We start from the raw sequence: 46501 nt of genomic DNA, 5'->3' as shown, positions 1-46501 counted from the left end.
TGCCCTTGAATCTTTCCAACTTTGTTGAGCTTTCCATCCCGCCCAGCCCCCTTTATATTTCAGGTAAGACTAACACTTTTCCAACACAAGTGGAAGATCAAGTGCAATCCGGCCAGAATGATGGGGCTCGTCTTACCTTATTGGCTGTTTGACATGCTGCGCGAGCGGTGACGAGGCCTGGTGATGCCTGCTCAAAATTCGCGTATTACCATTGCTGTCCATTCCGCGCCTTATTCGCGTTTTCTGCTTCAGCAATGCCCCGGAAAACGTTTCGCCTCCCCCAAGTACTTGCGTACCGCTCCGGGCGCTTGTAAGGGTAATTTGGCGCTTGCCGGAACATACATGCTGTAAGTTGATTCACCCCTCTTGTGCGGCTTGGCGGGCATGATGAAGTCGCCATCGTAGGCCTTGGAGATTTCCTCCTGGAGCCGATCCCGGACGCCCGCCTTGCGCCAACGGACGATCCGGTGGTAGCAGGTCGTCGAGGTGGCTTAGCGCTCGGGCACTTCCGCCCTGGGCGAACCCGTCCGGAAGCGCCACAGGATGCCGTTCAGAACCCGGCGGTCATCAACACGGGGCACGCCTCGGGGCTTGTTCGGAAGCAAGGGCTCGATGATCGACCATTCGTGCTCCGTCAACTCGTACCACCGCCGAGCCATCATCACCCCTCCATGTCTGAGGGAATCGTTGAATCACGGACTGGCGCGAGAGGGAAGCCTGTTTATGAGTTTACGGCATAGTCCGGGCTGACCAGTTCGGACTTGATCCAGGCGCAAAAGGCCGCCACCTCGGGCCGGGTCAGCGATTCGCGGCTGGTCACCAGCCAGTGGGCCGACTGGCACGGCCTGGGCGGCCCCAGCACCGGCACCAGACGGCCGCTCTCCAGTTCGGCCTGGACCAGCGGCAGGCGGGCGATGGCCACCCCCAGCCCCTGCGCCGCCGCCTCCAGCGCCATATGGATCGCATCCATGCGCACACCGCGTTCAAGATCCATCCCGTGGATGCCGGCCAATTCGGCCCAGGCGGCCCAATCCTCGCTGGCGATCACCACATGCAGCAAAGTCTTGTCGGCCAGGTCGGCGACACTGGAGATGGTCGCCGCCATGGCCGGCGCACACACCGGTACCAATGATTCGTGGGTCAGCCGAGTGGCGATCAGGTCGGGCCAGTCGCCGCGTCCCATGCGGATGGCGACATCGACGCCGTCACGGGGAAATTCCACCAGCCGGGTGGCGGTATCGACCGAGACCTGGATCTCGGGATGCAGGCGGTTGAACCGGGGCAGATTGGGGATCAGCCAACGCATCCCGAAGGTCCGCGCCACGCTGACCGCCAATTGGCCGCTGGGCCGCCGGCCGGGCACCGCCTCGGTGGCCGAGGCCAGGGCCTCCAGCGTCTCGCGCACGCGCGGAAGATACGCCTGACCGGCCACCGTCAGGGCCAGCGAACGGTGACCACGCGCGAACAGCGACACCCCCAGCCAATCCTCGAGCACCTGGATGCCGTGGCTGACCGCGCTGGGGGTCACGTTCAGTTCCTCGGCCGCCAGCTTGAAGGACAGGTGGCGGCCCGAGGCCTCGAACAGGCGCAGGGTGTTGAGCGGGGGCAGGCGATAGGCCACGCGGCGGCTCCGGTCTGGACAGGTGTCGATGCCCCAGTGTCCCGCCGAGCCCCGGCTTGCGCAAACGAATTGCTACCCTGGTTCGGATGAACGATACTCATCCGAACCAGCATGGATCAGCGCGCCGAAATGCGGCCGATCACCCAGGATTCGAAGCGGGTCCGCCCGCCTTCGACCGACCAGTCGCGCATCAGGGCCAGACGGGCGGTTTCCACCCCCTGCTCTTCCGCAAGATCGCTGGCCAGCGCCATGTTGCGGCCGGCGACGAAGGCGATGTCGCGCGGATGCGGCTCGAGCTGGCCTTGGGCGGCCAGCAGCGAGGCGACATGGTCGGCGGAATCGATCAGTTCGTCGGCCTCACGGAAGGCGGGATTGCGCAGGCACAGCTCGCGGATTGAACGCCACAAGCGCAAATTGGCCAGTACCGCCTCTTCCAGCTGACTTTGCGTGGACGCACGCAGCAACTGGTCGGCGCAGGCATTCAGCGCGACGGCCAATTCGGCGTCGCGGCTGGCATTTCTGGGCATCCAATGAATGGTCATGATGACGCTCCCTCGCTTCATGTCCCGGTCTGATGCCGGGTTGATGAGGGAAAGAGTACACCACGCAAGCGATACGCGCGTCAGGCGCAGACGGTTAGGTTCTGCCCAGGAGGGCTAAGAGACCCTACCCATCGGTGGTAGTTTGGTGCTTAACCGGCGAACATTTCGCGCAAGGACGGCAGCGCCAGCGACACCAGCAAGACCAGCCCGACGAACATCAGGCTGAAGAAGATGCGCCGGTTGAAGGCCATGTCCTCGGCGGTCATTTCGGGAAGTTTGGGTCGCGGGTTCTCGTTGCTCATGTCGGGTCCTCGTCCCTGGGAAGCGGTGGAGCCAGTCCACCGTCGGGCAATGGCTGCGAATCATCGCCCAACATGCGGTGCATGATGACCACATCGACCCAACGGCCGAATTTCAGTCCCACTCCGCGCAGCACGCCTTCTTGGCAGAAACCAAGGGCTCTATGCAAGGAAATCGAACCCTGGTTGGCGGAATCGCCGATGACGGCGATCATCCGGCGATAGCCCAGGGCGGCGCACCGGTCGATCAGCTCGCCCAACAAGATGCGCCCGACGCCGCGGCGCTGGACGAACGGCGCGACATAGATCGAATCCTCGACGGTGTAACGATAGGCCGAGCGCTCGCGCCATGGCCCGGCATAGCAATAGCCGACGATCTCGCCCCGGTCCTCGGCGACCAGATAGGGGAACCCTCGCCGCTGCACGGCGGCCAGCCGGCGCGCCATCTCGTCCGCCCCCGGCACCTCTTCCTCGAAGGTGGCCGCGCTTTTGGCGACGTAATAGGCGTAGATGGTCTGGATCTGGTCGATGTCGGCGGCGGTGGCGTCGCGCACCAGCACCGGCAACGCCCCCTTGCCCTGGTTGGCGGTCATGGGAAGTCCCTTCCGCGCAATTGCTGGGCGACATCGGCCACCACCCGATCGATGTCGTCGGCCAGGCCGGCGAAGTCGGCCAGCTTGGCATGGGTGCGCTCGCTCATGTAAAGGCCGCGGTTGATCTCGATCTGGACGGCATGGATGCCGTTGCGCGGCTGGCCGTAATGACGGGTGGTGAAGCCGCCGGCATAGGGCGTGTTGCGCACCACCCGATAGCCGAGCCGGGTGAAGGCATCCTCGAAGGCCTGGGAGATCGGCGAGGCGCAGGCGGCGCCGAAGCAATCGCCCAGCACGATATCGACCCGCGACAGGCCGGTGTCGAAATCGGCCGGGCCGCCCACCGACGGCATCGAGTGGCAATCGACCAGCACCGCCCAGCCGAAGCGACGGCTGGTCTGTTCCAGCATTTCCTCGAGTTGGCGATGATAGGGGCGATAGAAGCCGGCGACGCGCCGTTCGATCTCGGCCACCGGCAGACGCCTTGCATAGATGTCGATGCCGCTGGCCACCACCTTGGCGATGGTCCCCAGCCCCGCCGCCACCCGCGGGCTGCGGATGTTGGCGAATTCCGGCAGCAGGCCGTCGAACATCTGCGGGTCCAGTTCGTAAGGCTCGCGGTTGGGGTCGCAGAAGGCGCGCGGGAAGTTGGCGGCCAGCAAAGGTGCCCCGTGGCGGACCACGCAGGCGAACAATTCATCGACGTAGGAATCCTCGGACCGGCGCAGGGTCGCCGGGTCCAGCCGCGACGATTCCAGGAATTCCGGCGTGTAGTCACGGCCCGAATGGGGCGAACTGAACACCATTGGCACCGTCTGCTCGGGCGGAGCAAGAACGGAAAATACCGGAAAACCGTTGGTGACTGCGGGCCTGGAGTCCATAAGCAACCCTATTAACCCGGATTTTTTCGGCTGTCACCGGAATGCGAAAAAAAGAGCTGAAACATCCGTTCAGGAAGGGCTTGCCAAGGGGGAAAAAAGGGGCTAGAAAGCGCCCCTCAACGGGCGGTTAGCTCAGCGGTAGAGCACTACCTTGACATGGTAGGGGTCACAAGTTCGATCCTTGTACCGCCCACCACCGAAGCCTCCAGGGAAACCTGGGGGCTTCGTCCGTTTCGGGGAAAGGTCGGCGCTTGCGTCAGCCCATCACCCCCCGACCCGCCAAGCCATCTTGCAGATCCGCGTCCTGGTGAAGCCGGCCTTGAAGTCGGCGACAGTGCGCAGCTTGCCTTGATGGGCTGCGTCGAAAGCGTATTCCCCCAGATGGAAGCGGGCTTGCCCCCGGGCCTTGGCCCGCAGGATGGCGTCCCACAAGGTGAAGCGCGACGAATTATCGGCCAAGTCGCGCGGATAGCGCGCCACGGCGTAATGACTGTCTGCCCCTTCATCGACAATCAGCACCGCGGCGACGGCCTGACCGTCGCGACGCGCCACCGACAACTCGGCATGACCGGCTTCGATCTTGGCTCGCAAGACCGGCAAGGTGAAGAACAACGCCTCGGACCCGGGTGCAGGCACGAAACGATAATGGCACTGGCGCAAATCCTCGAGCAGTCCCCAATCGGGCTGGCCGCTATTGAGATAGCGCATCTCCAGGCTGGTCTCGCCTCGGTGGATCAGGGCGTGGTTGCTGGGGCGCAGACCCTGCCACAATTCCGCGACCGGACGGGCGAGATCGATGGTCAGGCCGACCTGCAGCTCGGCGTTCAGCCCTTGTTTCAGGCAGGCCCGGCCCAGTTGTCCCAGCTCAGGCGCCATTCGATCGGCGATCAGCGGACGACCACCGAATGCCTTGCACAGATCGAGGATATGCCCCACAGCCGCCGCCAACACCTTATCGGAACAGCCCACACCCGGCGCCTGCAGCAAATGGATCGCCGTGTCACCGGACTCGATGCCGTTTTCGGTGGCCCACAGCCTGACCAGCACGGCCGGCCGCCCGTCGGGATGGGTCACCACGAACGAGCAATTCTCGACGGTTTCAGGGGCCATGTAGGCCGGGTGGGACGCCCAGCGGAACCAGCAGGCAGCCCAATCGGTCGAGTCCTCCCAGGCGATCGCGTCGGCCTGCGCCGCGAACTCGGCCGGCGCGGCCAGGGCCTGGATGATCCGGCAGCCCGGGCGGCGCCCCTGGGACTCCAACAGGCCGACGAGCCAGTGAGCCGGGGCGTGATCGGGCTTTAGCCGGCGCAAGCCGACGAGCAGGGCATGTGCGGCCGAGGGATCGCCCGCGGCCAACCTCGCCAGCGCCGCCTGGTAGGCGATAGATGCGGCGTCGGCTGTGCCTGTCGAATCCGACAGAAGCTGCTCGAGCAAGGCGGCACTTTCCTCTGGCCGACCTCGCCGGCGCAGAATGCCGGCCAGGATTCGTCGGCAGCCGGCGCGGTCATCGATGGTCGGCTCAAGCGCCCGATAAAGGACTTCGGCCATGTCCCATCGGCCGCAACGGCGATAAAAATGCCCCAGTCGGGCGGCCACCTGGGTCCTGACCGTCAGCTCCAACGCGGGATCAGCCAGCAGAATCTTTAGCGCCTGTTCGAACTCGGCAAATCGGCTGGCCTGATAGAGTTCCTCGGCATCCATCGACTAATCGTGGTCGCCCCCCCGGACCTCCGCCAGCACTTCCATCAGATGGTCGCGCTGGGCGATGATGGTTTCGGCCTGGTCGGCATGGCCCAGGGCCATCAGCACGGCGATGAAGGTGTCGAGCGTGGTCACCAGCGGGGCCAAAGCCTCGCCCGGCTGCGACTGCGCCGCTTCCTGGAAGCTGTTGACCGCCGCGATGGCCGATTCCAGCGCCTCGGCATTGGCGCCGGCCTCGTGCTGGCGGCTGGCCAGGTTGCCCAGCGACTGGGCCAGGTACAGGCGATACTGGTCCGGCACCGCGTCGACCAGGCCGCGCGCCAGCTCGGCGGCTTCCTCGACCAGCGGCAGCGCCTCGCCGGGCTGGCCGGCGCGGCTTTTGGCGAAGGCGGCCTGCTGCAGGGTCAGGCCCAGCAGGTGATGGACCGGCAGCGGCACCTCGCCCTTGGGGAACAAGTCGGCCACCATGCGGCGGACCATGATCGCCTCTTCCCAGCGGCCGGCCTCGGCCAGGGCCAGGCCGTTCCTGTGCAGGGCATCGACCATCACCCCCATGAACGGGCCCATGGCTTCGCCGCCATCCTGGAACACCTCGACGGCGTCCTTCATCTCGCCCAGGGCCTGCAGCGCCTGACCGGCGCGCCAGGCCCGGCCCGACTGGTTCAACAGGGCCGAGATCATCACGAAGCGCGCCTGGTCGGGCTGGCTGTCGATCTCGCCCCGGGCCAGGCGGATGGCTTCGTCGCCGGCGGCCCGCGCCTCGTCGTCGCGGCCCAGGTCGGACAGGCGGTTCGACAGATTGTTCAGCGCCGAGGCCAGATGGATGGCGAAAACACCCGGATCGACCTGATGGAGCAGACGGAAATGCGCGACCCCTTCCAGGGCGGCATCCAGGGCGCCGTCATGGTCGCCGTGGTCGGCCAGGTGGCCGGCGCGCCCCATCAAGGCATCGGCCAGCTCGGGAAACAAAGCGTCGGGGTCGGCCGCCCGCTTGGCCCGATGCTCGGCGATGGTGGCATCAAGGGCGGCCAGTTCCTGGTCGGACATGAAGGTGTTCCTTGTTGGGGCTGATGGTCGGTCAGCAGGACCGGCGCGGAAGCGATTCCAGGCTTTCCAGGCGGCCGAGCAGGCTGAAATTCTTGAAGGTCTGCATGATCTCGCGGGCGACCCCGTTGGGGTGATAGGCCAGACCCATCTCGAAATTCGGCAGGGCGTCGATGGTGGCGACGGGGAAGAAGGCCAGCCGCATCGGCCAGGACGGGCTGCCCAGCAGCGGATTGACCGCCTTGGCAGGCAGTGCCTGGCTTTGCTTGCCGATCACCGCGTTGACCTCGTAGGGGCCTTCGGTGCCCGAACCGTCGAACACCACCCGCCAGAAGGAATGGCCGCCGGCCAGGGCAGTGTCGATCAGCCGCACCGTATGTTCGGTGGGAAACAGCGTCCCCTTGGGCAGGGCCATGGTCATCGGCTCGGGCCGCAGGAAGCGGGCGACGCCGCCTTGCCCCTTGCCCTTCAGGTCGGCGGTGCCCTCGATATCCTCGGTCACCTGGCCGTCGCGGGTGTTGCGCAGGCGGAACTTGTAATGCAGACCGTCCTTGGATTCCCAGGTGATGAAATCGGTGGTCGAGACCACCTGGCCGCCCTCGGTGTAGGCGTAGTTGATGGCGATGCGGTTTTCCACCACCCAGCCATCGCAGGAATCATCGAACTGGTAGCTCATGGTGCCCGAGGCGGCGGCGATGCCCGACCCCGACTTGCTGGACGCCAGCCCCATGGAATAGACCGCGCGGTGCGGTGCCAGATCGGCCGGCCCGGCCTGGGCCACCGCCGCCAGGGCCATGCCCAGGGCGACCGACCCAGAAATCAAACGCCACGCCATCCACGCCTCCGCGCCAGTCCGACATTTGCGTCGCAAACGCCCGACGATTCACCATACCAGACCGCACTCTACCGCACCTGCGGCGGCGAACAAGTCTCTCCATCACAACAGATATGGCGTGGGAACGATTTTCCCACCACCCGGCAAGAATTACCCGCCCGCCGGAAGATTCGACCCACCCGCTTGGACGGGAACGGCTGAGATGCCTTGATTCGGCGATTGGCACGGCGGTTGCTTCACTCAAGCCAGGGGAACCGCACGAGGAAGGAGAAGGCACATGACGTTCGACTTCGCTCCCGACTGGATGGGCGCAGAGGCCGGTGATTTCACCGGAACCGCGCAAGTTCCGGTCGCCGTTCCCCCGCTGTCGCCGCCGCCGCCTTGCGCCCCGGCCCATCCGACCGATCGCGAACTGGCGACCCTGGTCGGCGAATTGTTCACCGAGGGCACGCTGTCCTGGGACCAGTTGCGCACCCTGGGCAATGTCGGCGAGTTGCGGAACCTGCTGACCGACACCATCGCGGAAGTGCCGCTGGCCCGCCGCATCACGGAGCGCCGTTCATGACCATCCAGTTCCACCAGCCCGGCCGTCCCGCTCGCCAAGAGCCGATGATGTCTTCCACCCGCGACATGCTGCCGCCGGTGATCGCCCTGCCCGCACCCGCGCCGCAGCCCGAGCCGCGCTTCAACCTGCGCCACATGTCGCCGCGCCGCTTCGCCGAGATCGCCCACGAGCTGTATCTGGAAGGGGTGTTGCGCTGGGAAGAATATCAGTGGATCGGCTATCCCAGCGAACTGCACCCTGATTTCGACCTGACCATCGGCGCGCTGACCGGCGAGAAGGCCCAGCCCGACCGCCCGCGCGACATGCTGGGCGAAATCGAGGACCGCATCGAATTCCTGAAGCGCCATGGCGGCCAACAGACCCCCGGGTTCTGGCGGGCCGAGCGGGCCTTGGACGTCCTGCGCCGCCAGGCTGAACCGATGGCGGCGTAAACGAAAAGGCGGGCCACCCGGGCCCGCCTTCCCATTTCTTCCCTTCCCGTCACGAACCGGCGACGGCCGCCGCCAATCCGGCCCAGAACGCGCCCCCCACCTGCGGGCCGCAGATGTCGGAATGGCCGGAAATATAGGTCTTGCCATCCAGGCTGTAGACCTGTCCGGCACCGTATGTGGACGGCAGGGTGACGGCGTCGGGGCCGACCACGATCGCCTCGGTCGAGGCGCCCGCCCCATTGGTCACCTCACCGCTGAAGCCTTCATTGCCCAGCCCGCGATAATCGTAGCTCGACTCGTTGGGATCGTCCTGGCCGGAGCCGTACCACCCCTTGGCGGTCGCCACGATGAAGTAAAGCGTTCCCACCATCTGGTCCCGGCTGGAATAGGTTGCCAGCAGCGGGCCACCCGCCACCTTGGCGTCGGCGGGGACGGTGCTGAACTGACCGGGAACCCGCGAGCCATCGATGCTGGCGAAGGGAATATTGTTGGCGTAGCTCCAGCTGGGGATGGCGCCCTGGGCCAGCAGGATCAGCCCGAATTCCGGCCCCTTGCCGGCCTGCTGGTTGGCCAACAGCATCTCGGACACCACCCCGGTCCCCAGGGAATGACCCATGACGTGAAAGCGCGGCGGCGCGGCCGGAAGTGCGGCGGCCAGGCTTTGCGCCAACGGCAGCACGGCTTGCTGGCCGAAGGTCTGCGCCGAGCTGGCATAGTACGAAAACACCAAGGACCCGACCGGAAAGACGAACCCGATCAGGAAGGCCAGGATGTACGCCCCGATCCCGGTCCAGTTCATCGCCAGTTTCCACACCTGATCCTGGAAGTCGCCCCAACTGGTCCCCTTGGCCACCGGCGCCATCGGGGCCGAGGCCAGGCCGTCGCCGGCCTGGGCCTCGGCCAGCGCCGCGTTGATCGCCGCCACCAGATCGTCCGGCATCGCCGTCCCCGACTGCGCCGTTCGGGCGAAGGGCAGCACCAGCCCCAAGGCCTGGACCAGGGCCGGTTGGGCCGCCTGGTTGGGAACCAACTGGGCGATGGTCTGCTGATCGGACGGGGCCGAGGCCGAAGCCGAGACGGCATTGGCCGTCAACTGATCGGCGGTGCCGTCCCCCAGCGGGTTGCTGGGCCAGTGCGTGGCCACCACCAACGGGTTGAAATCGCTGTCCAGAAGCCCGGCAGGCCGGCACGGCCACCAGCCGTTGATCCAGGAAACGAAATCGTCGCTGGCGGCCGGGATATCCTTCCAGAAGCCGTGGTTCAGAATGATGACGTCGGTGTAGCGGGTGCCGCCGGGCGGCGCCTTCAGCAATTCGCCCAGATACTTGCTCATCTTGCCCGATGCCCCCGCATCGGGATCGTCCTGCTCGACATAGGTCCCCACCAGCGGGAAGTCCCGCTTGTAGTTGACCATGTAGATATCCGGCCCGTTGGTATTGATGATCGGCACGACCACGCCCTCCCGCATTGATGATTTCAATACGGAATTTATACCCCTATAACGGGCACATTAACGCGCTTTATTTGGTATTAAGATGTGCGTAACGCTATTTGGGCGTGTGCTTGCACCCATGGCAAACCATCGCACGCCCCGCGCAGACCGGGCAAAGACGAAAGACATCGGTTATGGGAAAGCGGCGGGTCGAGGCAGGAACGGTCAGCGCATCGCCAATTGGACCGCATGACCGGTCTGGGCCGACGACACCTTACGCGACACCGGCGGCGATGGCGGCGCAACAGCGCCGCGGTTCGGCGCCAGCGCAGAAACCTTTCTGGCCAGCCCCTTGGCGACACTCATGCCGCCCTTGGCGGTTCCGTTCGCCAACGACGCCACCTTCTTGCCGGCCTTGCGCGACGGACCAAATGTGGTGGCGACCTTCTTGGTGAGCTTGGCCGCCTTGAACTTGGCGCCGGCATTGGCGGCGATGGCGCGCCCGCTTTTGTAACCGGCCCGGTGCAGCACCGTCGATTTCGGCGGCGCCACCAGCGCCACCTTGAAGGGACCGGGACTGGCCACCGCGACGGCGACCGGCATCGGCGCCAGAGCGCGGCTTTGCGCCACCCGCACGTCGGCGGACGACAGATGAGGCGGCATGGTCAGCTGGGCGGCGGTAACGCCCGAGGTTCCGGCGAACGCCGTCGCCAGGGCGACACGCGGCGGCGGGGCGACCGCCACCGACGGCGAGCGCAGACGATCAAGCTCGCGCTCGACCTCGGCCGGCATCGGCTCGATCTGGGCGACGACGTCGTCTTGGCAGACATTCTGGTCGTCGAAGATACGGAAGGTGGCGCAATCCTTGCCGGTGGCCAGCGACAAGCCGTGATCGGTCTTGCTTTTGCCGGTGGCGGCCAACAGAACGCCGTCGGCGGCCAGGCTGGCGATGCTGATGGCGGGGGGAATGGCGCAGGCCGAAAGGCCCATCATCAGGGTCAGCACGACGGCAAGGCGCGTCAGAACGGGCAGCGCAAAGCGCCGAACCCCATTTTCTGCCACGCTCAAGGCCGCTACCATGCGCGGACCCCCTCTTGCCGCATTACAGGATGTGTCACCGTAAACGGCCGAGGGGGGATTGGCAACAATTGTTTTAAAAGTTGATTAATAGCCGCAATGAAATTGAGACCGATCAGCCTTCCTTCTTCGGCTTGGGCAGATCGGGCTTGATGTGCAGTTCCTTCCAGCGCAGCGGCTCGACTTCGGCCGGCGCGCCCATCAGCAGGTCCTGGGCCTGCTGGTTCATCGGGAACAAGATGACTTCGCGGATGTTGGGCTGGTCGGCCAGCAGCATGACGATGCGATCGACGCCAGGGGCCGAGCCACCGTGCGGCGGCGCGCCATAGCGGAAGGCGTTCAGCATGCCGCCGAACTTCTCTTCCACCACTTCCGGGCCGTAGCCGGCGATGCCGAAGGCCTTGATCATGATATCGGCGCGGTGGTTACGGATGGCGCCCGACGACAGTTCGACGCCGTTGCAGACGATGTCGTACTGATAGGCGTTGATGGTCAGCGGGTCCTGGGTCTCCAGCGCCTCCATGCCGCCCTGGGGCATCGAGAAGGGGTTGTGGCTGAAATCGACCAGGCCGGTTTCCTCGTTCAGCTCGTACATCGGGAAATCGACGGTCCAGCAGAACTTGAAGACGTCCTTTTCCAGCAGATCCAGCTCGGTGCCGATCTTGGTGCGGACCAAGCCGGCGAACTTGGCGGCCGGCAATTCCTTGTCGCAGGCGAAGAACACCGCGTCGCCATCCTTCAGATTGGCGGCCTGCTTGATGGCCTCGACGCGGGCCGGCTCCAGGTTCTTGGCGATCGGGCCCTTGGGGCCGTCTGCAGCGAACTGGATGTAGCCCAGGCCGCCGGCACCGTTCTCGCGCGCCCATTCGTTCAGCTTGTCGAACCACGACCGCGGCTGGTTGGCCGCGCCCGGAGCCGGGATGGCGCGCACCACCGCGCCCTTGTCCACCAGCTTGGCGAACAGGCCGAAGCCCGAGCCGCGGAACGGTTCGGTGACGTCGGCGATTTCGATGGGATTCCTGAGATCGGGCTTGTCCGAACCGTACTTCAACATCGATTCGGCATAAGGAATGCGCGGGAACGGCGCCGGCGTGACCTTGCGGCCCTTGCCGAATTCCTTGAACACCCCTTCCAGCACCGGCTCGATGGCGGCGAAGACGTCGTCTTGCGTCACATAGCTCATCTCGAAATCGAGCTGGTAGAACTCGCCCGGGGAACGGTCGGCGCGGCCGGCCTCGTCACGGAAGCAGGGCGCGATCTGGAAATACTTGTCGAAGCCCGCAACCATCAACAGCTGCTTGAACTGCTGCGGCGCCTGCGGCAGCGCATAGAACTTGCCGGGATGCAGACGGGCCGGCACCAGATAGTCGCGCGCGCCTTCCGGGCTGGAGGCGGTCAGGATCGGGGTCTGGAACTCGGTGAAGCCCTGCGCGATCATCGCCTGGCGCAGATAGGCGATCACCTGCGAGCGCAGCATCATGTTGGCGTGTACCTCTTCCCGGCGCAGATCCAGGAAGCGGTACTTCAGACGCATGTCCTCGGGGTAATCGCATTCGCCGGCCACCGGGATCGGCAGGATGTCGGCCATGGACTGGATTTCCGCCTCGGCGACCTGCATCTCGATCTCGCCGGTGGCGAGCTTGGCATTGACCGTCTCGGCCGAGCGGGTCACCACCTTGCCGGTGACGGTGATCACGCTTTCGGGGCGGGCCTTTTCCAGGATCGGGAAGATCGGGCTGGAGGTATCGACCACGCACTGGGTCAGGCCGTAATGGTCGCGCAGATCGATGAACAGCAGGTTGCCGTGGTCGCGCTTCCGATGCACCCAGCCCGACAGGCGAACGATCTTGCCGGCATCGTCTTTGCGAAGCTGGCCGCAGGTGTGGGTCCGGTAAGCGTGCATGGTGCCGTACTCCGCTGGCGCGCGATGATTTCGAAACCGGGAAAAAGGCACAAGGGCGCCCATTCGTCAAGGGTGGCGCAAGGCTCGACTTGCCGGCTTGCAGCCAGAGGTGTATCAACTTCGGCCATGCCGATGATTACCGACACCGCCGAACTCGCCCGTTTCTGCCAGCGCCTGGCCGAAGCGTCCTTCATCACGGTCGATACCGAGTTCATGCGGGAGAAGACCTACTACCCGCAGCTTTGCCTGGTGCAGTTGGCCGGCCCGGACGAGGCGCGCGCCGTCGACCCCCTGGCGCCCGGCATCGACCTGGCGCCGATGTTCGAGCTTTTGGCCAATCCCAAGGTGTTGAAGGTCTTCCACGCCGCCCGCCAGGACATCGAAATCTTCCTTCACCTGTCGGGCGCGGTGCCGACGCCGTTGTTCGACACCCAGATCGCCGCCATGGTGTGCGGCTTCGGCGATTCGGTCGGCTACGAGACCCTGGCCACCCAATTGGCCAAGGCCCGCATCGACAAGACCCAGCGCTTCACCGACTGGTCGCTGCGCCCCTTGACCGAAAAGCAGATCCAGTACGCCCTGGCCGACGTCACCCATCTGCGGGTGGCCTATGAAAAGCTGGTGCGCAAGCTGGAAAAGAACGGCCGCATCGAGTGGCTGAGCGAGGAAATGGCCGAACTGGCCGATCCCGCCACCTATCGCACCGTGCCCGACCAGGCCTGGCGCCGCCTGAAGCCGCGCTCGACCAGCCCGAAATTCCTGGCGGTGCTGAAGGAACTGGCCGCCTGGCGCGAGCGCGAGGCGCAAGAACGCGACATCCCGCGCCAGCGCATGCTGCGCGACGAGACCTTGATGGAAATCGCCGCCCACCACCCGGCTACCACCGACGAACTGGCCCGCACGCGGGGCATGAGCAAGGGCATGGTCGAAGGCAAGATGGGCGCAGCCCTGCTGGACGCGGTCAAGCGCGGCCTGGCCATGCCGGCCGAGGACATCCCGCGCCCGCCGGAAAGGGTCGAGCTGCCGCGCGGCCTGGCCCCTGTGGTCGAGCTGTTGAAGGTTCTGCTGAAGATGAAGTGCGACGCCCACGACGTCGCCAGCAAGCTGGTGGCCAATTCCGCCGACATCGAGGCCATCGCCGCCGACGACAATGCCGACGTGGCCGCCCTGCACGGCTGGCGGCGCGAATTGTTCGGCGAGGACGCCTTGAAGCTGAAGCACGGCCGCCTGGGCCTGGGCTTTTGCACCGACGGGCGCCGGCTGCGACTGGTGCCGATGGAACCCGAGGAAGCGGCGACGCCGCCCGAACCGGCCGAGGCGCTTTAGCCATGGCCGGCACACCGACCTTCGGCGACATCCAGGAACGCGCCCGGGTCGAGGCCACCAAGGCGCTGGGCAAGGGCCTGCCGGCCGCCGCCCGCGCGGTGATCCGCTTAGCCGATTCCGTCGCCGCCGAAGCCGCCCGCGAGCCGGCGGTGGCCCAAGCCCTGGCCGGTGCCGCCTGCGCCAAGGGCTGCCACTGGTGCTGCCATCAGGTGGTCGGCATCACCGCCGCCGAGGAAGAGCTGGTGCTGGCCGCAATCGAGGCGTTGGCCCCCGACATCCGGGCCCGCGTGCGCGCCCGTCAGGCTCAGGCCGAATGCCGGCTGCGCGCCCTTCCGGTCGAAAAGTGGCAGGCGGCCCGCGTCCCCTGCCCGCTGCTGGATGATCAGGCCTGCGCCATCCACGCGTCACGCCCGCTACCGTGCCGAGCCGTGCTGTCGGCCGATGCCGCCGCCTGCCGGGCCTGGCACGACGGCGACGAGGGGGCCCGCATTCCGTTGGTGGCGGTCCAGCGCGGCATCTACAGCCATGCCCAGGCCGGCCTGGCCCAGGCGCTGGGCGAGGCCGGCATGCCGCCCGAACCGATGGCGCTGACCGAGGCGCTGGCCCTGGCCTTCCACTGATGAGCGCCCCGACCTTCCGCGAGGCCGAGGCCCAGGCCGCCGCCGCCGCCCGCGCCCCCTTGGCCGCCCGCGACCTGAAGGGTGCCGCCGAAGCCGCCATCGCCGCCGCCGAATCCTATATGGCGCGCGCCGCCCGGACCGCCGATCTGGGCCGGCAGTTGAAGGGCCTGGCCTGCGCCAAGGGCTGTTCCTTCTGCTGCCACCAGATGGTCGGCGCCACCGAGGCGGAAGTCGCGTTGGTTCATGCGGCCGTCGCCCGGCTGCCGGCCAAGACGCAAAGCCGGATCAAGACCGCCTCGGCCGAGTTGCGCCAGAAGGCGCAAGGGTTGTCGCCGGCCCAATGGTGGGCAGCCAAACTGCGCTGCCCGTTATTGTCGGCGCAAGGGGCCTGCCTGATTCATGGGGCCCGCCCGCTCCCCTGCCGGGCGATGAACTCGGCCGACCGCGCCATCTGCCAAAGCTCGTTCGAGGGCCAGCCGGCCAACATCCCGGTCCTGGCCGCCCAGCACGGCATCTTCGGCCATGCCCAGGCCGGCCTGCTGCAGGCCCTGGTCGCCGCCGGCCGGCCCAACGGTCTCGTGATCCTAGGCACCGCCTTCTAGGATTTGGACGGCGACCTGCTTGGTCGCGGGCGACATTGCGATCACCCGCCAGCGGATACCATGGACGGCGACGAATTCGCCGAAGGCCCGGTATTCGTCGTCGGCCCAGGTGCGGTTGCCGATCATTTCGTCGAACACCACAATCGTCCCCGGCCCGATCCGGTCGGCCAGCGCGAACAGCACGAAGCGGGCCGAGGAATAGATGTCGCTGTCGATATTGACCAGCCGCACCGGCCCGGGATGGAGGTCCAGAAAGGCCGGCAGGGTCTGGTCGAACCAGCCGGCGTGCAAGGCGACATTGTCGGGCACCGCCGGCAATTGAGCATCGGTGGTCAAGACACCACCCTGCTCCGAGCCCCAATCCTCGGGCAGTCCTTCGAACGAATCGAAGCCGTGCACCATCTGCCCGGCGGCGTGGGCCAGGTGGGTGATCGAAGTTCCGCGCCGGACGCCGAATTCCAGCACCAGACCCGGGCGGGTGGCGCAGGCCAGCCCATGGCGCAGCAGGCTGGCGGAAACGCCGAACACCCGACAATCGGCGGCCAGGTGCCCCATCAGCGCGTCGATGCCGTCGGCCAACGGGCGGCGGCGCGGATGGTCGGCCAATTCGCGGGCGAACAGATCGGCCGCCTGCTGGTGGCGGCCGATCAGCCGCAGCAGGCCGTAGGCGTACGCGTGGTACTTGCCGTTGGCGCCGACACAGGCGCTGGCCTGGGCCAGCCGGTCCAGCGCCGCGTCGGGGCCGGCCAGTTCCAAGGCCGGGCCGTGGCCACCGAACCACGCCGCCGCCCGGCCCGGATCGAGTTCCAGCAAGGCGTCGAAGGCCGCCAGCGCCGCCTGGGCGTCGCTTTGGGCCAGCAGGCTCATGGCCTTTTCGTACAGCATCTGGATGTCGGCGCCATGACCTTCCACCAGACGGATGCAATCGGCGTAACGGGCGTCACGACGATAGGCGCCGGCCAGCAGACTGGCGGCGGCGGGCCAATCGGCCACGGGTTCCAGCAGGCGGATGGCGGCGGCGAAACGGCTGGCGCGGATCAGGGCGCGGGCCTGGGAAAGACGGTGGTCCATGGCGCCATGGTGCTTATCACTTGCGCTTCCCGTCAAGGCGGGGAAAATGGCGCCAGTCGATGTCGATCCGAGGCGCCCCATGCGGCCGAGTTCCCGAATTGTGGTTGTTGTGGCGCTGGCGGCGCTGGCGGCGGGCTGCACCAAATTCAAGGAAGAGATCGAGACCAGCCGCGCCGAGGCCGAGATGCAAGCGCAGATGGAAAGCTACCAGAAGCCCAAGACTCGCCCCGGCTTGGAGCCCCTGCTGAACCGACCCGCGCCGGCGATGCCCGACCCGATCGCGCCCGAGCGTCCGGAACAGCCCGATCCCTCGGCCCTGCCGTTTCCGTGGGTGGACATCCCGTGGAGCGAGGCCGAGGCGATGCTGGCCGGCGACCCCGCCGCCCTTCGCTTCCTGGCCCTGAAGCAGCTGGGTCAGGACGGGCTGATCGGCCTGGAGGACGTGACCCAACGCCGCGCCGCCAATCTGGGCGCCCTGCTGCCGATCACGGTGCCTGTTCCACCGGCCGCCGGCCTGGACCGCCCCACCGCGCCTCCTTCGTCCTTGGTCAAGCGCTTCAACCATCTGTACGACACCGCCAAGGGCACGCCCGAAACCCGCCGTGCCGAGCGGAATTTCCTGTTGGACGCGATGATGCCCGGGGCCAAGGCGCCGCGCACAACGCTGGCGGCGCCGATCGACATGGCCCAGGCCCGGGCCGGACTGGCCAGGTTGGACCGGCTCAAACAGTCCGGCCTGATCACCCCGAGCGAACAAGAAGGCGAAGCCCAGGCGCTGCAGAAGATGATCGCCGACGGCGCCCTGCCCGAGACCCTGATCGTCGAATTGCCGCCGCCACCGCCGCCGGCACCGAAGAAGGTGGTCAAGAAGGCCGGAAGCGGGCGCCCGGTCGGCCGCATGGAGGGCGGCGTCTCGGGTCGGTTCGAGGTGATCCCCTCGCCGCCTCAGGTGTCGGCTCCGAAAATTCCCGCAGGCTCGAACGCGCCGGCCGGCCTGCATCTGCTCTCGATGGGCACGGCCATCCACGCCGAGAAGGCCTATGAGGCGTTGAAAAAGGAATTTCCCGATCTGGCGCCCCTGTCCTTCACGGTGTCCAAGGCCGAGTTGGGCGATCTGGGCGCCACCTACCGACTGATCGCCGGGCCGACCGATCCGGCCAATGCCGAAAAGATTTGCGCCGACATCCGGGCCAAGGGGCAATCGTGCCAGGCGACACCGTTTCCCAAATGAACCTGGAGGCCCGGCTGTTGTACCGGGACGCCATGGTGCTGATCATCGACAAGCCGGCCGGCATCGCCGTCCATGCCGGTCCGCGCGATGGCAGCGCCAACCTGATGCAATGGCTGGATCAGTTGCGCTTCGGCCTGCCGCGCGCGCCGGAACTGGCGCATCGGCTGGATCGCGACACCTCGGGCTGCCTGGTGCTGGGCCGCCACCGCAAGGCGCTGGCCCGGCTGGGCGAATTGTTCGCCGGCAGCAGCGTGGACAAGGTCTATTGGGCGGTGGTGGTCGGCCGCCCGCAGGCCGACCAAGGCCTGATCGAAGCCCCGTTGAAGAAGCTGGAACGCCGCCACGGCTGGCGGATGATCGTCGATCCCAAGGGCCAGCCGTCGGCGACAAGGTGGCGGGTCTTGGGCGGCGACCAGCGCCTGACCTGGATCGAGGCGCGGCCCCTGACCGGTCGGACCCACCAGATTCGGGTGCACCTTGCCTCGATCGGGCTGCCCCTGGCCGGCGACGCGGTCTATGGGCGGGGCACCGGCGACCTGGAAGCATCCCGTCTGCATCTGCATGCCCGGTCCATCAGCCTGCCCTTCACCCCAAAGAAGCCGCCGATCACCGCCACCGCACCGGTGCCCGACCACATGGCCGAATTGTTGCGTCGCTGCGGCTGGTCCGACACCGAGCCCACCGAGAATTAGTCGAGGTTGAAGTCCTACCCTGCCGGACACGCGCTTGCATGCAATTACCGTGGCGGGTATTGTATGCATCCTTATCCGTCGCGTGATGGTAGCAGATGACCAAACCCACCAATGACAAGCGCGTTTACCGTGCCCGCACCGAAGAGGGCGAGCCCGATCCCATCGACCGGCATGTCGGTGCCCGCCTGCGCCTGCGCCGAACCCTGATGGGACTGTCGCAGACCGAACTGGCGCGCGCCGTCGGCCTGACCTTCCAGCAGGTGCAGAAATACGAAAGTGGCGCCAACCGCATCAGCGCCAGCCGGCTTTATCATATCTCGGAAGCCCTGGACGTTCCGGTCAGCTTCTTCTTCGACGACCTGCCGGCCAAGACCGGGCCGGGTCTGTCGGAAGACCCCGCCCAGCCGCTGGCGCCGCCCGATGCCGGCCGGGAAGGGCTTGAAATGATGCGCAATTACCACCGCATCGGCGACGAGACCATCCGTCGCGGCGTCTATGACCTGACCAAGGCGTTGGCGTCCAAGCTGAACGTCGGCTGATCAGTCCCCCGTGAAAAAGTCCCGCGGCTTCGCCTCGGTGTAGTTTTCCCCGATTTTGTTGGGCAATCCCGTGCTCAAGCAAGCTTTCCGCGCGGGATTGGTTTGTATTCCCGCCATGAGGCGAGCACGGCTCGCCTCATGGCGGCCACAATACGCGAAAAATAGGCGCAGGGCCGCCCCAAGCCTATTTTTCTCTTTTTGAGTCAACGTGTAAAAGCACACTGAGCGAAGCGAAGGACTTTTAGACGGACAACCGATCAGGCGCTGGGTCCGACCTTGCATTCCCGCCAGATGGCGGCGATCAGGTCGGACCTGATGGTCCCGATGTCGCCCACCGGCACCCAGATCGACACCACCACATCGACCGCTTTTTCGGCGAACTTGGTCAGCACCACCGCGGGCGCCGGCTCGGCGGCGATGCGGGGATCGGCCGCCAGCAGGGCGCGCAAGGTGGCGATGGTGGCATCGACCGGCGCGTCATAGGCCAGCGGCACCGCGATATCGACCTTGCGGGTCGGGAAATGGGTCATGTTGCGGATCGATGCCGACCACACCACCGAATTGGGGGTGACGACCTGGATGTTGTCGCCGGTCACCAACTGGGTGTGAAACAGCGACACCTGCCCGACCTTGCCGGCCAACGCGCCGGCCTCGATGGAATCGCCCACCTTGAACGGGCGAAACAGCAGCAGCATCACCCCGGCGGCCAGGTTCGACAGCGTGCCCTGCAGGGCCAGGCCGATGGCCAGGCCGGCGGCACCGACGATGGTCACCAACGAGGCGGTCTGCACGCCCAGGCGTTCCAGTACGGCGATGCCGGTGACGGTCAGCAGGCCCCAGCGGACCAGCGAGGCGAAGAAGCCGCGCAGCATGGCATCGGCGACCTTGACCCGGGCCAGGCCGCCGGCCACCGCCCGCTCGGCCCAGCCGGCCAGGGTCCAGCCCACCACCAGGGTCACCAACGCCCAGAATCCGCTGGTGCCCCAATGAATGGCCAACTCGGTCAGTTGGTCGATGGAGATGGCACTGAAATCGGTCATCTTGGAAATCCTTAGGAACCTTTGAATTTAGGGTCGGTCGGAATGGCAGCTTTCAGCGCGTCCCAGCCCGACGGGACCATATCGGTCTTCGGCCTGGGCAGGCCAGACAATTTCGCCTTCATATTGGCCACCCGTTCCGGGGCGGGCGGATGATCGATAATCAAATCGTTCAACAGATGATGTCCGTGCATGAAGCCATACTTCGCCAGCTTGCTCATCATCGACACCGCCCATTCGGGATTGATTCCCGCCCGCGACATCAGGAGCAGGGCATGCTCGTCGGCCTCGAACTCGTCGGTGCGCGAGAAGCCCGCCTTCAACACCTGAAAGGCCGCAACGCCCCCTTGCTGCGGAATGATTCCGCCGCCCATGGCGCCCCTGACATCGGTCAATAGCCCGGGGTTCGACTTCGCGGCCTCGGCCAGGGCCTGCCTCAGGTTGGCGCCCTTCAGAATATGACCGTGATCGACATGACCGGCTTCGTGCGCCAGAACCGCGGCGAGTTCGCCCGGATGATCGCACATGGCGATCAGGCCGGCATTGACCGAGACCAGCCCGGCCCCGACCGTCCAGGCATTGATCTCCATGCTGCGGGCCAGCGACGCATGCCATGGGAATTGCTGGCGCTCGGCGACGGCGGCGATCGGCTTGAAGAAAGCCGCCATGGCCTCTTGCAGCTTCTTGTTGGCGACGGGGCCACCATCTTCGGCCTGACAGGGGTCGAAGCTTTGCCTGGCCAAGGCCAATTCCTCGCGGTCCTCGTCGCCCGAGAAGCGGCGGCTGCCCGCCCCGTCGAAAATCCCTTGGCGGCCAGGCTCGCCCGCGGGCGCCAGCCTGCGCGGCGGCGCCGAAAATCCATTCCGGGGATCGGCATAGGGATCGACCTGCGCCCACGGGTCGTTTTGCGGCTTGATGGCGCTGTCGAACTGGGCCAGGGCCGGGCTGGCGGCGGTGGCGGCCAGGCCGGCCAGGACGGAACGGCGCGTAGTTGTGGTCATCGGCTCCCCCCGAAAGCGAACGGGCGCCCGTTGCCCGGACGCCTGCTCACTCTACCGCGCCGTGCGGATCGAGCGAAGCCTTGAGATGAGTCGCGCGTCAAATCTTTGAAGTTGACGGAATGGACACAAGGCAATCAAATATTATTCCAAGCCCCTACAGACTGCCTAATGAGCGTGTATATTTTCGAATCAGCAATCGATCATCGCCGCGCAGAAGGTCGAGCTTGTTGAGTTGCCAGGCAATCAATTCGTAACTGGCTTGGAAATGCTCCGCTACCCTGGACATCCAGGAATCCAAGGAGGTCTCTAAAACTGAGTGATCGCTGAAGCACTCGCAGAACATGCGATTCACCGCAGCCTTTGGCGCCAATAATTCGGCGGCGAAGGCGTTGGCCCGGGTCTCCAGTCGACGATCGACCCGGGTCCACTTCTTGCCTATCAGCACCTCGGCGACGGGCAGCCCCTGACGACGGTCCATCAGCAAATGACCGATTTCGTGTGCAAGTGAAAAATTACGGCCGGCCGGCTGCGAACTCCGCTGACCCTCGGTGTTGACGATGACCGCTGGCCCGTGCGAAGGCCCCCAGACAGCGACAGCATCAATCTTACGCGTGCCGAGCTTTCTTTCGATGATCTCTACCGAGTGTTCCGTCAGAAATTGCGCGGGGTCGAACCGGCTGGCATCGGCCATCTGACGATGGCGCCGCAGCCAAACCGCGCCACGCTCGCCTTGAGCCCTCGGCTCACTTTCACTCAGCAAGCCAGAGTGTATCCGGCACAGATCGGCATGCGTGTCCAATCCCTGAGTACGGGTCGGGTGGAGCTTACCCAATTCGGCCAGCAACCGCCCGATGTCCGAATCCTTGAGCACTCCATCCATCATGCGAGCGGCAACAGCCAATTCAGGGAGATTGGTGTTGGCTGGCCGAGGAAGATTCTGGTTCTTGGCCGGCCATATCCGCTTCAATCTTGCCTCGTCCAGGCCAGAGGCAAGGCGGAAACCCTCTTGCGCGCATCGTTCCTTCCGAGAGTCCCACGCGGCGATCAATGGAGAGGCCTCAGCCATGGTCGCCAATCGGCTTCGAATGTGTCCAGCCAAGCCCTCAAGGCAACTCAATACATCATCGACCGGCTGGCGCCACTCTCTCAAACCCGAGCCGACGATCATCTGATTGCCGGATCTCAACAGCAGCAATGAGGGTACCTCTGCTCCCCTCAAAGCACGAGCGAGATCGTGGCGGCATTCAAATGCCCGCAACCGTTCATCCTGTTGGTCGATATCGGCTTCATTGTCGAACGTCGTCCAGCGTTGCTCGATCTGGTCTCGAAGATTACCCAGAACAATCTCGTCCAGGCCGGAAAACGGCCGCTGCTCCTCGAAGACCAGGGCGGCCCACGCATCGGCAAGAAACGCCAGAAGGTCGTTCCAATTCCATTCGACAGGATCGCCATCGCTGCCCCAGACACAGGTTTCGGCATCGACCCAAAGCTTCAACGCCCCCCACGTCCGCGACACGACACCAGGTAAGGCGCCATCTGGACAAGGCAGCCACGTCAACTCGGCATGCAGTCCGTCGGGAACTCCGAAGATCATCCGGTCAGCCACTGGTCGAACTCTTTCTCAAACCCCGATTCGCGCGCCCGATCTCGCAATCGCCTTTGTATCGAGGTGGGAATGTGCTTTCGGTTCCGTACCGGAAAACCATGCCAGCTCCGGCCGTCTCCGTTCGGGAAAGCCTGATATACCACGCCTTGCCAAACACTCCACAAGGCCCGGACACCATCCTTAGCGCCTTCGCCCGCCTCGGGCAAGGCCTCTTCCAACAACTGCTGAGCTTTAGAAAGCGTCAGAGAGCGCGGGCACTTCCCGATCCATTTTCCGCCATCCCGCACCACCTCGGCGCGGTCGCTATCTCCGCAGTGTTTGAAGCGATGCTCCCCAGAATCGTACACGCGCTCGCCGTCAAGAACCGGTGTCGCGCCGAAGGATTGTCTATGAGGGTAACACATAAACCACAACTATCACAGGCTGCGCGCAGCAGCAACGCGCAACCCCGGTACTGGTCACGCCATGCGCTGGTAGTAAAGGTTCTGCACATGGTTGCCGCCGGCGAAGAAGGCCCAGCGCTCGGCCAGCAGGCCGACATACTGGATGGCCACCGCGATCCACAGAAGCGGCGGCTCGCCATGGCTCCAACCCAGGGCCAGCAGCAGCATCGGCAGCACGAACCCCGCCAGCAGCCCGGCCAGATTCAGGGCGCGCACCGCATCCGGGCCGCCGGGGGCTGCGAACTCGGTGGTGTTGAACGACGACCCCAGGAAGCCCTGGGTCAACTGGCGGATCTGCTGATGATGGACGCCGATGGCGCTTTTCATCGTCGATTTGGGCTTCAGGCGGGTGTTGCGCCACAGATGGAACAGCTTGGTCGCCAGGCCCAGCCCGGTCAGGATCAGGCCCAGGCCGGCCAGCAGGCCGAACAAGGGCGAGCCGCTGGCCCCGGTATAGGCCGCCGCCAGCACGAAGCCCGACGACAACCCCATCAGGGTGTAGTTGATCACCGTCCAGAAGCTGCCCCACTCGCGGATGAACTTGACGCAGGCATAGATCATGCCGGTGCAGATGAACAGCAATCCGGCCGCGCCGGCGGCCAGGAAGCCGACGCTCATGGTCAGGTCCAGGGACTTCTGGTTGCCGAAGGTGTAAAGCACCGGATTGAAGTCGAACCAGTGGGTCACCCCGTACAGGAAGGCCAGGCCCATGACCGCCGGCAGCACGATCACCTCGCGCGAGAGCCACGAGGTGCGCCACCGGGTCGCCGCCCGCCAGCCGCGCTGCGGGTTGGCCAGGTGGAAGATCGAGGCGACCAGGCCGGCGGCCAGCAACACCACCGCCAGGGCGGCGCCGATGCCATAGAACTTGCCGGTCTCGTGGGCGGCGCCGGTGCCGATGACGAAGTACCACTGGCCGGTGACCAGGGCGATCAGAAGACCCTGGCCGGCGCCGATCAGGGTGGTGAGGAAGAGGACGGAAAAAGCGGGACGCATGATGTTCCTCTCCTCTTACCAGCTCGACATTTCGTCGACGGTGGGCGAGCTGAAGGCGGGCTTGGGCAGCTCGGCTTCCAGCTTCAGCGGGTTGTCGGCGCGGACCAGTTCGTCCTCGTGCAGGCGCATGGCGGTCTTACGGCGCGGCAGGTAATGGTTGGCCGGCTGGGTGCCCCATTCCGGCATCAGCTGGAAGCCGGCATTCTCGCGGATCGCCTTCGACGCCTCGGACTCGGGGTCCTTGATGTCGCCGAAGATGCGGGCCGACGGCGGGCAGGCCAGCACGCAGGCCGGCTTGCGCCGGTCTTCCGGGATCGAGGTGTCGTAGATGCGATCGACGCACAGGGTGCATTTCTTCATTACGCCCTGGACCTCGTCGAACTCGCGGGCGCCATAGGGGCACGACCACGAACAATATTTGCAGCCGATGCACTTGTCGTAATCGACCAGGACGATGCCGTCGGAGTCACGCTTGTAGGACGCCCCGGTCGGGCAGACCGGCACGCAGGGCGGTTCCTCGCAATGCAGGCACGATTTGGGGAAATGCACCGTCTCGGTATTGGGGAAGGTGCCGCATTCAAAGGTCTGGACGCGGTTGAAGAACACCCCCTTGGGATCGCCGCCATAGGGCGACAGATCGGTCAGCGGGCCGGCCCAGCCCGAAGTGTTCCATTCCTTGCAAGACGTCACGCAGGCATGGCAGCCGACGCAGACATTGAGGTCGATGACCAGGGCGAGTTGCTTGTCCGACATGCTCAGCGCCCTCCCTTGCCGGCGAAGAAGGCCCGCACCTTGGCGGTGAAACCGGTCTGGCCCGGCACCTGGGGCAGCGGGGCGAATTGCGGCCAGCTTTCCTGGGCCTCGCCGTCGGCGGCCTTGGTGATGCGCACGCGCACGTCGTACCACGCCGCCTGGCCGGTCACCGGATCCGAGTTCGAGACGTGGCGCCCGCCGACCATGTTCGGCAGTTCCTCGGAAATCAGGTGGTTCAACAAGAAGCCCTTCTTCGATTCGTTGGCGTCGGCCGACAGGCCCCAGGCCCCCGAAGCCTTGCCGATGGCGTTCCAGGTCCACACCGTGCCCGGCTCGGTCGCTTCCGAGAAGCGGGCCATGCAGCGGACCTTGCCCCACGGGCTTTCCACCCACACCCAGTCGCCGTCGCCGAAGCCGCCGGCTACGCCCACCTGCGGGTGGACGAAGATGTAATTGTGGGTGTGGATCTGCCGAAGCCAGGCGTTCTGCGAATCCCACGAATGGTACATCGCCATCGGGCGCTGGGTGACGGCGCTTAAGGGGTATTTGCTGGTGTCGGTTTTCTGCCATTCCAGCGGCACGTAATAGAACGGCAGCGGGTCGAAGAACTGACGAACCCGCTCGCGCAGATGATCCGGCGGCTGCTTGCCCTTCCACTTGCCCAGCGCCGCCAGGCGGAACTTCTGCAGCACTTCCGAATAGATGTGGATGTTGATCGGGTCGAGATAGCGCACCAGGCGATGGCGCTGGGCCCAGGTCAGGTAGCCCTTGTTCCAGTTACGCATGTACTGATAGCTGCGCGGCAGCTCGTAATGGAAATGGTTGTTGTTGCGGGCGTACATCTCCCACTGGGCCGGGTTGGGCTCGCCCACCAGGAACTTCTCGCCCGACTTGCCGCGCCAGCCCGACAGGAAGCCGATGCCGGACCCCGGCTCGGTCTCGAAATTGATGATGAAGTCGGGATAGTCGCGGTACTTGCGCTCGCCCGCCTTGGTGACGAAGGCCGGCAGGCCCAGGCGGGTGCCCAGCTCGATCAAGACGTCCTGGAACGGCTTGCACTCGCCGGTCGGCGGCAGGATCGGCACGCGCACCGAATCGACCGGCCCGTCGAATTCGGAAATCGGCCGGTCCAGGATGCTCATGACGTCATGGCGTTCCAGATAGGTGGTGTCGGGCAGCACCAGATCGGCGAAGGCCACCGTTTCCGACTGGAAGGCGTCGGCGACGACGATGAAGGGGATCTTGTATTCGCCGTCTTCGCCCTTGTCGGTCAGCATCTTCCTGACCTCGACCGTGTTCATGGTCGAGTTCCACGCCATGTTGGCCATGAACAGGAACAGCGTGTCGATGGGATAGGGATCGCCGCGCCAGGCATTGGTGATGGCATTGTGCATCAGCCCGTGCACCGACAGCGGATATTCCCACGAGAAGCCCTTGTCCAGGCGCAGCGGGTTGCCGTCGGCATCGACCGACAGATCGTCGGGCTCGGCCGGCCAGCCCAGCGGCGTGCCTTCCAGCGGATGGCCGGCCCGGATGGCGTGCGGCCCCTTGGGCGGCTTCGGGCAGGGCGGAATCGGCCGCGGGAACGGCGCGCGATGGCGGAACCCGCCGGGCCGGTCGATGGTGCCCAGCACGGTCATCAGGATGGACAGGGCCCGGATGGTATGGAAGCCGTTGGAATGGGCCGCCAGGCCGCGCATGGCGTGGAAGGCCACCGGATTGCCGGTGACCGAATCATGTTCCTTGCCCCAGGCGTCGGTCCACGAGATCGGCAGCTCGATCTTCTGGTCGCGGGCGGTGACGCCCATTTCATGAGCCAGCCGGCGGATGGTGGCGGCGGGGATGCCGGTGATGCCCTCGGCCCATTCCGGGGTGTAGTCCTTGACCCGGTCCTTCAGCAACTGGAAGGCCGGCTTGACCGGCGTGCCGTCGGGCATCTTGTACTCGCCCATCAGGCGGCCGTCGGTGCCGGCAGTGCGCGAGATGGTCGGCTGGTCGCTATAGCGGTCCCACCACATGCGGTCGGGGGTGTCGAAGGTGTCGGGGCGAACCGGCACGTTGGCGTCACGCACGAACAGGCCGAACTCGTCGGCTTCCTCGTTCAAATTCACCAGCTCGGCCGAGTTGGTGTACTGGATCAGGAATTCGCGGTCGAACAGGCCCTTGTCTATGATCTCGTGGATCAGGGCCAGCAGCAGGGCGCCGTCGGTGCCCGGGCGGATCGGCACCCATTCGTCGGCGATGGCGGCATAGCCGGTGCGGACCGGATTGACGGCGATGAAACGGCCGCCGCCGCGCTTGAATTTCGACAGCTCGACCTTCATGGGGTTCGAGTGATGATCCTCGGCGGTGCCGATCATCACGAACAGCTTGGCGCGGTCCAGATCGGGGCCGCCGAATTCCCAGAAGCTGCCGCCGATGGTGTAGATCATGCCGGCCGCCATGTTGACCGAGCAGAATCCGCCATGCGCCGCGTAATTGGGGGTGCCGAACTGCTTGGCGAACATGCCGGTCAGCGCCTGCATCTGGTCGCGGCCGGTGAACAGGGCCAGCTTGCGGGGATCGGTCTTGCGGATGTTGCCCAGGCGGGTCGACAAGATGTCGAAGGCCTCGTCCCAGGAAATCGCCTCGAAGCGGTTCTCGCCGCGCTCGGCCCCGGCCATGCGCTTCAGCGGCTTGGTCAGCCGGGCCGGCGAATATTGCTTCATGATGCCCGAAGCACCCTTGGCGCACATCACGCCATGGTTCAGCGGGTGATCGGGATTGCCCTCGATGTAACGGACCTCGCCGTCGCGCAGATGCACGCGGATGCCGCAGCGGCAGGCGCACATGTAACAGGTGGTGGTCTTGACCTCGGATTGTCCAAGGTCGGCGTCATGAATCGCTTCCGGGTCCCGCATACCTGCTCCTGTCGGCTTATTGGGGCTGACATTAAATTAGACCACCCTAATGATTCAAACCTTTGTTGAGGCTTCGGCGGTTTTTTTGAACCAAGCCAAGCAATCCGGTCTCGCCACAGCATTTCATCCCATTTGGGAGTTGTTTCTTGCCATTGGCCGCAACCTTGGGGTTCTATCGCTCCATCACGCACCCCTTTGACGGCATGGCTCTGCAGCATTACTCTATCGCGAGGGTTTGCCTGAACCTATTTTCGCTGAAGGAACCGATGGGAACGGACTATCAGGTCGATCCCGACGACATCGTCAACACCAAGACCGCCTTGAACCAGCTGGGATATTACCCGGTCCCGCCCGAGCGCGGCATCGACGACTGGACCGACGACAAGATGTTCCAGGGTATCCGCTCGTTCCAGCAGGACCAGGGCCTGAAGGTCGATGGCTTCATGCGCCCCGGCGGACCGACCGAACAGACGATGAACGTCGAACTGGCGGCGATGCAGGATCGGCGCCAACCGAACACCGGCCGGGCGTCCGATGTTTCCCCCAACATCAAGGACCCGAGCACCGGCCAGGTGAGGACGGTGCCCAGGCCGTGGGGTTCTGGCAAGGACAGGAACGACACGCCATCCATGGGCGTTGATGCGGATGGATGGGAAATACAACTCAAGCCAGGCCCGTTCGGAATTCCCACCTGGGGCCGGACAGGAAATTTCCGGGGAAAGAAACAATGAACGCCAAGACCTGGATGATCGTCGGGGCTTTGGCCTTGTTTTCCAGTGCTGGACACGCCCAATCCAAAGGCTTCGATGCCAACGGCTTCATCCGCGATCAGGCGACCGAAGCCGCCGCCGCTGCTGCGGGCGACCCCGATGCGATGTGGGACATGAAAGCGCGGTGGGGCGAACGCCCCAGCGACGCAGTGCTGGCCGAGCTTGCCCGCGCAGGCATGGGTGAAATCGAGACCGGCAACGCAGTGGAAACCTGGCGAATGGAGTACCGCCAAGGCCTGCGCGAGCCTACTCCGGCAACCGCCGCCTTGCTGCGCCAGCGGGCGGCCAAGGATCCGCCCGGTCTGCTGGCGCTCCAGGTGGAGGCGCAGGCCATCACCGGACTGTGGGAGCCCCCTTACGAAGGCGGCACCCCGGCACCGCACCTGCTTGCCGCCGCCCAGCGGGGCGATCCGGCCGCCATTGCCTTCGCCTGCCGCAATGCCGGCCTGCCGTTCATCCTGATCAGAACCCATGCGCCCTTCTGCGCCAAGGGGGTCGCCCTTGGCCAACCCGACTCCGCTTACCATCTGGCCCGGCTGCATCATGGGCGCGCCGATGACTTCAACATCGGCATCGAAGGCAAGATCGGCGAAGCCCTGTTCATCAAGCCATCCCTGTCCCGCGCCGTGGCGCTGTATCTCCAGGCCGCGGATGCCGGTCATGCCGGGGCGCAAGGTCGGCTGGCGACGCTGCTGGTGACCGGGCGCGGCGTCAAGATGAATGCACAGGAAGCCCGCCGCCTGGCCGAGGCCGCCTCCGCCCAGGGCAACGTCGAGGGCCGGGCCGTGCTGGGCATCATGCTGGTGCGCGGCCTGGGCGGCGAACCAGACGTGGCGCGCGGGCTGGACTTGCTGGACGGCGCCGCCCGTGCGGGCCAGCGCATGGCGCAGATGACCCTGGCCACCCTGGCCTTTCGCGGCCAGCACCGATCCCGCGATTTCCTGGAAGCCTTGACCTGGGTCAGGCTGGCCGAACTGTCGCCCCGGGGCGACCCGCCCGAGGCCGAGGCCGATGCATTGCTGCTGGAACCGATGCGCCGCACCCGCCGCGTCGCCCGCTCGCTCGAAAATCCCGAACTGGACCTGGAAGCCCGCCTGCGGGCCGCATCCTTGCGTAAGGAACTGCACCAGTCGGGCCGATGGCCGCTGGTGGCGCCGGTGTGGTGATCGTCAGCGCGGATGGGTCGCCGTCGCCGACAGCGAAACGGCATCGGCCGGCAGCAGGCCGGGGACCAGCCAGTTCAGGCTTTGGCTGGCGGTGACCGTCACCGAGCTGACCCCCAGGGTCGCGGTGACGGTGACGGCGGCGGCGTCGAGCCCGGCCATGCGCGCCCGCGCCCGCGCCACCACACCGGTACTGCTGGCCAGGTCATCGACGGCGCCGTATCTGGCCGCTTCCTCGACCGCGTATTGCAGCGTGCCGTGGGTCCACAGCGCCCGGCCGAATTCGACCACGCCCAGCATCAACATCAACAGTGCCGGCAAGATCAGGGCGAACTCGATGGCCGCCGCGCCGGATTGGTCAGTGCCCAGGCGCCGTTTCATCGCCGCCCCCCCTACTCGACACGCTGGCTGGCCTGGGCCGACAAGCTGACGCTGGTCCCCAGGCCGGGATAATGGAACAGCAAGGGATAGCTTTCGGCCACCGTCACCGTCACATAGGTCCGGGGCGAGCCGACCGGGCAGGCCCCGCCGGCACAGGCGACCGACGTGCCGTCCGAGCACTCGCAGGCGGTCGAGGTGGCGATGGAAAGCCGCGCCGACGGAATCGAGCCGGACGCCGTCACCGCGCTGGAAATGCCGCCCAGATTGTCGGGATTGCGCGCCGCGTACTGGATGCCGGCATGGGCGGCGGCGGTCAGTTGCATGCGCTCGCGCAGGGCGGAGCCGAAATCCACCAGCCCCAGCACCAGGGCGATCAGCATCGGCGCCACCAGGGCGAATTCCACCGCCGAGGCTCCGGTCTGGTCGCGGACAAGGCGGCGGATCATCGCCCCTACTCCACCAGGCGGACGCTGGTGGTGCTGGTGTCCAACCCCAGCGCCGCGCAATTGTTTTCCATGTCGGCGTTGCCGGTGAAGATCACCTCGCGGGCGATGATGCGGGTGCAGCCGCCGCCGGTGGCGTTGCCGCCGGTGAACTTGACCTCTTGCCGGGGAAAGTAGATGGCTCCGTTGATGTTCATGGTCGAGCCGCCGTTGAACTTGTTGTCCGGGCCGGTCGGCGCGTTGCGATCCTGATAGAAGGCGATCCCGGCATAGGCGCCGGTGCTGGGCGCGGTCAAGGAAATGCTGGCCCCGCCATTGATGTCGGCCAGGGCGTAATCGCTGCCGCTGCCGCTCAGGATGATGGTCACGCCGCTGCCGGTCAGGCTGGCATTGCCGTTGACCTTGAAGGTGCCGCCCTTGACGACATAGGTGCCGGGCGACAGCGTCACATTGCCTTGCGAGCCGATTTCCATGCCGTTGCAATAGGTGCCGGGCTGCAGCGTCTCGGATTGATGGGCCTTGCTTTTGTATCCGGTCTTCAGGCATGACCCGGTGCTGGGCGACGGCAGGTCGGCGAACGGATCGGCGATCGGCGAGATGCCGGTGCGCGGAACCGTCGCCGAATTCAACACCCCCGACCCCGATACCGAATAATTGCCGACCAGATCGACCCAGCCGGTGTTCAAGGTGGCGCTGCCCGACACCTGCATCGCTTGGGCACTGGTGGAATTGGCGGCGACGCCGCAACCGATCAGGTTGATGGTGGCGCTGCCGGTGAAGTAAAGCGCCTGGGACTGCACCCCTTCCAGCGCCAGCACGCAGGCCTGGCCGTTCTGGATGACCCGGGCGACGGCGCGGGCGCGGATGGTCACCGCGTCGCCGCCTTGGAACAATCCGGCGAACAGCAGGGTGCGGCTGCGGCTGACCGTCACCTCGACGGCGCTGGAATCACCCGCATAGGCCCCCGAACCGGGCGGCACCGACACCGAAAGGCTGCCGCCATTGGCCTGGGAAAAGCCGTTACGGGCGGCGTCGCGGGCCGCCGCGCTCGAGGCCTGGCCACCATCGGCCACCTCGAAGGCGCCGCCCATGGCTGCCGCGTCAGCCTGGACCTGCAACACCCGCTTGTCGGCGTACCACATGCCGGTTTCCACCCCCAGCCCGACCAGCCCCAGCAGGACCGGAAGGGTGATGGCGGTCAACGGCGCGACGGCGCCGCCGTCATGGCGAAGCAGGGAGGACACGGCCTTCGGCCTATTTGGGCGCCGGCGTGCCCGGTGCCTGATCCTCAAGCACACGAACGCAACGCGGCGCGCACGAGAAATGGGTTTCCTTGAAGCCGGACTTGTCGGCGGTGATCACCGACACCAGGCGTTCTTCGCCGCCGGTCACCACCACGGGCTGGCTGAGCAGCACCCGCCCAGCCCCATCCAGCACGGTCAGGCTGGTTTCGCCATAGCCCTTGCCGATCACCACCAGCCGGCGCGGCCCCTGGACCTGAACGTCGGCGATGCGCGGATTGCCGACCACCACGTCGCGGGCGGCACCGTTCAGCGGCACCACGATGGCCTCGTCCCGGCCGACCCGCAGCGGCTCGGCCCAGGCCGGAAGCGCCAGCACAACAAGAAGGGTGGTCAATATGGCGGCACGCATGGGAGGCCCCACTCAAGTCGTTATCATGCAACAATCACACTAACACAAACCAATGGCCCATTCAAAATATAATAGCGCTGGAACCAAGGCCATATTATGGCGTATGGTATTAGAAGTTAACTTGCTGCGGACCAGAGGAAAACAAAATGTCGAAAATTTTATATAGTTTTCGTGCTGTTTTGTCTGCAAGTGCACTGACCATTATTCTAAGCGCTTGCGGCACCACCCAGACCAGCACCCCCACCGTCTCGGGCCTGTCCGAAGCGGTCGAGCCGTCACTGCGCCAGGCCGCCCGCGAGGCCGAGGCGTCCTATGATTACCGCAGCGCCGTCCAGCATTACCGCGCGCTGCTGGACCGTCATCCGGACGACCAGCGCCTGGCCCTGTCGCTGGCGCGCAACCTGCGCTTCTCGGGGGCATCGCAGGCGGCGATCGACCTGTTGAATTCGCTGGCCGGAAGCGAACGACCGGCCCTGGTGCTGGCCGAGCTGGGCAAGGCCTATCTGGCCGCCGACCGCCTGGGTCTGGCGCTGCGCACCCTTCAGGAGGCCCAGGCCAAGGCGCCGAAGAATTGGGAAATCGTCTCGGCCCTGGGCGTCGCCTATGATTACCAGGAACAATGGGACAAGGCGCAGGCCGCCTATCTGACCGCCCTGGCGATCAATCCCGACAATCCGGTGGTGTTGAACAATCTGGGCCTGTCACGGGCCCAGTCGGGCGACCTGGACGGCGCGCTCGACGCCCTGCGCCAGGCCAACGAACAACCCGCCGCCAAGGCCCAGGTCCGCCAGAATTATGCCCTGCTGCTGGCCCTGAAGGGCGACGTCGCCGCCGCCGAGCGGCTGGCCCGCAAGGACCTGACCGCCGAACAGGCCAAGGGCAACGGCCAGTTCTATCGCCAATTGGCGATGGGTCTGCGCGGCTATTGAGTCGTCCGTGCAAAAGTCCTTCGCTTCGCTCAGTGTACTTTCGCACGTTGGTTCAAAAAGAGAAAAATAGGCTTGGGACGGCCCTGCTCCTATTTTTCATGTCTGTCGTTTTGCCGGTTTTTCGGCCCCTTGGGCCGCAAAACCGGCAAAACCGTAGCCGCCACGAGGCGAGCCGTGCTCGCCTCGTGGCGGGAAAACACGCCAATCCCGCGCGGAAAGCTTGCTTGAGCACGGGGTTTCCAAACAAAATCGGGGAAAAGTACACCGAGGCGAAGCCGAGGGACTTTTCCACGGGCAACTATTGACCCTGAAGCTGGCGAAAGCCTGACCGGGCCGCCTCGGCCGGACGGGTCAGGCCGACCTGGCCCATCCAGGCGTGCCACTGGTCGGCCGCATTCACCGCCATGTCGCTGGCCGGATGGACCGGCAAGGCCAGCGCCCAATCCAGGATGGCCTGCGAGCCCAAGACCAGCGCCACCGCGCTGGCCAGCGCCACCATCCGGATGACGCCCCGCAGCGGCGTGCGCCCGGCCCCGGTCATGGATTCGACCGGGGGTCGGTGGGTCAATGGGCGGGGCGGTTCGGACAGATAGCTCATGGCTAGAACCTGAAATAGATGAAGGGGGCGACACCATCAGGGCCCAGGCGGTCGATCAGCACGATCGCCGCACCCAAGGCGGCGGCTTGCGCCGTGCGCGGCAGGATGGCGACCTGGCGTTCCAGCCAGTCCAGTCGGCCGGCCGGCAGGAAATGGGCGCCGATCCCGCCGGCCAGCAGCGCCAGCACCATGGGTTGGGCGACCTGGCTGGCCTGGCCCAAGCGGGCGAAGCCGGCCAGATAATCCAAGGCCAGCCCCAGATCGGGGGCGCGGAACAAGATCCAGGTCAGGCACACCAGATGAAAGGTCGCCACCAGGGCCACCACCCGCTGCCAGCCGGCCAGCGGCTGACGGCCATGGGCGGCCCGATGTTCGACCACCAGCATCGCCCCATGCAGCAGGCCCCAGGCGACGAAGGTCCAGGCGGCGCCGTGCCACAGCCCGCCCAGCAGCATGGTGATCATCAGGTTGCGGGTCCGCCGATCCTGGCCGCCCAGCGAGATGTACAGATAGTCGCGCAGCCATGACGACAGCGAGATGTGCCAGCGCCGCCAGAAATCGCGCAAGCCGACGGCACGATAGGGCTGGTTGAAGTTTTGCGGGAAGCGATAGCCGAACAGGGCGGCCACGCCGATGGCGATGTCGGTATAGGCGGAAAAGTCGCAATAGATCTGCACCGCATAGCCATAGGCGGCCAGCATCAGATCGATGGCGCCAAAGGATTGCGGATCGCGAAACACCGGATCGACCAGTGCGGTGGCCAGGATGTTGGCCACCACCACCTTCTTGAACAGCCCCCCCAGGATCAGCAGGAAGGCGCGCACGGCGGGAATGTCGGCCGGATCGACCGGGCGCCGAAGCTGGGGCAGGAAATGGGCGGCGCGCACGATGGGACCCGCCACCAATTGCGGGAAGAACGAGATATAAAGCAGCATCTGCAGCGCCGAAGCCGGGCGGTCCAGCGTGCCGCGATACAGATCGACCAGATACGAGATGCCGTGGAAGGTGAAGAACGAGATGCCGACCGGCAGCAGCACCGACAGGAACGGAATATCCCGCCCGACACCCAGCAGGATCAGCAGGTCGTTCAAGGATTCCAGGAAGAAGTTGAAATATTTGAAGACGGCCAGGCAGCCCAGGTTCAGGACGATCGCCACCGTCAGGATGGTCTTGCGCCGCTGGGGGTCGGGGCAATCGAAGATCAGCCGGCCGAACAGATGGTTCCCCAGCGAACTGGCCGCCAGCAGCGCGCAGAAGCGCCAATCCCAGAAGCCGTAGAACAGGTAGCTGGCGGCGGTCAGGAAGGCCAGCCGCAGCCGATGATGGCCGACCAGCGCCCAGGCCACCGAGAACACCACCAGGAAGAACAATCCAAAGTTCAGCGTCGGGAACAGCATGTCTATCTCGGTTTGACCGGCAGGGATTTGGCCTTGAACTGGGCGTAACCGTCCATCAATTGCTCGAACAGGGCATCCGCAGCACTTTCATACCCCAAAGTGGTGAAATGAACGTAATCGCCGCGCGCCATTGGCGGCTCGGCCTTGACCCAGCGTTCGATGCCGCCCGGCTCGGGCATTTGCGCCGACCAGTCCCAAAAGGCGGCGCCAAGGGCCTGGGCTTCCTGGCGCTGGATGCCCCGCACCAGGGGCAGGTTGGCCGGGGTGAACCAGCGGCAAGGCGGGGGCTTCCTGCCCTTCTTGGGCTTTTCCTTGCAGGCCGGGGCCGCCCGGCGGCCGTCGGGCGGACCGGCCACCAGGACCGGCGCGCGATGGCGCCACCGGCCCAGCACGCGGGCGAAGGTCGAGCGGTATTCCGCCAGGTCCAGCGTCACCTCGAATCCCTCATTGGTGCCATAGGCAAGGATCACCAGCGACGGGCGCAGCGCTTCCAGGTCGGCGGCGACGCTGGCCGGGTGCCAGCGTTCGACCACCCGCACCGTGGCGCCGACGATGCCGAAGCTTTCCACCAGCACGCCGGGACGCGCTTCGAACAGGGACCAGCCCTTGATCCGCACATCGGGGGCGGACGTCGCCAGCCCCAGGACGCGCGCGCCGTGCGGCGCCGCCACCTCGACATGGCCGGGCCGACCATCCGGGCCTTCGGTGGACACCGTCTCGACCGCCTCGCCGTCCAGCAGAACGTCGAAGGCGCCGCCGCTGTCGGCATGCAGGAAATCGATCCGGGCCGACTGGAACAGCCTGTCCTCGGTGGGCGAGACCTGCATCCAGCCGCCGCCCTGACCGCTGACGGCGACGAAGCCGCTCAGGCCATAGGCCAGATCGTCGGGGTTGCCCAGCTTGCTGTTGCGCATGGTCCAGGCGCCGCCCTGGCTCAGCGACACCTCTTTCTGACGGATGCCGGGAAAGGTCTTGCCGGGCGGCATGGCGCCACGTCCGGCCGCGCCGAACATCTGCTGGAACCGGCTGCGCAGCCGGCCCGAGAAGACGTCGCCGGCAGTGTGGCTGTCGCCCAACTGCACGATGTGCAACTGATCGATCTCGCCGGCCTCGAGCCGGGCAAGGTCGCGGTAAAAGCCGGCCAAAGCCTGGGGGGCGATCATCTTGCGGGAATCGGTCTGCAGGGCGGGGGCGGCGGATTTGCGCTGCGGCGCGGCCAGCGCGCCCGCCGCCGCCCACGTCGCCGCCGCCATCATCGCCACCAGGGCCAGCCGCAGCAGAACCATCAGGGCTTGTCCGCGAACCGGGCCAGCACCTTCAGGGCAATTCGCTCGTAACCGTAATGGGTGAAATGGATGCCGTCCTCGACACGGACCTGCCGAGACTTGCCGGCATCGTCGGGCAGATGGGTGGCGAAGGCCCCGCCCTCGCCCTTGAAATCGTCGATCAGCGGCAGATAGGTGACCCGCTTGCCCTTGAGGGTCGCCGCCACGAACACCTCACTCAAGATCTGGCTGCCCTGGTTGGACTCGTCCTTGGCCATGATCGGCAGGCCCAGCCACACCACCGGAATGTCGCGGGCGGCGAAGGCGTCCAGCATCTTCTCGATGCGGGCCTGATAGACCTGCTTCCAGCCCGGCGTGCCGAACAGAAAGCCGCGCCGGTTCTCGTCGCGCACGCTTTGCAGGTCGTTGGCCCCGACCATCACCACGGCATGGGTGATGCGATCGACCTCGAGATTCTTGGGCAATTCCTCGATCCAGGCGGGAAAATCCGGCCGGGTCAGGCCGGCGCCGACCTTGGTGTAGCGAAAGACCTTGTCGCCCTCGCTTTTCTTCAGAAGGAAGGTCAGCGCGCTCCACACGCCGTCGCCCAGCGAATCGCCGAACACGCCGATGGCACGCTCGGCCGCCGCCAATGGACGGACCAGGAGAAAGGACAGGACGACAAGTCCCACGATGGCGAACGGGCGCATGGCAGGCATTCAAGCAAACGGGAGAGGACGCCCACCTGGACAGGCTCGGGCGACGCCACTCTACCCAGCCGCGCACAGCGTGGCAACTGGCCTGCACCAATTATTTGGTCCTGACCAGCACCGCCACCGCTTCCAGATGCGCCGACCACGGAAACTGGTCGATGGGGGTGACCCGTTCCAGCCGATAACCGCCCTTGGCCAGGGTCTGCAGGTCGCGCGCCAGGGTCGCCGGATTGCACGACACCGCCACCACCCGATCAGGCCCGGATTCGGCCAGCATTTCGGCCTGCGCCGCCGCACCGGCCCGGGGCGGGTCGAACAGAACGGCGTCGAACCGCTTCAGTTCCTGGGCGTGCAGCGGACGGCGCGACAGGTCGCGCACCTCGGCCGTCACCTTCAGCCCGGCCCGGGACGCGGCCGCTTCCAGGGCCCGAACCGGGGCTTCCTCACCCTCGACGGCGTGGATGGTGCGGCCCTGGGCCGCCAGCGGGAAGGTGAAGCTGCCGCAACCGGAAAACAGGTCGGCGACCTGACGGGCCGGGCCGATGCCGGCCAGCACCGCCGCGGCGATGGCGTTCTCGCCTTCCTTGGTCGGCTGCAGGAAGCCGCCCGGGGCCGGCTCGACCTGAACGGGTCCGAAGCTGACCATTGCCGGGCGGCGGCGCGCGATGGGATCGACGAAGCCCGCCCCCGGACGGCGCCACGACAGCCGGGCCAGATCGTGGGAATCGGCGAAGGCGGCCAGGCGCTCGCGGTCGAACAGGTCCAGCCGGGCGTCGGCTTCCACCAGCACGTCCAGCCCGGAATCGGCGGCCAGAATGGTGACGTCGCCATCCTCGCCCGCGGCGACCACCTCGCCCAGCATGCGGCGCAAGGGGGCGATCAGGGCGGCCAGGGCCGGGTCCAGCAACAGGCAGGAATCGACGTCGATCACCGTATGACTGGCCCGGCCGTTGAAGCCCAGGATCGTCGCCGATTTCGAGCGATGAAAGGCGAAGGTGGCGCGCCGTCTGGTCCCGGCCGGGACCTGGATCAACGGATCGACAAGGGCGTCGGCGAAGCCGTGGCGGGCCAGATGGGTGACCAACAGGTCGCGCTTCCACGCGCCATAGGACGTGGCGCCCACATGCTGCAGCGAACAGCCGCCGCAGCGGCCGAAATGGGGGCATGGCGGGTCGGCACGGTCGGGTCCGGGCGCTTGCACCTCGACCAAAGCGGCAACCAGACCGTCGCCGCGCCGGCCCTCGACGCGGGCAATCACCCGGTCACCGGGAACGGTGAGGGGCACGAACACCAACTCGCCCAGCAGACGGGCGATGCCGTCGCCGCGCGCACCCAGTTCGTCGATGGTCACCTCGACCGCGCGGGGCGTGACGGCATTGCCCCGCGCCTTGGCGCGCGACGGCGGAGCGTGACGCTTGCGAAGGCTCATCGCCGCGCCCGCCCCAGATCGCCGACGAAGCGGGCCAGGATATCGCTGACCGCGGCGCCCAGCGCCTGGACCTCGGCATCGGGACCGGTGGCGGCCGGCACCTCCGCCCCATAGGTTTCCTGCAGCACCAGGCCGCCGTCTTTGGCCGACACCACCGCCAGACGGATCCTGGCCGCCACCTTGCCCGAGGACGGCACCAACTCGAACCGCGAGATGCGGCCGCGCAGTATCCAGTCGGGCGGCACCCGTAAATCGGGCGTGGTGATGGTCCCGGCGATGCCTGCGCCGCGCAGCACCTCGGTCAGGTGTTCCTGCAGCATCACCGCCGGCACCTCGGTCCACAGATCATAGCGGTAGCGGGCCAGCGAACCGTCGGCCTCCTGATAGGCCAGCGGTCGCTCGTTCAGCATGCCTTCGCTTTCCAGCCGGGCCACCTCAAGGACACCCGGCAGCACCGGCGCGGTGAAACGCTGGGCGGGCTGGGCGACGTCGAGCCGGTGGAAACTGTCCCTGGGCGGCGCCGGCTGCGCGCAGGCGGCGAGTGATGACAGCAACAAGATAACACGGATGACACGGATGCCCGCTCGCGCGGGCCACGGATGAACACGGATGGGAGGAATCATGCCAACACTCTCCGAACTTCGACCTTGGGCTGGCCGAAATTGATCAGCAATCCGACCGGCAAACCACTGGCACGCAAATAATTGACGACTTGACTGCGATGGGCTGCGTTCCATTCGGCCACGGAATTCAACTCGACCAGAACCTGGGATTCGACGCATAGATCGGCCAGATACGTTCCGACTGGCGCACCAAGGTAGCGAACCGTAAACGGGACTTCTTCCTCGACGTTCATCCCGGTCTGGCGCAAGCCGACAATCATGGCTTTACGATAGACAGCTTCAAGGAACCCATGTCCAAGCGAGGCCGAAACCTGGAACGCGGCTCCGATGATACGCTCGGTCAGGCTTTCCTGCTCCTGAGATAAGGTGACGCGCATCGTCAAGCTTCCATCCGTGTGATCGACACCTACCGCTTGCCCGGCCCGTCGCCGGCGCCCTTGGTGCCGCCGATCAGGACGCCGGGATTGTCGCGGATCTGACGCGAGAATTCGTGCACGTTGCGGCTGGTGCCTTCCAGGTTGTAGGTCACCGAATCGATGGTCCGCGCCACCGCCTGCAAGGTATGGCGCAAATCCTTCAGCGATTGATCGACATTGCCCTTGTTGGCATCGATGGCCCCGATGATGCCGTCCAGCTTCTTGCGGCTGTCCTGCAGGCCGGCGGTCAACTCGGCGACGTTCTTCAGGGACTGGCCGATCTGGGCGGCGTTGGCCTCGGTGACCACGCTGGACGCCAGGGTGCCGGTCATCTTCTGGACGTCGGACGTGATGCGCGGCGCCTTGGCGGCCAGATCGGTGCTGATCAGGGCCAGGTTGGCCAGCAATTCGGGGGCCTGCTTTTCCAGCACGCCGCCCAGGGTGGCGACCTGCTGGTTCAGCGTGGCCATCAAGGGCAGCAGGCCTTCCTGGTTCAACTTGGTGACCTGGGCCGACATGTCGTTCATGACGGCGAAGATGTTGGCGGCGGGAGCCCCGGGGATGGCCGAGCCGGGCTTCAGCAAGGTGTCCGAGGTGGTGCCCTTGATATCGATCACCACCGCGGCCAGGATGCCCGGCGCGGTGATGCGCGCCACCGAGCCTTCCGGCACCGGCCAACCTTCCTTGACCGCCAGCTTGACCTTGAAGCGGGTCTTGCCCTCGACGCGGATCGGCTCGATATCCTCGACGGTGCCGACGACGAAGCCGTCATAGGTCACCTTCGAGCCGAACTTGATACCGCCGACATGGCCCAACTCGGTGAAGTAGATGTCGGCCGAGCCGGTGCGGCCGGTCAGCAGGGCGACGGTGACGACCAGCGCCGCCAGCATGGCCAGCACGAACGAGCCGACGATGACGTAATTGGTGCGCGCGTCCCTCATAGACCCTTCCTCGCTTGCGGGCCGAAGCGGGTGCTCCGCTCCTTTTCGCCCATCAGTCGCCGCAGATAGGCGTCGGGATCGACCTCGGCCTCTTCGGTGCGGCGGTTCAACAGATTCTGGATACGCTCGTTGTCCGAGCGGCGGATCGCATCGACGGTGTCGAGCGCCAGCACCTCGCCCTTGTCGAGCACGCAGATGCGGTCGGCGATCTTGAAGGCGGAATCGAGATCGTGGGTGACCACCACGATGCTCATGCCCATGGCGTCGCGCAAGCGCAGGATCAGATCGTCGATCGAAGACGCCACCACCGGGTCCAGCCCGGCCGAGGGCTCGTCGCAGAACAAAAGGCGCGGGTCCATGACGATGGCGCGCGCCAGGGCAGCCCGCTTGATCATGCCGCCCGACAGCTCGGCCGGCATCAAATTCTCGAACCCGGCCAGGCTGACCACTTCCAGCTTCAGGCGGGTGACGATGCCGATGGTGGTCTCGTCGAGGTCGGCATGCTCGCGCAAGGGAAGGGCGATGTTCTCGCCGACGCTCATCGACGAAAACAGCGCCCCGGACTGGAACGCCACCCCCATGCGGGTGCGCAAGGCCTGGCGTTCAAGGGCCGACACTGCGTGGATGTCCTTGCCCAGGATGCGGATGGTCCCCGATGTCGGGATCAACAGCCCCAAAAGATGGTTCAAAAGCGTGGTCTTGCCCGAGCCCGAACCGCCCATGATGATGAAGATTTCGCCCGGTTCGACCGTCAGCGAGACGTTCTTCAAGATGTGCCGCGACCCGTAGAAGGTGTTCAGGTTCTCGACGACGATGGAGGACTGGCTCATCGGGTCACCATGAAGACGAACAGCATGTCGGTGACGACGATGGCCGAGATGGCGTGCACCACCGAGCGGGTGGTCATCCGCCCGACCCCTTCGGCGCCGCCGGTCACCGAGGCGCCGTTGACCACGCCGACGATGGTGACCAGCACGGCGAAGATGGCCGACTTGGCCAGGCCGTGCAGCAGATCGTTCAGCTTCAACAACGACAGCACCTCGTCGGCATAGGCGGCGAAGGTGGTCTGCAATTCGATGGCGATGTAAAGGCCGGCGGCGGCCAGGCCGACCAGATCGGCCCACAGGGTCAGAAGCGGCATCAGCACCACCATCGCCACCAAGGGCGGCACCACCAGGAAGCGCACCGGCGAGATGCCCATCACGGTCAGCGAATCGATTTCCTGGTTGATGCGCATGGTGCCCAGCCGGGCGGCCAGGGCCGAGCCCGACCGCCCCGCCACCAGGATGCCGGTGATCAAAGGCGAGAACTCGCGCACGGTGGACAGCGCCACCCCCAGGGTGACGCGACTTTCGGCGCCGAAGGTCTTCAGCGTATAGATGCCCTGGATCGCCAGCATCAGGCCGATGGTGGCGGCCAGGACGGTGATGATGGGCAGTGCGGCGATGCCGATATCCATGCCTTGCGCGAAAATCGGGGCCAGCCGCACCGGCTGCTTGCGCGCCCGGCCCAGCACCAGCCAATAGACCGACTGGCCCAGCAGGCTGGCAGCGAATCCCAGTTCGGCGACGCCCCGGGTGGCGGCGCGCCCGACATTTTCCAGAACGTCCAGCACCCGATCGCGCATCGGCCCTTAAGCCTTCAGCCCGGCCGCGACGGTCTCGGCCAAGGCGAACACCTTGTCGAGACGGGCGAGCTGCAGCACCCGCATCGCCGGCTGGCTGACCGCCGCCAGGACGAAACGGGTATTGTTCTTGCGGGCCATCTGATAGGCCTCGACCAGCGAGGCGATGCCCGACGAATCGATATAGGCGACACCGGACAGGTCGACCACCACGTCGCGGCTGTCGAACATCAGCTCCATCAATTGCTTGCGCACGGCGGGCGAACGCTGCAGGTCGATCTCGCCCTCCAGCGTCACCACCACCCAACCGTCTTCCTCGCGAACATTCACGCTCATTGGTTCCCCAGCCCCTTCACCATCCGCAACAGGTTGCCCGCCCCCGCAGGCGGCTTCAAGAATTCGACGCGGTCCATGATCTCGCGGATCAGGTGCGTGCCCAATCCGCCCGGACGAATATCGTCCAGGTCGCGCGGCGCCACCCGGGCCGGATCGACCGGAGCGGCGAAATCTAGCAGATCGATCACCAATTCGCAGCCCTTGCGACGTAGCTCGACGATCATGTCGCCGGAACCGCTGCCGCCATAGGCGTGACGCACCACGTTCTGGCAGGCCTCGTCTACCGCCAAGATGATGTCGCCGACCAGGGAATCCTCCAGTCCCTGGGCGGTCAGCGCCCCGGTGACGGCGCGGCGCACCTCGGCCAGACTGGCCGGCACCGCCGGATAAAGCCTGCGCAGCAAGGGGCCGTCGCGACGGTCCTCGACCACCAGCATGGTCAGATCGTCCTTCAGGGCGGCGCCCTCGGGGGCGACCTCGGCGACCACCGCGCGCAGGCGCTCGGGCGCCGGCAGCAGGCGATGGCGCGTCAACAGCCGCTCGACGCCCAGGGACCCCAGCATGCGGCCGTCGTCGTCGGCCTCGGTCAGTCCGTCGGTGAACAGGTAAAGGGAGCCGCCGGCCAGGTCGATCTCGCTTTCCGGGCAGCCGGCGGCGAACATTTCCGGGATCACCCCCAAGGGCGGCAGACCTTCGTCGATGCGGCTCATGCGCGCACCACAGCACAAAAGCGGCGGCTCGTGCCCGGCATTGGCCAGCCGCACCCGGCCGGTGGCCGGGTCCAGCACGCCGGCGACCATGGTGACGAACATCCCGGCCGAACCGGTCTCGGCCAGTTCGGCATCGATGGCCTGCAACAGCGCGCCGGGGCCATCCAGGCGCTTGGCCAGACAGCGGAACAGGCTGGCGGTCTTGGCCATCAGCAAGGCGGCGTTCATGCCCTTGCCCGAGACGTCGGCGATGGCGAAGGCCAGCCGCCCGCCGGGCAGTTCGACCACGTCGAAGAAGTCGCCCGATACGCCCCGGGCCGGCAAATTGATGCCGTGGATGGGAAATTCCGCGCATCGGTCCTTGGGCAGCATGGCCCGCTGGATGTCGGACGCCAGGGCCAATTCGCGCGACAATGCCTGGCGTTCGGCCATGGCGGCGGCCTGGCGGGCATTGATCAGGGCCAGCGCGGCGGAAGCGGCCAGCGCCTGCAGCACGCGGACATCGTCGGAATCGAAACTGCCGCCGCCCTTCTTGTTGAACAGTTCGATGGCGCCCAGCCGTTCGTCGCGCACGGAAAGCGGCGCGCACAGGATCGAGCGGGTGCGAAAGCCGGTGTCGTCATCGACCCGGGCGGCGAAGTCGGGATCGTCGCGGGTATCTTGCACCAATTCGGTGGCGTTGCGGCTGACCGAGCGCCACACGATGCCCTGGCCGTGCGGCAGCCGCAATCCGGTGACGTCGGTCGGGCCGAAACAGGCCCGGCACACCAGCTCGCCGCTGCCTTCCTCCATCAGGAACAACGAGGCCGCCTCGGCCTCCATCCGGGTACTGATGTGGGCCAGGCCGACCCGCAACGTCTCCTCGATATCGTAGGAGCGGGCGAAGTCGCCGGTCATCTCGGCGATCAGGTCCAGGTCGTCGGCCAGGGTGGCCGGCAGTTGGGTGGGATTCTCGACGACAGCCATCGGCTGATGATGCCCGCATCGGCCGCGTCGGTAAAACCATTTAACAAAGATGGAAGCGCCCCGTGAAGTTTATGTTGCGTCACGGTATCGACGTTGACTCGCGGGGGGCACGACAACCAGACTCCGGCCCGCGTCGATCACAAGCGAGCCGCGTCATGTCCCATTCCGCCACCGTTCTCAGTGACGTCCCCCGACCGACCTTGCCGCCGCGTGGCACCCCCTTCCCCACCTCGACCCGCCCCGACGATCCGTGGGACGGCGTGCTGGACCGCCTGGACATCGCGCTGCAGCCGATCGTCAACATCCATACCGGCGCCTGCTACGGCTACGAAGCCTTGCTGCGCAACCACGAAGAGGCCGGTTTCGCCAGCATCGACGACGTGTTCGACACCGGCCACGCGCTGGGGCTGCTGTCCGACATCGAAATGTGCGTGCGCGAGAAGGCGGCGGCCAAATTCCGCCAGATGCCGCATTGGCGCCAGACCAAGCTGTTCGTCAACATCGACAACCGTTCGCTGGCCGCCGACAACGACCTGCCGGTCAAGACCCGCGCCATGCTGGACCTTTACGGCATCGAGGAAAGCCAGGTGGTGTTCGAAGTGTCCGAACGTCACCCGATCGGCCAGCCAGCGACCGCCCGCATCGCGCTTGGCCACTACAAGAAGGCCAATTTCCGCCTGGCCATCGACGATTTCGGCACCGGCTTTTCGGGCCTGCAATTGCTGTATTTCTCGGCCCCCGACGTGCTGAAGATCGACCGCTTCTTCATTTCGGACATCGCGTCCGATTCCAAGAAGAAGCTGTTCCTGGGCCAGATCGTCAACATCGCCCATCTGTTGGGCGTGGTGGTGCTGGCTGAAGGCGTCGAGACCGAGCGCGAATATTTCGTCTGCAAGGATATCGGCTGCGACCTGATCCAGGGCTGGCTGGTGCAAAAACCGACCCGCCGGCCCGAGGATCTGCTGCCCCATTACGGCGAGATCGAGCGCCTGGGCCGGGGCGAGCGTCGGGTGCAGGTCAGCGACCAGAAGCTGATCGCCGACCAGATCACCCAGGTCGAGCCGATCATGCAAGATTGCCCGATGGAACAGGTGTTCGAACGCTTCCGCGCCGACAAGACGGTGACCTTCTTTCCGGTCATCGACGCCGCCGGCGAGCCGGTCGGCATCGTGCGCGAGGCCGAGCTCAAGGACTACACCTATTCCCAATACGGCAAGGCGCTGATCGCCAACAAGACCATCGGCCGGCGGCTCAAGGATTTCGTGGTGCGCTGCCCGATCGCCGACATCAACACCAAGGCCGAGCAGATCCTGCAGGTCTATTCGGCGGTCGAGAATTCCGAAGGCATCCTGATCGTCGATACCATGAAATATGTCGGCTTCCTGTCGGCCCACTCGCTGCTGCGCGTCATCAACGAAAAGAACCTGGCCGCCGCCCGCGACCAGAATCCGTTGACGCGGCTGCCGGGCAACAACCTGATCCACGAATATCTGTCGGAAGCGCTGTCCGCCACCGACACCCCCTTCGTGCTGGCCTATTTCGACTTCGACAATTTCAAGCCGTTCAACGACAAGTACGGCTTCCGCCTGGGCGACCGCGCCATCACCTTGTTCGCCGAGCTTCTGACCAAGGCGATGCCGCGCGATTGCGGCTTTCCCGGCCATGTCGGCGGCGACGATTTCTTCGCTGCCTTTCGCGGCCTGCCCCCCGACGAGGCCGTCGCGGTCACCACCCGCCTGATCGCGGCCTTCGCCCGCGACGTCGAAAGCTTCTATGACGATGCCACCCGCAAGCAGGGCCATATCGACGGCACCGACCGCCAAGGCAATTGCCTGCGCTTTCCGCTGATGACGGTATCGGCGGCGGTGATCCACCTGCCCGCCGGCCGGGCGGCCTGTTCGGTCGATGAGGTCGGCCAGCAGATCGCCGTGCTGAAGAAGCAAGCCAAGCAAAGCGCCTCGCGCCTGGCCATCGGCACGTTGGGCTAACAGGTTGCGGAAAAACACCGATCTGGTGTCCGAAAGCCCCTCTTCGTCATGCCCGGACTTGATCCGGGCATCCACGCGGCGCAGTCTAACTACCTGTTTTCAATGGTTTTTTTGCGAAGACACGTGGATAGCCGGGTCAAGCCCACTGCTGTCCGGTTCAATTATCGCGGTACCATCCACAGCCCTCGTCGTCATGGCCGGGCTTGACCCGGCCATCCACGTGCATCCGCATAATGCGCTGTTTCCATTCTATTTTTGCGCGGCGCCACATGGATGCCCGTGTCAAGCACGGGCATGACGGAGTGTGGGGCGACGACTCGCGTCTATTCCGGGCTCGAGGCTCTGAAAGGCTCCCACCACAAGCGTTTGCGGCGGGACGCCCAAATTTAAACCGGACAGCCGTGGGTCAAGCCCC

The 46501-nt window shown here is 65.8% G+C and carries 46 protein-coding genes, 1 tRNA gene and 1 pseudogene; 13 read left to right on the top strand and 35 right to left on the bottom strand.

What is annotated here, in order from left to right; genetic code table 11:
* Positions 1-383: 383 nt before the first annotated feature.
* The 6 genes and pseudogenes from MTBLM5_RS08955 to MTBLM5_RS08930 all read right to left on the bottom strand — a co-directional run.
* Positions 384-659, bottom strand: a pseudogene (locus tag MTBLM5_RS08955) (transposase); the annotation flags it as partial.
* A 62-nt stretch (positions 660-721) separates the two neighbouring features.
* Positions 722-1621, bottom strand: coding sequence for a transcriptional regulator GcvA (gene gcvA, locus MTBLM5_RS08950; RefSeq protein ID WP_173975758.1), 900 nt, complete (start codon positions 1619-1621; stop codon positions 722-724).
* Positions 1622-1737: 116 nt separating this feature from the next.
* Positions 1738-2163, bottom strand: a complete 426-nt coding sequence (locus MTBLM5_RS08945) for a hypothetical protein (RefSeq protein WP_173975757.1) — start codon at positions 2161-2163, stop codon at positions 1738-1740.
* Between the two features lie 149 nt (positions 2164-2312).
* The gene (locus MTBLM5_RS08940) at positions 2313-2465 is read right to left on the bottom strand and encodes a hypothetical protein (protein ID WP_173975756.1); all 153 of its coding nucleotides are present in this window, start codon (positions 2463-2465) and stop codon (positions 2313-2315) included.
* On the bottom strand, positions 2462-3055 hold the full coding sequence (locus MTBLM5_RS08935) for a GNAT family N-acetyltransferase (protein WP_173975755.1): 594 nt from the start codon (positions 3053-3055) through the stop codon (positions 2462-2464). Before MTBLM5_RS08935 ends, MTBLM5_RS08940 begins: the two co-directional genes overlap by 4 nt.
* Positions 3052-3936: an N-formylglutamate amidohydrolase gene (locus MTBLM5_RS08930; protein ID WP_173975753.1), complete on the bottom strand. Its 885-nt coding sequence runs from the start codon at positions 3934-3936 to the stop codon at positions 3052-3054. Before MTBLM5_RS08930 ends, MTBLM5_RS08935 begins: the two co-directional genes overlap by 4 nt.
* 121 nt (positions 3937-4057) lie before the next feature.
* Here MTBLM5_RS08930 and MTBLM5_RS08925 point away from each other — a divergent pair.
* Positions 4058-4132: transfer RNA gene (locus MTBLM5_RS08925), tRNA-Val, on the top strand.
* Positions 4133-4200: 68 nt separating this feature from the next.
* Here MTBLM5_RS08925 and MTBLM5_RS08920 read toward each other — a convergent pair.
* Genes MTBLM5_RS08920 through MTBLM5_RS08910 form a run of 3 tightly spaced genes read right to left on the bottom strand, consistent with a single transcriptional unit; the run spans position 4201 to position 7516 of the window.
* The gene (locus MTBLM5_RS08920; protein ID WP_173975751.1) at positions 4201-5637 is read right to left on the bottom strand and encodes a GNAT family N-acetyltransferase; all 1437 of its coding nucleotides are present in this window, start codon (positions 5635-5637) and stop codon (positions 4201-4203) included.
* Between the two features lie 3 nt (positions 5638-5640).
* Positions 5641-6684 (bottom strand): tetratricopeptide repeat protein, encoded by a 1044-nt coding sequence (locus MTBLM5_RS08915; RefSeq protein WP_173975749.1) that lies wholly within the window; start codon positions 6682-6684, stop codon positions 5641-5643.
* A gap of 31 nt (positions 6685-6715) precedes the next feature.
* Entirely contained in the window at positions 6716-7516 is an 801-nt protein-coding gene (locus tag MTBLM5_RS08910) for a cell envelope integrity EipB family protein (protein ID WP_173975748.1), read from the bottom strand.
* 277 nt (positions 7517-7793) lie between these two features.
* On the opposite strand from MTBLM5_RS08910, the gene MTBLM5_RS08905 reads away from it, so the two are divergent.
* Together MTBLM5_RS08905 and MTBLM5_RS08900 are read left to right on the top strand one after the other, a co-directional pair.
* Positions 7794-8081, top strand: a complete 288-nt coding sequence (locus MTBLM5_RS08905; RefSeq protein ID WP_156521156.1) for a hypothetical protein — start codon at positions 7794-7796, stop codon at positions 8079-8081.
* Positions 8078-8512 (top strand): hypothetical protein, encoded by a 435-nt coding sequence (locus MTBLM5_RS08900; protein WP_173975746.1) that lies wholly within the window; start codon positions 8078-8080, stop codon positions 8510-8512. The genes MTBLM5_RS08905 and MTBLM5_RS08900 overlap by 4 nt, the downstream gene beginning before the upstream one ends.
* Positions 8513-8561: 49 nt before the next feature.
* Here MTBLM5_RS08900 and MTBLM5_RS08895 read toward each other — a convergent pair whose 3' ends face one another.
* The 3 genes from MTBLM5_RS08895 to aspS all read right to left on the bottom strand — a co-directional run bounded on the left by MTBLM5_RS08895 (position 8562) and on the right by aspS (position 12924).
* Positions 8562-9962, bottom strand: coding sequence for a hypothetical protein (locus MTBLM5_RS08895; RefSeq protein ID WP_173975744.1), 1401 nt, complete (start codon positions 9960-9962; stop codon positions 8562-8564).
* 207 nt (positions 9963-10169) lie between these two features.
* The gene (locus tag MTBLM5_RS08890) at positions 10170-11012 is read right to left on the bottom strand and encodes a hypothetical protein (RefSeq protein WP_173975742.1); all 843 of its coding nucleotides are present in this window, start codon (positions 11010-11012) and stop codon (positions 10170-10172) included.
* A 124-nt stretch (positions 11013-11136) separates the two neighbouring features.
* Positions 11137-12924, bottom strand: coding sequence for an aspartate--tRNA ligase (gene aspS, locus MTBLM5_RS08885; protein WP_173975740.1), 1788 nt, complete (start codon positions 12922-12924; stop codon positions 11137-11139).
* A 126-nt stretch (positions 12925-13050) separates the two neighbouring features.
* On the opposite strand from aspS, the gene rnd reads away from it, so the two are divergent.
* The 3 genes from rnd to MTBLM5_RS08870 are packed head-to-tail and all read left to right on the top strand — an operon-like array spanning position 13051 to position 15472.
* Positions 13051-14250, top strand: a complete 1200-nt coding sequence (gene rnd, locus MTBLM5_RS08880; RefSeq protein ID WP_173975738.1) for a ribonuclease D — start codon at positions 13051-13053, stop codon at positions 14248-14250.
* Between the two features lie 2 nt (positions 14251-14252).
* Complete coding sequence (locus MTBLM5_RS08875) at positions 14253-14870, top strand: YkgJ family cysteine cluster protein (RefSeq protein WP_173975736.1); 618 nt, start codon at positions 14253-14255, stop codon at positions 14868-14870.
* Positions 14870-15472, top strand: coding sequence for a YkgJ family cysteine cluster protein (locus tag MTBLM5_RS08870; protein WP_173975734.1), 603 nt, complete (start codon positions 14870-14872; stop codon positions 15470-15472). The genes MTBLM5_RS08875 and MTBLM5_RS08870 overlap by 1 nt, the downstream gene beginning before the upstream one ends.
* Here the strand turns inward: MTBLM5_RS08870 and MTBLM5_RS08865 are convergent.
* Positions 15455-16543, bottom strand: a complete 1089-nt coding sequence (locus MTBLM5_RS08865; RefSeq protein ID WP_173975732.1) for a class I SAM-dependent methyltransferase — start codon at positions 16541-16543, stop codon at positions 15455-15457. The genes MTBLM5_RS08870 and MTBLM5_RS08865 overlap by 18 nt on opposite strands.
* A 100-nt stretch (positions 16544-16643) precedes the next feature.
* Here MTBLM5_RS08865 and MTBLM5_RS08860 point away from each other — a divergent pair, with 100 nt between their 5' ends.
* The 3 genes from MTBLM5_RS08860 (at position 16644) to MTBLM5_RS08850 (ending at position 19005) form a co-directional block, all read left to right on the top strand.
* Positions 16644-17774, top strand: coding sequence for an SPOR domain-containing protein (locus MTBLM5_RS08860; protein WP_173975731.1), 1131 nt, complete (start codon positions 16644-16646; stop codon positions 17772-17774).
* Entirely contained in the window at positions 17771-18466 is a 696-nt protein-coding gene (locus tag MTBLM5_RS08855) for an RluA family pseudouridine synthase (RefSeq protein WP_173975729.1), read from the top strand. Before MTBLM5_RS08860 ends, MTBLM5_RS08855 begins: the two co-directional genes overlap by 4 nt.
* Positions 18467-18561: 95 nt before the next feature.
* On the top strand, positions 18562-19005 hold the full coding sequence (locus MTBLM5_RS08850) for a helix-turn-helix domain-containing protein (RefSeq protein ID WP_068497911.1): 444 nt from the start codon (positions 18562-18564) through the stop codon (positions 19003-19005).
* A gap of 257 nt (positions 19006-19262) precedes the next feature.
* Here MTBLM5_RS08850 and MTBLM5_RS08845 read toward each other — a convergent pair whose 3' ends face one another.
* From MTBLM5_RS08845 to MTBLM5_RS08820, 6 genes are all read right to left on the bottom strand, one after another.
* Positions 19263-20045, bottom strand: a complete 783-nt coding sequence (locus MTBLM5_RS08845) for a mechanosensitive ion channel family protein (RefSeq protein WP_173975728.1) — start codon at positions 20043-20045, stop codon at positions 19263-19265.
* An 11-nt stretch (positions 20046-20056) separates the two neighbouring features.
* Entirely contained in the window at positions 20057-21043 is a 987-nt protein-coding gene (locus tag MTBLM5_RS08840; RefSeq protein ID WP_173975726.1) for a M48 family metallopeptidase, read from the bottom strand.
* A gap of 154 nt (positions 21044-21197) precedes the next feature.
* Positions 21198-22637, bottom strand: coding sequence for an ImmA/IrrE family metallo-endopeptidase (locus MTBLM5_RS08835; protein WP_173975724.1), 1440 nt, complete (start codon positions 22635-22637; stop codon positions 21198-21200).
* 470 nt (positions 22638-23107) lie between these two features.
* Positions 23108-24088, bottom strand: coding sequence for a DmsC/YnfH family molybdoenzyme membrane anchor subunit (locus tag MTBLM5_RS08830; protein WP_173975723.1), 981 nt, complete (start codon positions 24086-24088; stop codon positions 23108-23110).
* Positions 24089-24103: 15 nt separating this feature from the next.
* Positions 24104-24841 carry a 4Fe-4S dicluster domain-containing protein gene (locus tag MTBLM5_RS08825; RefSeq protein WP_173975721.1) on the bottom strand — a complete coding sequence of 246 codons (738 nt, stop codon included), beginning with the start codon at positions 24839-24841 and terminating at the stop codon, positions 24104-24106.
* A gap of 2 nt (positions 24842-24843) precedes the next feature.
* Positions 24844-27741: a molybdopterin oxidoreductase family protein gene (locus tag MTBLM5_RS08820; protein ID WP_173975719.1), complete on the bottom strand. Its 2898-nt coding sequence runs from the start codon at positions 27739-27741 to the stop codon at positions 24844-24846.
* 146 nt (positions 27742-27887) lie between these two features.
* Between MTBLM5_RS08820 and MTBLM5_RS08815 the strand changes: the two genes are divergently transcribed.
* Both MTBLM5_RS08815 and MTBLM5_RS08810 read left to right on the top strand, forming a co-directional pair.
* Entirely contained in the window at positions 27888-28472 is a 585-nt protein-coding gene (locus MTBLM5_RS08815; RefSeq protein WP_173975717.1) for a peptidoglycan-binding domain-containing protein, read from the top strand.
* Positions 28469-29677: a tetratricopeptide repeat protein gene (locus MTBLM5_RS08810; protein ID WP_173975715.1), complete on the top strand. Its 1209-nt coding sequence runs from the start codon at positions 28469-28471 to the stop codon at positions 29675-29677. Before MTBLM5_RS08815 ends, MTBLM5_RS08810 begins: the two co-directional genes overlap by 4 nt.
* Positions 29678-29680: 3 nt before the next feature.
* Here the strand turns inward: MTBLM5_RS08810 and MTBLM5_RS08805 are convergent, their stop codons facing one another.
* From MTBLM5_RS08805 to MTBLM5_RS08790, 4 genes are read right to left on the bottom strand one after another with little or no spacing between them, the layout of a single operon-like run.
* The gene (locus MTBLM5_RS08805) at positions 29681-30055 is read right to left on the bottom strand and encodes a TadE/TadG family type IV pilus assembly protein (protein WP_173975714.1); all 375 of its coding nucleotides are present in this window, start codon (positions 30053-30055) and stop codon (positions 29681-29683) included.
* A gap of 11 nt (positions 30056-30066) precedes the next feature.
* Positions 30067-30501, bottom strand: coding sequence for a TadE/TadG family type IV pilus assembly protein (locus MTBLM5_RS08800; RefSeq protein ID WP_217425002.1), 435 nt, complete (start codon positions 30499-30501; stop codon positions 30067-30069).
* 5 nt (positions 30502-30506) lie between these two features.
* Positions 30507-31742 carry a pilus assembly protein TadG-related protein gene (locus MTBLM5_RS08795; protein ID WP_173975712.1) on the bottom strand — a complete coding sequence of 412 codons (1236 nt, stop codon included), beginning with the start codon at positions 31740-31742 and terminating at the stop codon, positions 30507-30509.
* Between the two features lie 10 nt (positions 31743-31752).
* The gene (locus MTBLM5_RS08790; protein ID WP_173975710.1) at positions 31753-32151 is read right to left on the bottom strand and encodes a pilus assembly protein N-terminal domain-containing protein; all 399 of its coding nucleotides are present in this window, start codon (positions 32149-32151) and stop codon (positions 31753-31755) included.
* 179 nt (positions 32152-32330) lie between these two features.
* On the opposite strand from MTBLM5_RS08790, the gene MTBLM5_RS08785 reads away from it, so the two are divergent.
* Complete coding sequence (locus MTBLM5_RS08785; RefSeq protein ID WP_254430966.1) at positions 32331-33080, top strand: tetratricopeptide repeat protein; 750 nt, start codon at positions 32331-32333, stop codon at positions 33078-33080.
* A 298-nt stretch (positions 33081-33378) separates the two neighbouring features.
* Here the strand turns inward: MTBLM5_RS08785 and MTBLM5_RS08780 are convergent, their stop codons facing one another.
* The 12 genes from MTBLM5_RS08780 to MTBLM5_RS08725 form a co-directional block, all read right to left on the bottom strand.
* Positions 33379-33678, bottom strand: coding sequence for a hypothetical protein (locus MTBLM5_RS08780; RefSeq protein ID WP_173975706.1), 300 nt, complete (start codon positions 33676-33678; stop codon positions 33379-33381).
* Positions 33679-33680: 2 nt separating this feature from the next.
* Complete coding sequence (locus MTBLM5_RS08775; RefSeq protein WP_173975704.1) at positions 33681-35075, bottom strand: MBOAT family protein; 1395 nt, start codon at positions 35073-35075, stop codon at positions 33681-33683.
* Between the two features lie 2 nt (positions 35076-35077).
* Positions 35078-36361: a GDSL-type esterase/lipase family protein gene (locus MTBLM5_RS08770; RefSeq protein WP_173975702.1), complete on the bottom strand. Its 1284-nt coding sequence runs from the start codon at positions 36359-36361 to the stop codon at positions 35078-35080.
* Positions 36361-37050, bottom strand: a complete 690-nt coding sequence (locus tag MTBLM5_RS08765; RefSeq protein WP_173975700.1) for a DUF459 domain-containing protein — start codon at positions 37048-37050, stop codon at positions 36361-36363. The genes MTBLM5_RS08770 and MTBLM5_RS08765 overlap by 1 nt, the downstream gene beginning before the upstream one ends.
* Positions 37051-37150: 100 nt before the next feature.
* On the bottom strand, positions 37151-38482 hold the full coding sequence (locus MTBLM5_RS08760; RefSeq protein WP_173975698.1) for a class I SAM-dependent RNA methyltransferase: 1332 nt from the start codon (positions 38480-38482) through the stop codon (positions 37151-37153).
* Positions 38479-39105: an ABC-type transport auxiliary lipoprotein family protein gene (locus MTBLM5_RS08755; protein ID WP_173975696.1), complete on the bottom strand. Its 627-nt coding sequence runs from the start codon at positions 39103-39105 to the stop codon at positions 38479-38481. The genes MTBLM5_RS08760 and MTBLM5_RS08755 overlap by 4 nt, the downstream gene beginning before the upstream one ends.
* Complete coding sequence (locus tag MTBLM5_RS08750) at positions 39102-39482, bottom strand: GxxExxY protein (protein ID WP_173975759.1); 381 nt, start codon at positions 39480-39482, stop codon at positions 39102-39104. Before MTBLM5_RS08750 ends, MTBLM5_RS08755 begins: the two co-directional genes overlap by 4 nt.
* Before the next feature lie 29 nt (positions 39483-39511).
* The gene (locus MTBLM5_RS08745; RefSeq protein WP_173975694.1) at positions 39512-40462 is read right to left on the bottom strand and encodes an MlaD family protein; all 951 of its coding nucleotides are present in this window, start codon (positions 40460-40462) and stop codon (positions 39512-39514) included.
* Positions 40459-41292 (bottom strand): ABC transporter ATP-binding protein, encoded by an 834-nt coding sequence (locus MTBLM5_RS08740; protein ID WP_173975692.1) that lies wholly within the window; start codon positions 41290-41292, stop codon positions 40459-40461. Before MTBLM5_RS08740 ends, MTBLM5_RS08745 begins: the two co-directional genes overlap by 4 nt.
* Positions 41289-42089, bottom strand: a complete 801-nt coding sequence (locus tag MTBLM5_RS08735; protein WP_173975691.1) for an ABC transporter permease — start codon at positions 42087-42089, stop codon at positions 41289-41291. The genes MTBLM5_RS08740 and MTBLM5_RS08735 overlap by 4 nt, the downstream gene beginning before the upstream one ends.
* A 6-nt stretch (positions 42090-42095) precedes the next feature.
* On the bottom strand, positions 42096-42422 hold the full coding sequence (locus tag MTBLM5_RS08730) for an STAS domain-containing protein (protein WP_173975689.1): 327 nt from the start codon (positions 42420-42422) through the stop codon (positions 42096-42098).
* A complete protein-coding gene (locus tag MTBLM5_RS08725) occupies positions 42419-44098 on the bottom strand; it encodes a SpoIIE family protein phosphatase (RefSeq protein ID WP_173975686.1) in 1680 nt (559 codons plus the stop codon). Before MTBLM5_RS08725 ends, MTBLM5_RS08730 begins: the two co-directional genes overlap by 4 nt.
* Positions 44099-44253: 155 nt before the next feature.
* Between MTBLM5_RS08725 and MTBLM5_RS08720 the strand changes: the two genes are divergently transcribed.
* Entirely contained in the window at positions 44254-46086 is a 1833-nt protein-coding gene (locus MTBLM5_RS08720; RefSeq protein WP_173975684.1) for a bifunctional diguanylate cyclase/phosphodiesterase, read from the top strand.
* Positions 46087-46501 lie beyond the last annotated feature (415 nt).

This window comes from Magnetospirillum sp. LM-5 (assembly GCF_902729445.1).
Lineage (GTDB): Bacteria > Pseudomonadota > Alphaproteobacteria > Rhodospirillales > Magnetospirillaceae > Magnetospirillum.
The sequence above is the reverse complement of the archived record's forward strand: the minus strand, read 5'-3'. Positions and strand labels throughout refer to the sequence as shown.

Coding starts and splice junctions, on each gene's coding strand:
- MTBLM5_RS08830 (WP_173975723.1), bottom strand. CDS start 24,088: ATGCGTCCCGCTTTTTCCGTCCTCTTCCTCACCACCCTGATCGGCGCC.
- MTBLM5_RS08810 (WP_173975715.1), top strand. CDS start 28,469: ATGAACGCCAAGACCTGGATGATCGTCGGGGCTTTGGCCTTGTTTTCC.
- MTBLM5_RS08725 (WP_173975686.1), bottom strand. CDS start 44,098: ATGGCTGTCGTCGAGAATCCCACCCAACTGCCGGCCACCCTGGCCGAC.
- MTBLM5_RS08835 (WP_173975724.1), bottom strand. CDS start 22,637: ATGATCTTCGGAGTTCCCGACGGACTGCATGCCGAGTTGACGTGGCTG.
- MTBLM5_RS08765 (WP_173975700.1), bottom strand. CDS start 37,050: ATGCGCCCGTTCGCCATCGTGGGACTTGTCGTCCTGTCCTTTCTCCTG.
- MTBLM5_RS08845 (WP_173975728.1), bottom strand. CDS start 20,045: ATGACCGATTTCAGTGCCATCTCCATCGACCAACTGACCGAGTTGGCC.
- MTBLM5_RS08840 (WP_173975726.1), bottom strand. CDS start 21,043: ATGACCACAACTACGCGCCGTTCCGTCCTGGCCGGCCTGGCCGCCACC.
- MTBLM5_RS08915 (WP_173975749.1), bottom strand. CDS start 6,684: ATGTCCGACCAGGAACTGGCCGCCCTTGATGCCACCATCGCCGAGCAT.
- MTBLM5_RS08910 (WP_173975748.1), bottom strand. CDS start 7,516: ATGGCGTGGCGTTTGATTTCTGGGTCGGTCGCCCTGGGCATGGCCCTG.
- MTBLM5_RS08945 (WP_173975757.1), bottom strand. CDS start 2,163: ATGACCATTCATTGGATGCCCAGAAATGCCAGCCGCGACGCCGAATTG.
- MTBLM5_RS08750 (WP_173975759.1), bottom strand. CDS start 39,482: ATGCGCGTCACCTTATCTCAGGAGCAGGAAAGCCTGACCGAGCGTATC.
- MTBLM5_RS08920 (WP_173975751.1), bottom strand. CDS start 5,637: ATGGATGCCGAGGAACTCTATCAGGCCAGCCGATTTGCCGAGTTCGAA.
- MTBLM5_RS08755 (WP_173975696.1), bottom strand. CDS start 39,105: ATGATTCCTCCCATCCGTGTTCATCCGTGGCCCGCGCGAGCGGGCATC.
- MTBLM5_RS08760 (WP_173975698.1), bottom strand. CDS start 38,482: ATGAGCCTTCGCAAGCGTCACGCTCCGCCGTCGCGCGCCAAGGCGCGG.
- MTBLM5_RS08720 (WP_173975684.1), top strand. CDS start 44,254: ATGTCCCATTCCGCCACCGTTCTCAGTGACGTCCCCCGACCGACCTTG.
- MTBLM5_RS08870 (WP_173975734.1), top strand. CDS start 14,870: ATGAGCGCCCCGACCTTCCGCGAGGCCGAGGCCCAGGCCGCCGCCGCC.
- MTBLM5_RS08805 (WP_173975714.1), bottom strand. CDS start 30,055: ATGAAACGGCGCCTGGGCACTGACCAATCCGGCGCGGCGGCCATCGAG.
- MTBLM5_RS08875 (WP_173975736.1), top strand. CDS start 14,253: ATGGCCGGCACACCGACCTTCGGCGACATCCAGGAACGCGCCCGGGTC.
- MTBLM5_RS08775 (WP_173975704.1), bottom strand. CDS start 35,075: ATGCTGTTCCCGACGCTGAACTTTGGATTGTTCTTCCTGGTGGTGTTC.
- MTBLM5_RS08730 (WP_173975689.1), bottom strand. CDS start 42,422: ATGAGCGTGAATGTTCGCGAGGAAGACGGTTGGGTGGTGGTGACGCTG.
- rnd (WP_173975738.1), top strand. CDS start 13,051: ATGCCGATGATTACCGACACCGCCGAACTCGCCCGTTTCTGCCAGCGC.
- MTBLM5_RS08790 (WP_173975710.1), bottom strand. CDS start 32,151: ATGCGTGCCGCCATATTGACCACCCTTCTTGTTGTGCTGGCGCTTCCG.
- MTBLM5_RS08770 (WP_173975702.1), bottom strand. CDS start 36,361: ATGGTTCTGCTGCGGCTGGCCCTGGTGGCGATGATGGCGGCGGCGACG.
- MTBLM5_RS08865 (WP_173975732.1), bottom strand. CDS start 16,543: ATGGACCACCGTCTTTCCCAGGCCCGCGCCCTGATCCGCGCCAGCCGT.
- MTBLM5_RS08900 (WP_173975746.1), top strand. CDS start 8,078: ATGACCATCCAGTTCCACCAGCCCGGCCGTCCCGCTCGCCAAGAGCCG.
- MTBLM5_RS08780 (WP_173975706.1), bottom strand. CDS start 33,678: ATGAGCTATCTGTCCGAACCGCCCCGCCCATTGACCCACCGACCCCCG.
- MTBLM5_RS08940 (WP_173975756.1), bottom strand. CDS start 2,465: ATGAGCAACGAGAACCCGCGACCCAAACTTCCCGAAATGACCGCCGAG.
- MTBLM5_RS08800 (WP_217425002.1), bottom strand. CDS start 30,501: ATGATCCGCCGCCTTGTCCGCGACCAGACCGGAGCCTCGGCGGTGGAA.
- MTBLM5_RS08825 (WP_173975721.1), bottom strand. CDS start 24,841: ATGTCGGACAAGCAACTCGCCCTGGTCATCGACCTCAATGTCTGCGTC.
- MTBLM5_RS08855 (WP_173975729.1), top strand. CDS start 17,771: ATGAACCTGGAGGCCCGGCTGTTGTACCGGGACGCCATGGTGCTGATC.
- MTBLM5_RS08935 (WP_173975755.1), bottom strand. CDS start 3,055: ATGACCGCCAACCAGGGCAAGGGGGCGTTGCCGGTGCTGGTGCGCGAC.
- MTBLM5_RS08930 (WP_173975753.1), bottom strand. CDS start 3,936: ATGGACTCCAGGCCCGCAGTCACCAACGGTTTTCCGGTATTTTCCGTT.
- MTBLM5_RS08905 (WP_156521156.1), top strand. CDS start 7,794: ATGACGTTCGACTTCGCTCCCGACTGGATGGGCGCAGAGGCCGGTGAT.
- MTBLM5_RS08820 (WP_173975719.1), bottom strand. CDS start 27,741: ATGCGGGACCCGGAAGCGATTCATGACGCCGACCTTGGACAATCCGAG.
- aspS (WP_173975740.1), bottom strand. CDS start 12,924: ATGCACGCTTACCGGACCCACACCTGCGGCCAGCTTCGCAAAGACGAT.
- MTBLM5_RS08850 (WP_068497911.1), top strand. CDS start 18,562: ATGACCAAACCCACCAATGACAAGCGCGTTTACCGTGCCCGCACCGAA.
- MTBLM5_RS08735 (WP_173975691.1), bottom strand. CDS start 42,089: ATGCGCGATCGGGTGCTGGACGTTCTGGAAAATGTCGGGCGCGCCGCC.
- MTBLM5_RS08740 (WP_173975692.1), bottom strand. CDS start 41,292: ATGAGCCAGTCCTCCATCGTCGTCGAGAACCTGAACACCTTCTACGGG.
- MTBLM5_RS08745 (WP_173975694.1), bottom strand. CDS start 40,462: ATGAGGGACGCGCGCACCAATTACGTCATCGTCGGCTCGTTCGTGCTG.